Origin of the sequence: Haloarcula sp. R1-2, from assembly GCF_011627385.1 — an archaeon.
In the GTDB taxonomy this organism is placed as follows: domain Archaea; phylum Halobacteriota; class Halobacteria; order Halobacteriales; family Haloarculaceae; genus Haloarcula; species Haloarcula marismortui.
In genome coordinates this window covers 1-54,275 of the sequence record NZ_JAANTG010000001.1, presented here as the reverse complement: position 1 = coordinate 54,275, position 54,275 = coordinate 1, and the positions used below count along the sequence as shown (strand labels likewise).

The 54,275-nt window shown below is 63.5% G+C and carries 58 protein-coding genes and 2 rRNA genes (1 of these 60 running past the window's edge); 27 read left to right on the top strand and 33 right to left on the bottom strand.

The annotated features are described in order from the left end of the window. The 7 genes from G9C82_RS00295 to G9C82_RS00265 all read right to left on the bottom strand — a co-directional run. A protein-coding gene (locus G9C82_RS00295; RefSeq protein WP_004960822.1) for a ribosome assembly factor SBDS crosses the window boundary here: on the bottom strand, positions 1 to 694 show its 5' portion. 35 nt of this gene lie to the left of the window's left edge; only the first 694 of its 729 coding nucleotides appear in the window; its start codon is at positions 692 to 694; the stop codon falls past the left edge of the window. 87 nt (positions 695 to 781) lie between these two features. After that, positions 782 to 1,564, bottom strand: coding sequence for an archaeal proteasome endopeptidase complex subunit alpha (gene psmA, locus G9C82_RS00290; protein ID WP_004960819.1), 783 nt, complete (start codon positions 1,562 to 1,564; stop codon positions 782 to 784). A gap of 2 nt (positions 1,565 to 1,566) precedes the next feature. Next, the gene (locus tag G9C82_RS00285) at positions 1,567 to 2,052 is read right to left on the bottom strand and encodes an Rpp14/Pop5 family protein (protein ID WP_004960817.1); all 486 of its coding nucleotides are present in this window, start codon (positions 2,050 to 2,052) and stop codon (positions 1,567 to 1,569) included. Positions 2,053 to 2,162: 110 nt separating this feature from the next. Beyond that, entirely contained in the window at positions 2,163 to 2,585 is a 423-nt protein-coding gene (locus G9C82_RS00280) for a DUF2391 domain-containing protein (RefSeq protein WP_127013072.1), read from the bottom strand. Positions 2,586 to 2,730: 145 nt separating this feature from the next. Next, positions 2,731 to 3,438, bottom strand: a complete 708-nt coding sequence (locus G9C82_RS00275) for an RNase P subunit p30 family protein (RefSeq protein WP_127013071.1) — start codon at positions 3,436 to 3,438, stop codon at positions 2,731 to 2,733. Further along, on the bottom strand, positions 3,438 to 3,863 hold the full coding sequence (locus tag G9C82_RS00270) for an RNA-binding protein (protein ID WP_127013070.1): 426 nt from the start codon (positions 3,861 to 3,863) through the stop codon (positions 3,438 to 3,440). The genes G9C82_RS00275 and G9C82_RS00270 overlap by 1 nt, the downstream gene beginning before the upstream one ends. 7 nt (positions 3,864 to 3,870) lie before the next feature. Next, complete coding sequence (locus G9C82_RS00265; RefSeq protein ID WP_004515500.1) at positions 3,871 to 4,056, bottom strand: hypothetical protein; 186 nt, start codon at positions 4,054 to 4,056, stop codon at positions 3,871 to 3,873. A gap of 638 nt (positions 4,057 to 4,694) precedes the next feature. On the opposite strand from G9C82_RS00265, the gene G9C82_RS00260 reads away from it, so the two are divergent. Further along, on the top strand, positions 4,695 to 5,264 hold the full coding sequence (locus tag G9C82_RS00260; protein ID WP_127013069.1) for an NUDIX hydrolase: 570 nt from the start codon (positions 4,695 to 4,697) through the stop codon (positions 5,262 to 5,264). A gap of 19 nt (positions 5,265 to 5,283) precedes the next feature. Here G9C82_RS00260 and G9C82_RS00255 read toward each other — a convergent pair whose 3' ends face one another. Next, on the bottom strand, positions 5,284 to 6,108 hold the full coding sequence (locus G9C82_RS00255; protein WP_004960799.1) for a hypothetical protein: 825 nt from the start codon (positions 6,106 to 6,108) through the stop codon (positions 5,284 to 5,286). Between the two features lie 297 nt (positions 6,109 to 6,405). Beyond that, positions 6,406 to 7,848 carry a phosphomethylpyrimidine synthase ThiC gene (gene thiC, locus G9C82_RS00250; RefSeq protein WP_127013068.1) on the bottom strand — a complete coding sequence of 481 codons (1,443 nt, stop codon included), beginning with the start codon at positions 7,846 to 7,848 and terminating at the stop codon, positions 6,406 to 6,408. A gap of 117 nt (positions 7,849 to 7,965) precedes the next feature. Between thiC and G9C82_RS00245 the strand changes: the two genes are divergently transcribed. Both G9C82_RS00245 and G9C82_RS00240 read left to right on the top strand, forming a co-directional pair. Beyond that, a complete protein-coding gene (locus G9C82_RS00245) occupies positions 7,966 to 8,847 on the top strand; it encodes an extracellular solute-binding protein (protein ID WP_004960792.1) in 882 nt (293 codons plus the stop codon). Continuing rightward, positions 8,822 to 9,622, top strand: coding sequence for an ABC transporter permease (locus G9C82_RS00240; protein WP_004960789.1), 801 nt, complete (start codon positions 8,822 to 8,824; stop codon positions 9,620 to 9,622). Before G9C82_RS00245 ends, G9C82_RS00240 begins: the two co-directional genes overlap by 26 nt. A gap of 31 nt (positions 9,623 to 9,653) precedes the next feature. Here G9C82_RS00240 and G9C82_RS00235 read toward each other — a convergent pair whose 3' ends face one another. The 7 genes from G9C82_RS00235 to G9C82_RS00205 all read right to left on the bottom strand — a co-directional run bounded on the left by G9C82_RS00235 (position 9,654) and on the right by G9C82_RS00205 (position 14,251). Next, positions 9,654 to 10,481, bottom strand: coding sequence for a molybdopterin synthase (locus G9C82_RS00235; RefSeq protein ID WP_127013067.1), 828 nt, complete (start codon positions 10,479 to 10,481; stop codon positions 9,654 to 9,656). Between the two features lie 73 nt (positions 10,482 to 10,554). Next, a complete protein-coding gene (gene moaC, locus G9C82_RS00230; RefSeq protein ID WP_127013066.1) occupies positions 10,555 to 11,028 on the bottom strand; it encodes a cyclic pyranopterin monophosphate synthase MoaC in 474 nt (157 codons plus the stop codon). A 44-nt stretch (positions 11,029 to 11,072) separates the two neighbouring features. Then, positions 11,073 to 11,708 (bottom strand): molybdenum cofactor biosynthesis protein B, encoded by a 636-nt coding sequence (locus G9C82_RS00225; protein ID WP_127013065.1) that lies wholly within the window; start codon positions 11,706 to 11,708, stop codon positions 11,073 to 11,075. A 107-nt stretch (positions 11,709 to 11,815) separates the two neighbouring features. Continuing rightward, complete coding sequence (locus G9C82_RS00220; protein WP_007190104.1) at positions 11,816 to 12,328, bottom strand: TRAM domain-containing protein; 513 nt, start codon at positions 12,326 to 12,328, stop codon at positions 11,816 to 11,818. Positions 12,329 to 12,467: 139 nt separating this feature from the next. Beyond that, positions 12,468 to 12,785, bottom strand: coding sequence for a DUF5783 family protein (locus G9C82_RS00215; protein ID WP_004960775.1), 318 nt, complete (start codon positions 12,783 to 12,785; stop codon positions 12,468 to 12,470). Positions 12,786 to 12,840: 55 nt separating this feature from the next. Then, positions 12,841 to 13,506, bottom strand: a complete 666-nt coding sequence (locus G9C82_RS00210) for an HD domain-containing protein (RefSeq protein ID WP_127013064.1) — start codon at positions 13,504 to 13,506, stop codon at positions 12,841 to 12,843. Positions 13,507 to 13,591: 85 nt separating this feature from the next. Next, a complete protein-coding gene (locus G9C82_RS00205; RefSeq protein ID WP_011223489.1) occupies positions 13,592 to 14,251 on the bottom strand; it encodes a helix-turn-helix domain-containing protein in 660 nt (219 codons plus the stop codon). A 179-nt stretch (positions 14,252 to 14,430) separates the two neighbouring features. Between G9C82_RS00205 and G9C82_RS00200 the strand changes: the two genes are divergently transcribed. From G9C82_RS00200 to G9C82_RS00145, 12 genes are all read left to right on the top strand, one after another. Then, positions 14,431 to 15,006, top strand: a complete 576-nt coding sequence (locus G9C82_RS00200) for a hypothetical protein (RefSeq protein ID WP_127013063.1) — start codon at positions 14,431 to 14,433, stop codon at positions 15,004 to 15,006. Then, positions 15,003 to 15,659: a ubiquinol-cytochrome c reductase iron-sulfur subunit gene (locus G9C82_RS00195; RefSeq protein WP_127013062.1), complete on the top strand. Its 657-nt coding sequence runs from the start codon at positions 15,003 to 15,005 to the stop codon at positions 15,657 to 15,659. Before G9C82_RS00200 ends, G9C82_RS00195 begins: the two co-directional genes overlap by 4 nt. Further along, positions 15,659 to 17,053 carry a cytochrome bc complex cytochrome b subunit gene (locus G9C82_RS00190; RefSeq protein ID WP_127013061.1) on the top strand — a complete coding sequence of 465 codons (1,395 nt, stop codon included), beginning with the start codon at positions 15,659 to 15,661 and terminating at the stop codon, positions 17,051 to 17,053. Before G9C82_RS00195 ends, G9C82_RS00190 begins: the two co-directional genes overlap by 1 nt. Continuing rightward, a complete protein-coding gene (locus tag G9C82_RS00185) occupies positions 17,050 to 17,232 on the top strand; it encodes a hypothetical protein (RefSeq protein WP_007190098.1) in 183 nt (60 codons plus the stop codon). The genes G9C82_RS00190 and G9C82_RS00185 overlap by 4 nt, the downstream gene beginning before the upstream one ends. Further along, entirely contained in the window at positions 17,225 to 20,083 is a 2,859-nt protein-coding gene (locus tag G9C82_RS00180) for a molybdopterin-dependent oxidoreductase (RefSeq protein ID WP_127013060.1), read from the top strand. Before G9C82_RS00185 ends, G9C82_RS00180 begins: the two co-directional genes overlap by 8 nt. Further along, positions 20,080 to 21,156, top strand: a complete 1,077-nt coding sequence (locus tag G9C82_RS00175; protein WP_127013059.1) for a 4Fe-4S dicluster domain-containing protein — start codon at positions 20,080 to 20,082, stop codon at positions 21,154 to 21,156. Before G9C82_RS00180 ends, G9C82_RS00175 begins: the two co-directional genes overlap by 4 nt. Continuing rightward, positions 21,149 to 21,982, top strand: a complete 834-nt coding sequence (locus G9C82_RS00170) for an ethylbenzene dehydrogenase-related protein (RefSeq protein WP_127013058.1) — start codon at positions 21,149 to 21,151, stop codon at positions 21,980 to 21,982. The genes G9C82_RS00175 and G9C82_RS00170 overlap by 8 nt, the downstream gene beginning before the upstream one ends. Continuing rightward, complete coding sequence (locus tag G9C82_RS00165) at positions 21,982 to 22,662, top strand: molecular chaperone TorD family protein (protein ID WP_127013057.1); 681 nt, start codon at positions 21,982 to 21,984, stop codon at positions 22,660 to 22,662. The genes G9C82_RS00170 and G9C82_RS00165 overlap by 1 nt, the downstream gene beginning before the upstream one ends. Further along, the gene (locus G9C82_RS00160; protein ID WP_127013056.1) at positions 22,659 to 23,513 is read left to right on the top strand and encodes a phosphate ABC transporter permease; all 855 of its coding nucleotides are present in this window, start codon (positions 22,659 to 22,661) and stop codon (positions 23,511 to 23,513) included. Before G9C82_RS00165 ends, G9C82_RS00160 begins: the two co-directional genes overlap by 4 nt. Next, a complete protein-coding gene (locus tag G9C82_RS00155; RefSeq protein WP_127013055.1) occupies positions 23,510 to 24,361 on the top strand; it encodes a HEAT repeat domain-containing protein in 852 nt (283 codons plus the stop codon). The genes G9C82_RS00160 and G9C82_RS00155 overlap by 4 nt, the downstream gene beginning before the upstream one ends. Before the next feature lie 2 nt (positions 24,362 to 24,363). After that, complete coding sequence (locus tag G9C82_RS00150) at positions 24,364 to 25,602, top strand: P-loop NTPase (RefSeq protein ID WP_127013054.1); 1,239 nt, start codon at positions 24,364 to 24,366, stop codon at positions 25,600 to 25,602. Between the two features lie 172 nt (positions 25,603 to 25,774). Beyond that, on the top strand, positions 25,775 to 26,407 hold the full coding sequence (locus G9C82_RS00145) for a trimeric intracellular cation channel family protein (protein ID WP_319946521.1): 633 nt from the start codon (positions 25,775 to 25,777) through the stop codon (positions 26,405 to 26,407). A 7-nt stretch (positions 26,408 to 26,414) separates the two neighbouring features. On the opposite strand, the gene G9C82_RS00140 is transcribed toward G9C82_RS00145, so the two are convergent. The 7 genes from G9C82_RS00140 to G9C82_RS00110 all read right to left on the bottom strand — a co-directional run bounded on the left by G9C82_RS00140 (position 26,415) and on the right by G9C82_RS00110 (position 34,008). Then, positions 26,415 to 27,452 (bottom strand): YhjD/YihY/BrkB family envelope integrity protein, encoded by a 1,038-nt coding sequence (locus tag G9C82_RS00140; RefSeq protein ID WP_127013053.1) that lies wholly within the window; start codon positions 27,450 to 27,452, stop codon positions 26,415 to 26,417. Positions 27,453 to 27,674: 222 nt separating this feature from the next. Continuing rightward, on the bottom strand, positions 27,675 to 28,262 hold the full coding sequence (locus G9C82_RS00135) for a molecular chaperone (protein ID WP_127013052.1): 588 nt from the start codon (positions 28,260 to 28,262) through the stop codon (positions 27,675 to 27,677). Further along, entirely contained in the window at positions 28,259 to 29,554 is a 1,296-nt protein-coding gene (gene nrfD / locus G9C82_RS00130; RefSeq protein ID WP_127013051.1) for an NrfD/PsrC family molybdoenzyme membrane anchor subunit, read from the bottom strand. The genes G9C82_RS00135 and nrfD overlap by 4 nt, the downstream gene beginning before the upstream one ends. After that, positions 29,554 to 30,384 carry a 4Fe-4S dicluster domain-containing protein gene (locus G9C82_RS00125; protein ID WP_127013050.1) on the bottom strand — a complete coding sequence of 277 codons (831 nt, stop codon included), beginning with the start codon at positions 30,382 to 30,384 and terminating at the stop codon, positions 29,554 to 29,556. The genes nrfD and G9C82_RS00125 overlap by 1 nt, the downstream gene beginning before the upstream one ends. Positions 30,385 to 30,386: 2 nt before the next feature. Continuing rightward, the gene (locus tag G9C82_RS00120; protein ID WP_127013049.1) at positions 30,387 to 32,882 is read right to left on the bottom strand and encodes a molybdopterin-dependent oxidoreductase; all 2,496 of its coding nucleotides are present in this window, start codon (positions 32,880 to 32,882) and stop codon (positions 30,387 to 30,389) included. Beyond that, positions 32,875 to 33,117 (bottom strand): 4Fe-4S ferredoxin N-terminal domain-containing protein, encoded by a 243-nt coding sequence (locus G9C82_RS00115; RefSeq protein ID WP_007190086.1) that lies wholly within the window; start codon positions 33,115 to 33,117, stop codon positions 32,875 to 32,877. Before G9C82_RS00115 ends, G9C82_RS00120 begins: the two co-directional genes overlap by 8 nt. A 252-nt stretch (positions 33,118 to 33,369) precedes the next feature. Continuing rightward, complete coding sequence (locus G9C82_RS00110; RefSeq protein WP_127013048.1) at positions 33,370 to 34,008, bottom strand: helix-turn-helix domain-containing protein; 639 nt, start codon at positions 34,006 to 34,008, stop codon at positions 33,370 to 33,372. Positions 34,009 to 34,244: 236 nt separating this feature from the next. On the opposite strand from G9C82_RS00110, the gene G9C82_RS00105 reads away from it, so the two are divergent. The 6 genes from G9C82_RS00105 to G9C82_RS00080 are packed head-to-tail and all read left to right on the top strand — an operon-like array spanning position 34,245 to position 41,876. After that, positions 34,245 to 36,038 carry a VWA domain-containing protein gene (locus G9C82_RS00105; RefSeq protein WP_127013047.1) on the top strand — a complete coding sequence of 598 codons (1,794 nt, stop codon included), beginning with the start codon at positions 34,245 to 34,247 and terminating at the stop codon, positions 36,036 to 36,038. Beyond that, positions 36,038 to 38,404, top strand: a complete 2,367-nt coding sequence (locus G9C82_RS00100) for a VWA domain-containing protein (protein WP_127013046.1) — start codon at positions 36,038 to 36,040, stop codon at positions 38,402 to 38,404. The genes G9C82_RS00105 and G9C82_RS00100 overlap by 1 nt, the downstream gene beginning before the upstream one ends. Continuing rightward, on the top strand, positions 38,401 to 39,063 hold the full coding sequence (locus tag G9C82_RS00095) for a DUF1664 domain-containing protein (protein WP_004960708.1): 663 nt from the start codon (positions 38,401 to 38,403) through the stop codon (positions 39,061 to 39,063). Before G9C82_RS00100 ends, G9C82_RS00095 begins: the two co-directional genes overlap by 4 nt. Next, positions 39,063 to 40,016 (top strand): hypothetical protein, encoded by a 954-nt coding sequence (locus G9C82_RS00090; RefSeq protein WP_127013045.1) that lies wholly within the window; start codon positions 39,063 to 39,065, stop codon positions 40,014 to 40,016. The genes G9C82_RS00095 and G9C82_RS00090 overlap by 1 nt, the downstream gene beginning before the upstream one ends. Continuing rightward, complete coding sequence (locus G9C82_RS00085; protein ID WP_004960702.1) at positions 40,013 to 40,954, top strand: MoxR family ATPase; 942 nt, start codon at positions 40,013 to 40,015, stop codon at positions 40,952 to 40,954. Before G9C82_RS00090 ends, G9C82_RS00085 begins: the two co-directional genes overlap by 4 nt. A gap of 55 nt (positions 40,955 to 41,009) precedes the next feature. Continuing rightward, on the top strand, positions 41,010 to 41,876 hold the full coding sequence (locus G9C82_RS00080; protein ID WP_049939149.1) for a DUF58 domain-containing protein: 867 nt from the start codon (positions 41,010 to 41,012) through the stop codon (positions 41,874 to 41,876). 21 nt (positions 41,877 to 41,897) lie between these two features. Here the strand turns inward: G9C82_RS00080 and pyrI are convergent, their stop codons facing one another. From pyrI to G9C82_RS00065, 3 genes are all read right to left on the bottom strand, one after another. After that, the gene (gene pyrI / locus G9C82_RS00075) at positions 41,898 to 42,365 is read right to left on the bottom strand and encodes an aspartate carbamoyltransferase regulatory subunit (protein ID WP_004960695.1); all 468 of its coding nucleotides are present in this window, start codon (positions 42,363 to 42,365) and stop codon (positions 41,898 to 41,900) included. Then, complete coding sequence (gene pyrB / locus G9C82_RS00070) at positions 42,362 to 43,276, bottom strand: aspartate carbamoyltransferase (protein ID WP_004960692.1); 915 nt, start codon at positions 43,274 to 43,276, stop codon at positions 42,362 to 42,364. The genes pyrI and pyrB overlap by 4 nt, the downstream gene beginning before the upstream one ends. Before the next feature lie 158 nt (positions 43,277 to 43,434). Further along, complete coding sequence (locus G9C82_RS00065; RefSeq protein WP_004960690.1) at positions 43,435 to 44,592, bottom strand: VCBS repeat-containing protein; 1,158 nt, start codon at positions 44,590 to 44,592, stop codon at positions 43,435 to 43,437. A gap of 193 nt (positions 44,593 to 44,785) precedes the next feature. Between G9C82_RS00065 and G9C82_RS00060 the strand changes: the two genes are divergently transcribed. Further along, entirely contained in the window at positions 44,786 to 45,412 is a 627-nt protein-coding gene (locus G9C82_RS00060; RefSeq protein ID WP_127013044.1) for a CDP-4-dehydro-6-deoxy-D-gulose 4-reductase, read from the top strand. Between the two features lie 28 nt (positions 45,413 to 45,440). Beyond that, positions 45,441 to 46,070, top strand: coding sequence for a hypothetical protein (locus G9C82_RS00055; protein ID WP_004960685.1), 630 nt, complete (start codon positions 45,441 to 45,443; stop codon positions 46,068 to 46,070). Positions 46,071 to 46,072: 2 nt separating this feature from the next. Here G9C82_RS00055 and G9C82_RS00050 read toward each other — a convergent pair whose 3' ends face one another. The 3 genes from G9C82_RS00050 to G9C82_RS00040 all read right to left on the bottom strand — a co-directional run bounded on the left by G9C82_RS00050 (position 46,073) and on the right by G9C82_RS00040 (position 48,492). Beyond that, positions 46,073 to 46,273, bottom strand: coding sequence for a hypothetical protein (locus G9C82_RS00050; protein ID WP_004960683.1), 201 nt, complete (start codon positions 46,271 to 46,273; stop codon positions 46,073 to 46,075). A 166-nt stretch (positions 46,274 to 46,439) separates the two neighbouring features. After that, on the bottom strand, positions 46,440 to 47,384 hold the full coding sequence (locus tag G9C82_RS00045) for a peptidylprolyl isomerase (protein ID WP_011223510.1): 945 nt from the start codon (positions 47,382 to 47,384) through the stop codon (positions 46,440 to 46,442). Between the two features lie 79 nt (positions 47,385 to 47,463). Continuing rightward, positions 47,464 to 48,492: a threonine/serine dehydratase gene (locus G9C82_RS00040; RefSeq protein ID WP_011223511.1), complete on the bottom strand. Its 1,029-nt coding sequence runs from the start codon at positions 48,490 to 48,492 to the stop codon at positions 47,464 to 47,466. A gap of 80 nt (positions 48,493 to 48,572) precedes the next feature. Between G9C82_RS00040 and cyaB the strand changes: the two genes are divergently transcribed. From cyaB to G9C82_RS00020, 4 genes are read left to right on the top strand one after another with little or no spacing between them, the layout of a single operon-like run. Continuing rightward, positions 48,573 to 49,115, top strand: coding sequence for a class IV adenylate cyclase (gene cyaB, locus G9C82_RS00035; RefSeq protein WP_127013043.1), 543 nt, complete (start codon positions 48,573 to 48,575; stop codon positions 49,113 to 49,115). A gap of 59 nt (positions 49,116 to 49,174) precedes the next feature. Next, the gene (locus G9C82_RS00030) at positions 49,175 to 50,377 is read left to right on the top strand and encodes a methionine adenosyltransferase (protein WP_127013042.1); all 1,203 of its coding nucleotides are present in this window, start codon (positions 49,175 to 49,177) and stop codon (positions 50,375 to 50,377) included. 47 nt (positions 50,378 to 50,424) lie between these two features. Then, a complete protein-coding gene (locus tag G9C82_RS00025; RefSeq protein ID WP_007190077.1) occupies positions 50,425 to 51,612 on the top strand; it encodes a tRNA sulfurtransferase in 1,188 nt (395 codons plus the stop codon). A gap of 27 nt (positions 51,613 to 51,639) precedes the next feature. Next, positions 51,640 to 52,179, top strand: a complete 540-nt coding sequence (locus G9C82_RS00020) for a DUF5804 family protein (protein WP_127013041.1) — start codon at positions 51,640 to 51,642, stop codon at positions 52,177 to 52,179. Between the two features lie 33 nt (positions 52,180 to 52,212). Here G9C82_RS00020 and G9C82_RS00015 read toward each other — a convergent pair whose 3' ends face one another. From G9C82_RS00015 to G9C82_RS20640, 4 genes are all read right to left on the bottom strand, one after another. After that, positions 52,213 to 53,124: a PLP-dependent cysteine synthase family protein gene (locus tag G9C82_RS00015; protein ID WP_127013040.1), complete on the bottom strand. Its 912-nt coding sequence runs from the start codon at positions 53,122 to 53,124 to the stop codon at positions 52,213 to 52,215. 100 nt (positions 53,125 to 53,224) lie between these two features. Continuing rightward, positions 53,225 to 53,644 (bottom strand): CopG family ribbon-helix-helix protein, encoded by a 420-nt coding sequence (locus G9C82_RS00010; protein ID WP_004960664.1) that lies wholly within the window; start codon positions 53,642 to 53,644, stop codon positions 53,225 to 53,227. 189 nt (positions 53,645 to 53,833) lie between these two features. Then, positions 53,834 to 53,956, bottom strand: a 5S ribosomal RNA gene (gene rrf, locus G9C82_RS00005). Between the two features lie 136 nt (positions 53,957 to 54,092). Further along, positions 54,093 to 54,275, bottom strand: a 23S ribosomal RNA gene (locus tag G9C82_RS20640); the annotation flags it as partial.

The window sequence follows — 54,275 nt, the reverse complement described above, 5'->3', positions numbered from 1 at the left end:
TTATCTGGGTTTCCGCCTCGCCGCTTGTGTGTTCGTTCACCACGTCATAGAAGTCGTTCTGCAGACCGGCTGGGAACGTCATGACGCCGACCCACGAGCCATCAGACTGCCATTCCTCGCGTTCGAGGTCTCCGAACTGCCGGATCTGTGCCTGGGCGCTCCCGGCGTAGTCCGCAGGGACCTGCACGGCAACAGTGACCTCATCAAACCGGATTGGGATGACTGGCCGGAGCGCATCGAGGGCGTCGTCGACCTGCGCCTCAACGGGCTCCATCGGGTCAACTCTGAAATCCGTTTCTTCGAGGGCAGATTCGATTCGCTCCGGCGGGTGTGGCGCATCATCCATCTGCGGGTTGACCGCGTTGCGCGTGATCCGCTGGATGAGCTGTTTGTGCTTTTGTTCCTGCATCTCGCGGCGCTGGTCGGCCGTGATCTGGATCTCACCCCGTTTGATGACTTCGGGGATGATAGCCATCGGCTCAGTCGTGTCAAACACCTCTTCGAGCATATTCTCGGGCGGCCGGTCCCCCCGCGAGGCGTCCTCGAACACGTCCTCCGCTGCGATAACGTCCTCGAGGTCGTCGTCGAAGTCATCACGTTTTATCGCCAGCGCAGCGTCCGGATCCACCAGTACCTCGAACCGCTGGCCGTGGGATTCGAGGCGCGCCGTCACCGCCTCGTCAAGCGATATCATACCCGTCGGTAGCAGTGGGCCAGTTAAAGGCCTTACTGCGTGGTCGAACAGAAAAAGTCCAGTCGCCCGCGAGGGCTGTCGGAAGGGTTACTCTTCGGTGGCGTCTTCGTCTTCGGCTTCGTCGTCCGCGTCTTCACCGGTGTCAAGCAGGTCGGCCTCCGCGAGGTGGGCCTCTTTTTCCTCGTCGGTCAGCTGGCCGAAGGTCTCCGTTTCGACGTCGACCGTAGCGACGCCGATGCCTTCCGGCGAAAGTTCGTCGTCGTTGACTGACGCGAGAGCGGCCAGCGCGAGGTCGACACCCTCGTCAAGGTCCATCCCCTCGTCGTAGTGCTCTTCGAGGTAGTCTCGGATGTCGCCGCGGTCGGCCCCGACAGCGAGGGCCTTCCACTCGTAGGGCGTCCCGGAGGGGTCGGTCTCGAACAGGCGCGGCTCGCCGTTCACGATGCCGCCGATGATGAGGGCAACGCCGAATGGGCGCGCGCCACCGACCTGCGTGTACTGCTGAATGTAGTCGGTGATTTCCTTGGTGAGGGTCTCGACGCCGACCGGCTCGCCGTAGCGGAGCTGGTTCACCTGCGCCTGTCGGCGGGCGAAGTCGATGAGCTGTCGGGCGTCAGCGACGTGGCCGGCCGAGGCGATACCGATGTGGTCGTCGGCCTTGTGGATCTTCTCGACCGAGGAGCGCTCCATCAGCGGCGACCGGATGCGCTTGTCCACGGCGAGAACGACGCCGTCGCTCGTTCTGACGCCGATGCTTGCTGTGCCGCGTTTGACCGCTTCGCGGGCGTACTCGACCTGGTAGAGGCGTCCGTCCGGCGAGAAGATAGTGATCCCGCGGTCGTAGGCCTGCTGTTGGTTTTGTCCCTGCATAGTTATCGGAAATCGAGTGCTGTCGCGCCGACGAACGCACCGTCGGAGGCCGTTTCGACATCGTAGCGCGGAGGCCGAACAGTAGCGCTCCGGTCTGCGTTCTCGAACACGACGTGTCTCTGTTCAGTGGATTCCGGCGGCCCGCGTATATACTTTTCTTCACAGGCACGCACGGTGCCGCTAATCCCCCGGACACGGACCCGAACGTCATCGTCATCGACGCTGTCCAGACAGGTCAGTGCGGCCCGTGCCGGGTTCGTCTGGCCGCGTCTGGTCCGGACGATAGCCTCAGCCGTGCCGTCGTAGTCGTGGAACTGGAGGACCGTCATGTCCGTCTCGGCGCTGCCGGTGTCGCCAAGCAGGTTCTGGGCGGCGTACCACACCTCGCGCTGGAACGCCCGGCGGCCAAAGGAGGCGTTTGGCCACGTCTCGATGCCGACGGCAAGATAACGCCACCGGGGCCGGAGATGCTTCGGGAGGTGTTTCATACACAAGCGTTGGAACGGAGGACAATGAGCGGTGTGGTGTGGGAGTCGGCGGTAGTCTGTCTCAGTCACACAGCACAGTGCCCCGAGAAGTAGAGCGGTCCGGCGTCGGGTCAGAACAGGCTGTCGGTCGTCACCGCGCCGACGACACTGAACACAGCCCCGACGCTGATGGCGCGGAAAGTGACGATCATCTGGTCAGCCAAGGGAAGCTCACTCAGGAACTGGTCAGGAGCGGTGACCGCGATTGCGAGCGTTCCGACGGAGCCGAACGCGACAAGCAGGACAGAAATGAACCTGACTGGGACACCGGCGACCGCGGCTTCGCGTCTGGGGTCGCGGTTGTTGTCAGCGCCGTACAGCCCGCCGTATCCGATGGCTGCGACAATACAGACGAGGAATACGTTGTGGAAGACGGTCATGTTCAGCGCGAGCGCCCACACCTCTTGGGTCACGACGAACGGTCCGGACAACAGGAATCCGCCGACGATCTGTTGAGCCGTGTCCGCGAGTTTGTGTTTCTGTCGTTCTTTCATACGTCTCGTGTACTCCGGTCGAATGCAAACGCATTCGGGTCAAGTCAGTCGGCTGACGTGCCGTAGAAAAAAGCGGAATCGGGCTGCAACGCACTACATCCTGCACAGAACCGATACCGTCCAGTGAGAGTGGTATCAGCGCTAGTTACTCGGCATCGTCTGCGTCGTCTTCCAGCCGGACGCCGGGTTCGATGACGGCACCGCTCTGGCGCTCGCGGTTGCGTTCCACGATCTGACCCCACTCCGTCAGGCCCTCGCGGACGGTGTCAGCGTCGAAGCCGATGGTCTCCCCGACCGCGATGATATCTCGCGGTGCCCGAATCTGGAGATGAGTGTTCGGCGACGCCGAGACGACGAAGGGCGCGCCGGCGTTCTCGACCAGTTCCCGGAGCTTCCGGAGTTCCTTGATGGCCCGGACGCGACTGCCGCCGGAGGCCCGGAGCACCGAGCCGAAGTCGAACTCGACGCGGACGCCGTTGTCAGCCGCCGCGTTCGCCAGCACGTGGTTGAAATCACCGTCATCACGCATCGGATGGGCGAGCACGTCGACAGTCGGTTGCTCGACCGCGAACCGATTGATGCGGCGGTCGCCGCCGTGGACGACGACGACCGTCCGGTCACTTCGGTAGTTCCCGACGAAGCCACTCGCCCGTGAGGGGTCGTCCGCTCGGACCTCGATGCCGGCCGCGACATCAACCCCATAGGCGTCGCTGATGGCATCGGCGTCGTAGTCCGCCTGTTCGTCACCGTGGTTCCTGACGACGATACCGTCGTACTCTGAATCAGCGGCCGTCAGCGCGTGTCGGGCAACGGTGCTGTCGCCGTCAGGATGAGCGTAGACGGCCTCGTACATCACAACTCCTCTAGGAGTTCGCGGGCGTTCTCGACGGCCTTCTCCCGCTTTGCAGGGTAGGCCTCGACTTTCGCCCGAAGCGTGATGCCGTTGCCGCGTTCCACGTTCCCGCCGAACGCGGCCTGTTTGCCGAACGTGAGGAAAAACGAGCAGTTGTCGTCAACCCGGTCGTCAAGTTCCGCACGCACCGCGTCGATCTCCGGCGCTGACGCTACTTGCATGAGCACGTGCCGGATGTCGTCGGCGTTCTCGACGCGAGCCGAAAGGACGATGATCCGGTCGCCGTAGTGCCCCTCGCTCTGTGCGCGCTCGACAGGGTAGTCTTCAGGGAGGAACGTCCGGAGCGCGTCCTCAACGCGCTTGTCGTCCTCTGTTGCGTAGCAGAAAGTCCGGAGGTCAACGTAGTGGAACGGAACCGACGACATTGCGGCCCTACTCGTCCTCAGCGGCTTCGAGGTTGTCCTCGGGGACGCCCTGTTCTTGGCCGTCCTCGAAAGAAACCGTGTAGTTGGCGTCGCCAAACATCGTCTCAACGACCTGCGTGATGGTGCCTTCTTCGCCGTCGTAGTCGCTGTGCTCGTCGTGGAGAATAACGCTGTCGTCCTCTTCGAATGCCATACCCGGCGATACTCGGTGGCTCGTCAAAAAGGGACTGATTCGGGTTTGCTCGGCCTAACCGTGGACGTGGTCAGTAAATGGAGCGGTGACACGTCCTGTATTGACCAATCGGGACAGCGATAAACCCCGATTAGCGTAGACCGAGCGGTGCGCCGGCCAGCAATGACCGTTCCCATGTTCTCTATCACTTCGGTTGTGGAAGGTCCAACACTAATTAGACCTGTCTAAACATTTGCTTAGACAAATAGAATTAAGTGCCGGGGAGCTCCACAGTCACGTGCGTTCTGTCAACCACGGAACGCAAAGGCGTATAGATCGAGTGGGTAGAACGAACCGTCAGGTCGTCACAAAACCAAAGAGTTCCTGCTACACGGGAGCGTGGCTTTCCTTGTTCGGACACCTTCCCGTGTTTCGTTTCGAATGAGCCAGCCCAGCGTGTATCCCCATCCACACTTCCCCACCAGTGTCAGCAACGCAATGGGTTCGATAGCGAAGCCGCCCGAGATTCGCCACGACAGCCGATCTGTCACAACAACTGTTATGGGACTCTCTAAACTAACCATCGACATGATCAATCCACCGCTTTCCCCCATCGAGACGGCTGTTTCGTCGAGGTGTCAGACACAGATAGGACACAGATGACGAGCGTCGACGACCTGTGGTTCCTCTCTGATAAGGCCTGTCAGACGGCCGAACAGACGTATCACGACCTCCGGAAGCGCTACACGGATTTCGTCGAGTTCACGCGCCACCGCAACGTCCCGCGGAGTCGGTTCCAAGATGTGGCGACCGGCGCCCGGGATCACGGCGCACCCTACGGCGCGCACACGCTCGCCTACCGACCCAGCGGTGAACTCCTGCTCGTCCGCCACGAAGGCGTCGATATGTGGGTTCTACCCGGCGGCGAGCTCGACAGAGGCGAGTCCTTCCAAGAGGCCGCACTGCGGGAATTAGGCGAGGAGAGCGGCATCGAAGCAACCATCGAGGGACTGGGGATGCTCGGACGGGTCGAGTTTTACTGCGACGGTAATATGGCCTGGGGCGTGCTGCCAGTGTACGAGGCGCAAGCAGAGACGACCGACATCGCCGTCGACGACCCGGACCACGAAATCAGCGAGGCCCAGTGGTTTGACAAACTACCGGCCGATACGCGCGACCGCGAAGAGATCCTGCAGTGGCGCGGACAGCGGTTCAGCGGCAGAGCGTGAGCCGCCGAAGTCGGGTCGATTACTCCGGCCCGAACGACTGCCCGTCGCGGGCGTCGGCGTTCATCCGGCGGATGGTCGCGCGGGCGTTACTCGCGTCGTAGCCGAACAGCACGGTTTCGGCGTACTCATCGGCCACCTCGACGGCCTTTGAGAGATCGTCAACGTCCACGTCGACGGCATACAGTTCGATGCTAAAGGGTGTCGAGAGTCGGTCCTGCCAGCCTTTTGCGAGAATCTCCAGCCAGTAGGTTGTCGAGTACGCCATGTCGTAGATCGGGACGACGAACTCGTCGACGTACTCGGCGATGTCGTCAACCGCGACACCCGAGCGGGCCTCGAGGTGGCCGGGGTAGGGGTCTGGATACAGCGTGAGGTACATCTTCCCGGGCACGCGCTCGCGAGCCTCGGCGACAAACTCCGTGATGACGTTGCTGCGCCAGGCCGACCAGTCCTCGAACTCGCTGTCGGCGAAGCGCTGCTCGCAGCGGTCACAGTGGCAGTACTCGTCCCGTGGAAAGCCCACGTCATCGAGGCGGACGTCCTCGTTGACGGCGGCGGCCTCCTCGATGATGTCGAGCAGGCCCTCGCGGTAGCGGTCGTGGGTCGGGCAGACGTACGTCCAGTCGAAGTACGGCTGGTTCCGCGTTGCCGGCGTTCCCTCGTCGTCGAACGCGAGCAGGTCCTCCTCGCTCTCGACCGCGTTGTCGCCGAAACAGGACACCATGTTTACCGCGCCCGCAATCGGTTCGACAGCGCGGCCGGTCACGTCCTTGACCTCGTAGAACGCCCGGTCGAACTCGGACCACTCCGTCTCCTCCTCGTTACGGGTGACGACGCCGTACATACACGCTGGTACGGCGGTTCGCCGGGTAAGGGTTCGGAAAGCGACGGCGCTGCCGCTGACAGCGCAGAAGCCGAGAGAATACTGCCGGCCGTCATAGTACCCGACCCAATACAACGCCGTTGAGGACCAGTAGGCAGGGCGGCCGGCAGTAGGTTCAGAGGGCGATACAGCCGATTCGCGCAGCGTTACCGCTTGACGACGTACACGAGGGCAAGTGCCATGACCGCGACGAGGGCGATGATTTTCTTTGACATCGTTTCAATAAACGAATACCGATTATAAAGAACTACCGCCGTGCTAATCGTCAGCACTCCCCTCTGTATCAGCGGGCATATCGGCGTCAGGGCCGGGGATATCGGCCCCGTCGTGGGTACCGACCGGCGGTCGGTTTACCGCTGCCGCTGACGAGTCTTCGAGGGGAGTCCGGTCGTCAGCGTCAGCCTCGATCGATTCCATGTCGCCGTCAGACCGTGCATCCTGATCGATGCGCATCGAACAGAACTCCACGCCACACATCGAACAAAAACGTGCCTCCTTGTAGTTGTCACCGGGGAGCGTCTGGTCGTGGTACTCGCGGGCGCGGTCGGGGTCAAGCGCCAGGTCGAACTGCTCGCGCCAGTCGAAGGCGTACCGGGCTTCCGAGAGGGCGTCGTCCCAGTCCCGTGCCCCCTCGCGGCCGTTTGCCACGTCGGCGGCGTGAGCCGCGATGCGATAGGCCGCGAGTCCGTCCCGCACATCGGATTTTTCCGGGAGGCCCAAGTGTTCCTTTGGAGTGACGTAACAGAGCATCGCCGCACCGGCACGGCCTGCCTCCGTCGCACCGATGGCGCTCGTGATGTGGTCGTAGCCCGGCGCAACGTCGGTCACGAGCGGGCCGAGAACGTAGAACGGTGCGCCGTCACAGACCTCCTGCTGACGTTCGACTTGCTCAGCGACCTGATCCATCGGGACGTGGCCCGGTCCCTCGACCATCACCTGCACGTCGTGCTCCCAGGCGGTCCGCGTGAGTTCCCCGAGCGTGTCCAGTTCGGCGAACTGTGCGTCATCGCCGGCATCGGCGAGACAGCCCGGCCGGAGGCCATCGCCGAGGCTGAAAGTCACGTCGTACTCACGGAATATCTCGCAGATGGCTTCGAATTTCGTGTACAGCGGGTTCTCCATGCCGTTCTCCTCGATCCACTTGGCGAGGATGGACCCGCCGCGAGAGACAATCCCCGTTTTGCGGCCGTCAGTCAGCGGCAGGTGTTCCATCTGGACGCCGGCGTGGATAGTCATGTAGTCGACACCTTGTTTCGCCTGTTTCTCGATGGTATCCAGCAGTAGTTCGTGCGTGATGTCGCTCGGGTCGCCGGCGCGTTTGACCGCCTCGTAGATGGGGACCGTGCCGACGGGCACCGGAGAGTGCTCGACGTTGGCCGACCGAATCGCGTCGAGGTCGCGCCCCGTCGAGAGGTCCATCACCGTGTCCGCGCCGTAGTGGACAGCGGTGTGAAGCTTCTCCAGTTCGCCCTCGATATCGCTCGTCTCCTCGCTGTTGCCGATGTTTGCGTTGACCTTCGTCGCAAACTCCCGGCCGATAATCATCGGATCCAGTGAGTCGTGACCGACGTTTGCGGGAATCACCGCCTGTCCGTCAGCGACTTGCTGTCGAACGAACGCCGGGTCGACACCTTCGCGCTCTGCGACTCGCTCCATCTCCTCGGTGACGGTTCCGTTCCGCGCTGCTGCCATCTGCGTCATAATCACTAGGTTATACTACCAAGTTATAAAACACTATGGTCGAACGCGTGAAAGACACCCCGTCAATACTGGGAACAACCCCAACACCGATGTACCCGAACGAGAAATGAGCGAATAATGGCCCGACAAACCCGGCGTGCAGTACTTGCGGCACTGGGGAGTGGTATCGCCGCAACCGCTGGCTGTGGGGCATTCGGGCAGGAACGGGTAGACGTGCTGGTGGCAGGGAGTTTACAGAAGGCAGCCAGCGAGACGCTCCAGACCCAGACAGACGTCGAAATCGCCGTCGAAGCCCGCGGTTCAGTGCAGGCCGCCCGCCTGGTCGCTGACGGGAAGCGCGACCCGGCTATTGTCGCGCTGGCGGACCCGACCCTGTTCAACCGGGTCATGGACACCGCCTGGCACGCCGTGATCGCCAGCAACGAGATGGTACTTGCGTACAACCCAGAGACAAGCGCCGGGACCCGTATCACGGACGCAGAGCCGTGGTACGTGCCGCTCAGACGTGACAGCGTCTCGCTCGGCCGTACTGACCCGGCGCTTGACCCGCTTGGCTATCGAACGCTGTTCGTGCTGGCCCTCGCGGCGGACTACTACGACGAACCCGGCCTACCAGATGCTATCCTCTCGCCGGACCAGACGTACCCCGAGACACAACTGCTCGCGCAGTTCGAGACGGGAGCCGTCGACGCCGCCTTCGTCTACCGGAGTATGGCGGTCGAACGGGACTACCCCTTCCGGGAGTTCCCGCCGGAGATACATCTTGGCGACCCCGCATACGCCGAGCAGTATCAGACCACCAGCTACGAGCTGCCGAACGGCTCGACAATCACTGGCAGCCCTATCGAGTACGGGGCTATCCGCCGCAATACCCAGGAAGCGACACGTACAGCCTTCGAGGCAGTCCTGTCCGGAGACTGGCTCGCATCACACGGATTTACCCTCCGTCAGGCCTATCCTCGACTAGTGGGAGATGTCCCGAACACTGTCACGCGGTGAGACCAGTGCCGGCCACACGGTCGGCGTGCGCGAGCTCGTTCCCGCGCTGGGAGCGGTGCTACTCCTGTATTTCGTCGTTCCGGTGCTGGTGCTCGTTATCACGTACTCCCCGGCGGCGCTGCTGACGAGTCTGACAGAGACGTACGTCATCAACGCCGCAGTCACATCTCTCGTTGCCGCACTCGGCAGTACGACCATCGCTGTCGTATTTGGCCTCCCGCTTGCCTACTGGCTCTCGCGAAACACCAGCGTGCTGGCGACCGCAGCGATGGGTGCCGTCGTCCTCCCGCTCGTCCTCCCACCGGTTGTCAGCGGGATGTTGTTGTTGACCGTCGTCGGCCCGAACGGACTCGGCGGTCTTACCGACCTGACGCTGACACGGTCGCTGCTTGGCGTCATCGCCGCCCAGACGTTCGTCGCGTCGCCGTTTTTTGTCGTCACTGCCAAGGCCGCCTTCGATGGCATTGACGACCGGCTCGAAGAAGCCTCACGGTCGCTCGGACGCGACTGGGTCGGGACGATGCGTTCGGTGACGGTCCCGCTCGCAAAGCCCGGGCTGCTCGCCGGACTCGTACTGACCTTCGCCCGCGCGATGGGCGAGTTCGGCGCGACGATGATGCTGGCGTACTATCCGCGGACGCTCCCTGTCCAGATCTGGGCCTCGTTCATCTCTGACGGACTGGATGCGGCGCTGCCCGTGGCAGTAGTGCTGCTCGGCGTCGCGCTCGGGACGCTGCTGGTGGTCCATGCACTGCGGGCGACGCCGTGGCGGTAGCGGTTACTGCAGGAAAAGTCGCACCACCAGCTTATCGCTCGTGTGCCCAGAACTCCTCGTCGACGGTGACTTCCTTCTTGAACAGCGGCACCTCCTCTTTCAGCCGGTTGATACCGTCTTCGACGGCGCGGAACGCCTCAGTTCGGTGGCCGGCCAGAATGACGACGAAAACGATGTCTTCGCCAGCGTCGACCACGCCGGTTTTGTGGTGTAGTCGAACCGCGTAGACGCCGTCGCGTGCTTCAAGATCCCGCCGAAGTGCGGCCATCTTTTCCGCGGCGACCTCGTCGTAGCGTTCGAACTCCAGCAGCTCCGTTGGCGGGTCCTCCGGCCCCTCCTGTGCACGAACGCGCCCGGTAAACGTCGCTATTGCACCCGAGTACACCTCGTCCGGGTCCCGCTTTACGTCCGCGACAAGTGTTTCCAGCGTGATGTAGGGGTCTCGCTCCTCCACCGCGGTGAGGATGTCGTCAAGGTCAGCGTCTGCACCGTGGGGCGTGCGATGGATGACGGGGTCGGCGGCCTCGCGGTCGCCGAGGACAACTTTCGGGATGTTCGCGTCCGAATACCCCTCTACGAGTACGTAGTCGTAGTCGGGCGAAAGGTCGCCCAGCGTCTCGTCGAGCGTCCGCGACTGCCCCGTCGCGTACCACTCGCCGTCGTCGGTGAGCGCGACGGTCTCGGCCGCTCCAGCGTCGCGGTGGCGAACCGTGTCTTTTCCGTCCGTGTCTACATCCGGCGCGTGGGTGCAGTGTTTCACCGTCGCGACACGGCCGGTCCCGGAGAGCCGCTGTGTCAACCGCTCGACCAGCGTGGTCTTCCCCGAGTCGGAGTGGCCGACGATACCGAGGACTTGCATACGCGCCAGTAGCAGGGCGACGTAGATAGACCTTTTTCATAGCGGCGTCGCGGCTGTCGTCAGTAGCCCTTCCTCAGCGGTCGACAGTTTTCTCGACCACACGGATATCTTCGATAGCTGTCGTGGGATACTCGCCGTCATCGTCTTTCTCGTTTGCTTTCACCATATCCCAGACGACGTTGAGGCCGGTTGTCACGCCCTCCAGCGCCTCCATCTCGCAGCCGGTCTTGCCGACCGTCTCGACGGCAACGGTGATTTCGACGGCCTCGTCGCCGACGGTGAACTCGACTTCGACGTTCGTGATGGGGATCTGGTGGCACATTGGCACCGTCTCCCAGGTGTGTTTTACCGCCTGAATCGCGCCGATACGGGCTGTCGCCAGCACATCGCCTTTCTCCACCTCGTCGGCGTCGATGGCCGCCAGCGTGGACTCGGTGAGTCGAATCTGTCCGCGTGCGACTGCGCGGCGCTGGCTCTCGGCCTTGTCGCCCACATCGACCATCTGTGCGTCCCCCTCCTCATCGACGTGCGTGAACTCCTCGGACATAGCTATCCGTAGCCGACGCCGGCCCAAAACCGTGCGGGTCCGCGTTACCGGCGGACGAGCCCAAGCAGGTGGCCCACGGCTGGCGCGACGAGTTTCTCCGCGCCCGTCCGGGCGGCGTTCTCACTGCCAGGGAGGCAAAACACCAGGCGGTCGTCGACGACGCCGGCGGTCGCGCGCGAGGCCATCGCCATCGGCCCGACTTCCTCGTAGGAGAGCCAGCGGAACAGTTCACCGAAGCCGGGAACCGGCCGGTCGAACAGCGGTTCGATGGCGTCGACAGTCACGTCGTCGGGCGTGAGCCCAGTCCCGCCGGTCGTCAGAACCACGTCGACGCCGTCATCTAGCAGGGAAGCGACAGCGTCCTCGATAGCGTCCATCTCGTCCGCGACGAGGCGGCGCTCGGCGATTTTGTGGCCCGCGTCTTCGCAGGCCGTGGCGATGATGTCCCCCGCCGGGTCATCATCGAGTGTTCTGGAGGTGGAAACTGTGAGGACCCCTATTTCAACCCCTTCGGCGTCGTGGGCGTGATGGTCGTCATGGGTGTGTTCCTCGTGGCTATGGTCGTGGTCACTGTCGTGTTCGTGCTCTCCGTGGTCGTGGCTATGCTCTCCGTGTTCATCCTCGCTGTGGCTGTGACCTGCCTCGTCGTGGCCGGTCGCTTCGTCGTGGTCGTGCCCCATACCGGAGATGATAGGCGGCGGCAAAATATACCCTCGGCTGCGTGGCCAGTGGTCGGGCCAACTCTGACAGAGTGCAAAAGTAGGAACCAGCCGAGAGAGCCGGTGGCTTACTCGTAGTAGGGGAGCCGTTCGACGATCTCCGCGAAGGCCACGTTCTCGCGGACCTGATCCATCTCGACGCGGAGGCGCTCCCCGACATCCGCATTGGAGACGATGACGACGTACCCGCCGTCAATGCGCGCGACGCCGTCGCCTTTGTCCCCGATGTTCTCGATTTCGACCACACGCGTCTCACCCTCGGCAACGGGCGGGGACGACGGTCCAAACTCCGGTTCCCTGCTCCGCTCGTCGGACTGTGAATCGGACTGCAGTCCGGATTGAGAACTGGATTGCGGCTCCTGCCTGGAGTCGGAACCAGACTGCGGCTCTTGCTTGGAGTGGGACTCTGACTGGGACGCGGGTGCCTCAGCCGCCGACTGGAACAGTGCGATCCGGTACAGCGTCTCGGGGGCCAGCGTTCCCAGCTCGACCTCCTGTTTTGGAATCTCGATCACGTACGAGTCGTGCTGCTCCTCAACGGGTGCGGTAAAGAGACAGTGAAGATCTGAATCGGTCGCCATTAGTATAATTGGTTGGACTAGCACCGGAACTGCATTGATTCTGGTGTTTTCGATCCGCCGGGCCGAACGCTGCTAGAAGGAGTGGCAAACAGGCTGTGCACGCCTGCTATCGAGCGAGCCGTCGAGCAGCGTGGGGCGATTACTCGAATTCGAACAGCCGACGGAGTTCGCGCTCGATAGCGTCAGTGAACGCCGATAGCACTGTGTCGAACGTCGCTTCGTCGCCCGGCAACGACTGCGCACGCGCTGCAGTGTCGTCGGGGAGCCGGATGCTAAACGTCCCGTTGCCCTCGTACACCGGCTCGCTCTCGCTGAGAATCTGCCGGTCGATCCCACGAAGGACCTCGGAGTCGTACTGCCCGTGCAGTTCCTGATACGCGTTCGAGTACGCCGTTTCGAGCTCTTCGAAGTAGTGGACGTATTTCTCGTCGAACTTCTCGGCGTCGAACTCGGTCATAGATGCAGTGTCGCCGGGGCGAGGGGAAAAGGTTCTGTGACTCCGTGGACGTCGTTTACCACTCCCCCGAAACCCCGATTTCACCGGCAAAGTGCGTGAAAAACTCGTCCATGAATTCCCGGCGTGTCTGACCGAGACGCCGGCCAGGTTGGGTGTACAGCGTATCTAATCGTTCCTGCGCCCAATCTCGAAGCAGTTCGATATCCGGAGAATTCGACGTTCCGAGGTCGGTAGCTGACGTGTCATCGATGACCGCGTATTTCTCACCCGTCCGCCCAGACCGCTCGCCGACAATACAGACCAGTCGGACGAGTCCGCGTGCCCCGGCAGCGTCCAGCTTGTCCGCATCGAAGAGGAGTTTCGCCTCCAGCGTTCTTGGCTCCGGCGAACTCGTGCGGATACTGTGTGCTTGAATGCAGTGTTTGATACGGCCGATTCGGTCGGGTTTCACGCCTTCGGCCGCGAGTAGCTGTGCGGCTTCCGCCGTGGCCCAGTCGTCGTGGTCATCAATTTCACCGGCCCGCTCCCGGGGCCGACCGATATCGTGGAGCCACGCTGATGCGGCAAGGACATCCCGGTCGACCGATCCATTGCAGTCGCCCGCGAGCCGAAGCGCGATGTCTCGAACTCGCTTGGCGTGAAACTGGTCGTGCGCTGGGAGGGCGTCGTCGTAGTACGGCATCGACAGTGTTCGAGCGAGGGGACCCAGTTCCTGTGTCATTAGCGGCAGTGGCACCTCGCGTGCCGGCTGGAATAATTGCTATGGAATGTGCCAGCCTCACTGACATGACACAGAGTGGAGCCACTCAGCAGGAGTCAAGCAGGTCATCAAGGAGTTTTCGCTGGGCCGCAGCGAGGTGCTCGGTAAACGTCGAAGTGGAGATATCCAGCGCGTCGGCCACGTCACCGGCGGTCGCATCGCGCGGATGTTCGAAATAGCCCATCTCGTGGGCCCGAGCCAGCACCTCGCGCTGGCGGCTAGTCAGTTTCGCGCGGTCAAGCACGACCGGCCGGTCCGCCTCGGTGGGGGTGTCTTCCAGTAGCCGCCGGAGTTTGACGGCCTCGCCTTCCGACTGGAGGTCAGCGACAATCTCTCGCAGGGTCGGAACATCGTCAACGAGGAAGGTGACGACGAGGGATTCGGTGTCCGCCGTGAACTCATGAACGACGCAGCCGGCTGCTTCGATACGTTCACACACGCAGCCCTGCCCGGCCGCTCTGGACAGTTGGAAAACGTGTCGCTGCTCGTAGGCGAACACGTGGTCAACGTTCAGACCATCGGTCTGTAGCACTGACGGCGGCCCGTCACCACCTTTGAGGGTAAACTCTTCGATGACGGGGTCAGCAGCGGCACTCGTTACGCTTCGGGAGACCGACGACACTGACCACTCCTCATCAGCGTGGGGCTGTACGTGACAGGACCGAGGACCGAACACTTCGACCTCGGCGAGTATTCGGCCCGACATGTCCGATAGATGACTCGGCTCACATAAGAAAGGTCACGCGAACATGTTCGTATAAAAAACCGCCATATAATGGGCCTAAGATGTCGGGCTGGCAGTTCATCGGGGTGCTGGCATAAACCCCGAATACAGCGACACAGATAGCCGTTCGAATCGCTGGCGAACCGAGATAACACAAGATTATGAGACGCAACACGATACTCATCGGTCTGTTGATAACAGCGGTGTTGCTGCCGATGTGGTACGTCGCCTTGCACGGCGAACCACCGTCGGAGGAAATCGCTATCGACGAGAGCGTCAGCGACATCCGGCCGCTCGAGAGCCCAGTAGAGACGCCGAACAAGCTGTCACCGAGCCAGGTCGGTGTCGTCGTCTGGGTCGCCCTGTTCGGTCTCGTGGGCGTGCTGACGGCCGCCCACCAGTTTATGAACAGGGCGGTCCGGCCGCCTGACGACGCCGAGCCGGTCACCGACGGCGGGACCGTCTCGTTACCGTGGCTCAACACGGAGCACCGCTGGGTCGTCGAGTACCACGACGCCTCGGACGCCATAGAGGGACTCGTCGCCATGAGCGGGCTGACGGTCCTGTCTATCGTCTTCGCGGCGCTGTTCACCGGCGAGTACCTCACGCTCGCCCGCACCCAGTACTTCGGGCTGTACGCGACCGGGCTGTTCCTCTCGCTCGCGCTCTCGACGGTCGCGTACTACGCCTGGTTCATGCCACACGTCGAAGTCGCCGAAATCAGGGGGCACGAATGATAGAGTATCCGAAACCCGATGACGACGACGAGGAACAGGGCGACGACTGCTCGTGTGACGGGGCCACCGGTACATCTCCAACGCTGTACGGGGACGCCCGTGCGGAACTCCGCCGGCGTGACTTCGCGAAGTTCCTCGCGACCGTCGGCGGCCTGACTGCCGTCGCCAGCCTCACCGCGCCCCTCGCCAGCACCACGCAAGTGTTCGAGCGGGGGTACAAGGGACCGGTGTACTCCGACGGCATCCACCTCGTCGACGGCGAAGGCGAGCGCATCACCGAGGGCCGACTCTCCGAGGGCGAACACATGACTGTGTTCCCGGAGCCACGACCCGGCATCGAGGACGCGCCCACACTGCTGGTGCGCTACGCCGAGTCCGACTACGGCAGCGACATCTCGGAGGGGTTCACAGTCAACGGCTACGCCGCCTTCTCGAAGGTGTGTACCCACGCCGGCTGTATGGTGTCGGACCGGGAGGAGGACCTGGTCGTCTGTCCCTGCCACTTCGGGAAATTCAACGTCTTGGAAGGGGCGGCGGTCAGCGGCGGCCCGCCGGGACGACCGCTCCCACAGCTCCCGATTACGATGACCAGCGACGGATTCCTCGTCGCCACCGGTGACTTTGAGGGGCCAGTCGGCCCCGGAGGTGGATAATGTCCCGCGCCAAAGCCGTCTACGACTGGTTCGACACGCGCCTCGACCTGGAGAACGGCCAGACGTTCCTCGGCAAGGCGTTCCCGGCCGAGGACTCGTTCCTGCTGGGCGAGGTGGCGCTGTTCTGTTTCCTCCTCCTGATCCTGTCGGGGGTCTTCCTCGGGTTCTTTTTCGAGCCCTCGACCTCCGACGTGGAGTACGACGGCAGCGTCCAGAAGTTCCAGGGCGAGGAGATGCCCGAAGCGTTCGTCTCGGTGTTGCACATCACCTATGACGTGCCCTTCGGGATGTTCATCCGCCGGCTCCACCACTGGGCGGCCCACCTCTTTGTCGCCTCCATCGGGTTGCACATGTTACGGGTGTTCTTCACCGGTGCGTACCGCAACCCGCGGGAGCCAAACTGGGTCGTCGGCACCGGCCTGGCGGCCCTCTCGATGGGCGCGGCGTACACCGGGTACGCCTTACCGTTCGACGAGTTCGCTGCCACAGCCACGAGCATCGGCTACAACCTCACGATATCAATCCCCCTGTTAGGTGATTTCCTCGGCCAGGTGGTGTTCGGGGGTGAGTTCCCCTCCAGTGCCACCATCCCGCGGCTGTACTTCCTGCACGTCCTCGTGATACCGGCGGCCATCGCCGTGGGCCTGGCCGTCCACATGGCCATCCTCATCAGACAGAAACACACCGAGGCCCCGCGGGACGGCAACGTGACGGCCGGTCGCCAGACTGTCGACGAGGACGACGACGACATCATCATCGGCCTGCCCGCGTTCCCGAATCAGGCCGCCGTCTCCGCGGTGGTGTTTTTCGTCACCGCGGCGACGCTGTCGGCACTTGCGGGCCTGCTGCCGGTCCACAACGTCGCCGAGTACGGCCCGAACAATCCCGCGTCCACGCCGGAGCTCATCATGCCGGACTGGTTTCTGATGTGGGTGTACGGCTTCCTGAAGCTCCTGCCACAGATCAGCTTCAACATCGGCCCGGCCCACATCAACGGGGAGTTCATCGGCGGCATCGTCCTCCCGGGGCTGGTGTTTGCCGCGGTCGCCGTCTGGCCGTTCATCGACCGGACGGAGCCGACCCACTTCACCGCGGACCCGCTGGACCGGGCCTGGCAGACCGGGGTGGGCGTGGCCGCCGTTGCGTTCATCATGATCGCCTCGATTGCGGGGATGAACAACATCCTCGCGGACCAGGTGCTCGGAACGACGACGAACGTGGTCAACCCCATCCTGACGGCCGCGCTGCTGGTCGTCCCACCCATCTTCGGCGGCATCACGTACCTGCTGTTGCGCGACGGCGAGCCCACGCCGTCACAGGAGAGCGACGTGGCCGCGGACGGCGGCTCTGTCGGGGATGAACCAGATAACACCGAACCGGAGGGAGACGAATGACTGCGAACGTCGAACTGACTGAGCGACAGTATCGCCTGCTGGATACGACGAGCAAGCTGGTCGGCCTCGTGCTGGTCGCCGCCGGCCTCGAAGTCGGCGGCAGTACGCTCGCCGGCATCGCCTTAGCCGTGGCCGGCACTGCCTGCGCGACTGCGACAGTGTTCATCACCAATGAGTAGAAACGACCTGACCGACGACGAAAGGGACAGTGCGGGAATCAGTCGCCGCGACTTCGTTCGCGGCCTCGGAGCCGCATCGCTGCTTGGCGCGACGGGGCTGTCCTTCGCCGACGACGGCATGGACGGCCTCGAAGCGGTCGACGACCCCATCGGGTCGTATCCGTATCGGGACTGGGAGGACCTGTACCGCGACGAGTGGGACTGGGACTCCGTCGCCCGCTCGACCCACAGCGTCAACTGCACCGGCTCCTGTTCCTGGAACGTCTACGTCAAGGACGGCCAGGTCTGGCGCGAGGAACAGGCCGGCGACTACCCGACGTTCGACGAGAGCCTCCCCGACCCGAACCCGCGGGGCTGCCAGAAGGGGGCCTGTTACACCGACTACGTCAACGCCGACCAGCGCGTGCTCCACCCGCTCCGTCGCACCGGCGAGCGCGGCGACGGCCAGTGGGAGCGGATTAGCTGGGACGAGGCGCTGACCGAAATCGCCGACCACGTCATCGACGAGGTGCAGGCGGGCCGGTACGACGCGATTTCGGGCTTTACCCCCATTCCGGCCATGTCCCCAGTAAGCTTCGCCTCCGGCTCCCGGCTGGTCAATCTGCTCGGCGGTGTCTCCCATAGCTTCTACGACTGGTACTCGGACCTGCCGCCGGGCCAGCCGATTACGTGGGGCACCCAGACGGACAACGCCGAATCCGCCGACTGGCACAACTCTGACTACATCATCGCCTGGGGGTCGAACATCAACGTCACGCGCATCCCCGACGCGAAGTACTTCCTCGACGCCGGCTACGAGGGCGCAAAGCGGGTCGGTATCTTCACCGACTACTCCCAGACGGCCATCCACACCGACGAGTGGCTCTCGCCCCACGGCGGCAGCGACACCGCGCTCGCGCTTGGCATGGCCCAGACCATCGTCGACGAGGGGCTGTACGACGAGGCACACCTCAAAGAGCAGACCGACATGCCGCTGCTCGTCCGGGAGGACACCGGGAAGTTCCTCCGGGCGAGCGAGGTCGGCCTCGCCGAGGACGCCGACGACCCGGACAAGGTGTTCGTCATGGTCGACGCCGACGGGAACCTCCGCCGTGCGCCCGGTTCGCTCGGCGAGCGGGACGGCCAGAAGGATTACTCCGCGAGCATCGAACTCGACTTCGACCCGCAGTTGTCGGTCGAGCGGAGCGTCGACACCGACGAGGGCAGCGTCGCGGTCCGGTCGGTCTGGGAGAACCTCACCGACGAGCTCAGCCAGTACACGCCCGAGGTCGTCCACGAGGAAACCGGCGTCGGCGAGAACACCTACCAGCGAGTCGCACGTGAGTTCGCCGAGGCCGACGCCGCCAAAATCATCCACGGCAAGGGCGTCAACGACTGGTACCACAACGACCTGGGCAACCGCGCCATCCAGCTGCTCGTGACGCTGACGGGCAATCTCGGCGACCCTGGTACCGGGCTGGACCACTACGTGGGACAGGAGAAGATCTGGTCGTTCCACGGCTGGAAGGTGCTCTCGTTCCCGACCGGGAACGTCCGCGGCGTCCCGACGACGCTGTGGACCTACTTCCACGCAGGTATCCTCGACAACACGGATCCGGACACCGCCGAGAAGATACGCGAGTCCATCGACAAGGGATGGATGCCGGTCTATCCCGAGGAACGGGACGACGGGAGCCGACCGGACCCGTCCACGATGTTCGTCTGGCGCGGGAACTACTTCAACCAGGCCAAGGGCAACGTCGCCCTCGAAGAACAGCTCTGGCCCAAACTCGATCTCGTCGTCGACATCAACTTCCGGATGGACTCGACGGCGATGTACTCCGACATCGTCCTGCCGGCGGCCAGCCACTACGAGAAGTACGACCTCTCGGAGACGGACATGCACACCTACGTGCACCCGTTCACGCCGGCCGTCGAACCGCTCGGCGAGGCCAAGACCGACTGGGAGATATTCCGCCTGCTCGCCGAGAAGATACAGGAGCGGGCCCAGGAACGCGATGTCGAGCCGATCGAGGACCGCAAGTTCGACCGGACCATCGACCTGACGACGATACACGACGACTACGTCCGTGACTGGGAGACCGGCGAAGAACAAGGGCTCGTCGAAGACAAAGCCGCGGCGGAGTTCATCCTCGAACACTCTGAGGAGACCAACCCCGAGGGCAGCGACGAGCAGATAACCTTCGACGACATCGACGAGCAACCACAGCGGTTCCTCGAAGCTGGCGACCACTGGAGTTCGGACATCAAAGACGACGAGGCGTACGTCCCGTGGCAGGACTACGTCCACGACAAGAACCCGTGGCCGACCTTCACCGGCCGCCAGCAGTACTACATCGACCACGACTGGTATCTCGAACTCGGCGAGGAGCTGCCGACCCACAAGGAGGGGCCGGAGAACACCGGCGGGGACTACCCGCTGTCGTACAACACCCCCCACGGTCGCTGGTCGATCCACTCGACGTGGCGCGACGACACCAAGATGCTCAGGCTCCAGCGCGGTGAGCCAGTGGTGTATCTGAACCCCGAGGACGCCGCGGAGCGGGGCATCGAGGACGGCGACACCGTGGAGGTGTACAATGACCTCGGGAGCGTCGAGGTGCAGGCGAAGATCTACCCCTCCAGCGAACCGGGGACCGTCCGGCACTTCTTCTCCTGGGAGAAGTTCCAGTACCCCGACCGGGACAACTTCAACACGCTCGTCCCGATGTACATGAAGCCGACGCAGTTGGTCCAGTACCCGGAAGACACCGGTGAACACCTGTACTTCTTCCCGAACTACTGGGGGCCGACCGGGGTCAACAGCGACGTGCGTGTCGACGTCCGACCGAGCGGAGGTGACACCGAATGAGTACCGACCAACAGGACGACCAAGGCGAAGAGGACACGCTGGTCAACGTCGCTGACGGCGTCGACCACCAGGTCGCGATGGTGATGGACCTGAACAAGTGCATCGGCTGCCAGACGTGTACCATCGCCTGCAAGAACCTCTGGACGGAGGACGGCGGCAGCGAGTATATGTACTGGAACAACGTCGAGACCAAGCCCGGCGAGGGCTACCCGCGGGGCTGGGAGGACTCCGGGGGCGGCTGGGAGTCGAGCGAGCACTCGGACCGCTCGCCCGGCGAGATCCCCGACGAGGAGGACTACGGCCGCGCCTGGGAGTTCAACCACGAGGAGATTATGTACGAGGGCAGCGACGAGCCGCTGCGGCCCCGCGACGGCGCGGAGTGGGGTCCAAACTGGGACGAAGACCAGGGGGCCGGCGAGTACCCCAACAGCTACTACTTCTACCTCCCGCGCATCTGCAACCACTGCACACACCCCTCCTGCGTCGAGGCCTGCCCGCGCTCGGCGCTGTACAAGCGTCAGGAGGATGGCATCGTCCTCGTCGACCAGGACCGCTGTCGGGGCTACCGCTACTGCGTCGAGGGGTGTCCGTACAAGAAGGTGTACTACAACACTGTCTCGAAGAAATCCGAGAAGTGCATCTTCTGTTACCCCCGCATCGAAGGGGAAGGCCCCGACGGAGAGACGTTCGCCCCGGCCTGTGCCGAGGAGTGCCCGCCACAGCTCCGCTTGGTCGGCTTCCTCGACGACGAGGAGGGACCGATTCACAAGCTCGTCAACGAGTACGAGGTGGCCCTGCCGCTCCATCCGGAGTTCCGCACACAGCCCAACGTCTACTACATCCCGCCCTTCGCCCCCGGCCAGCACACGGAGGACGGCGAGACGGTCGACATCGACCGGATTCCCCGGCAGTACCTCCGGAACCTGTTCGGCGACGGCGTCGACCAGGCCCTCGACACCATCGAGCGCGAGCGCCAGCGGGCCCGACAGGGGGAAGACAGCGAACTGATGGAACTGCTGCAGGACAAAAACCCGGCCAAACAGTACCGACTGGAGGTCTTTGAGGATGACTGACCACCGACGCACGCTCATACTCACGGCGGTGCTTTCGGCGCTCATCGTCGTCTCGACGGTGGCCGCGCCGATGGTGAGCGCCCGGCCAGCACACGAAATCCCGGTTTCCGAGGTATCGACGGCCGACCTCGCCGAACCGAACGCCGATGGCTGGGAAGAAGTCCCGGCCTCGGACGTACCGCTTGCGAGCGCCCCGAGTAGCGTCCCGAACGCCGACGAGACATCCGTCGAGACAGTCGACGTGCAGGCGGCTCGCACTGACGAGCGACTGTACGTCCGGCTGGAGTGGCACGACGCGACTCGGGACATGAACGCCAACGCCACGCGGGAGTTCGCCGACGCGGTCGCGGTCCAGTTCCCGGCGAACACGAGCTCCCGGCCGCCGATAGCGATGGGCGGGCCGGACAACCAGGTCAACGTCTGGTACTGGAGCGGGTCGACCGGAACACAGGAACTGCTGGCCGGCGGCGCTGGCTCGACGACGGCGTTCCAGAACCCAACCGTGCAGGCGAACGCGAGTCACAGCGGCACCGGCGGCAACGCCACCTGGACGGTAGTCTACTCGCGCCAGCTTGACGCGCCGAGTGAGAACCGGACCGACCTGCGGACCGACGGCGACCTCGACGTGGCCTTCGCCGTCTGGAACGGCTCGAACGGCGAGCGGTCCGGCCAGAAGGCCGTCAGCGAGTGGCACTACTACCCGTTCAGCGGCGGCCCGCAGGGACCACCCTACGAGACGTTGCTGTGGAGCCTCGCCGGGGTCGCCATCGTCGCTGTCGTCGGCGTCACCAGCTTCGGCATCTACCGCACACGGGGGGTCGAGTAATGGCAACGACACCAACTGACCCGATGGACGACATCGACGAGGACGCGGCCGCCCGTGGCGCGGTGTACGCGACGCTCGCCAAGGCGTTCGAGTACCCCGAGGAGTCGTTCCACAGCGCGGCGGCCGACGGGACGCTGGAAGCTGATTTGAGAGCGTGTCTCGGCCGGACGGGCCTCGACGTGGCCATCCCGTCGCTCGCCACCGACGACGACTACGAGACGCTCGCGGCCCGCTACAACGACATCTTCGAACTCGGCTACAGCGAGTACACGGACCGGACCGACGGCTCGCTGGAGGCGGAGGGGCCGCCGGTCCCGCTGTACGAGTCCAAGTACCGGCCGGACCACTCCTGGAACGACGTGAACCTCGACCTCTCGCGGGCCTACAGCCACTACGGCCTGGAAATCGACCAGGACGAGCGAGACAACCACGACGCCGTGACATACGAACTGGAGTTCGCGGGCTATCTGGCCCGCCGTGAAGCCGCCGTCGGCGAGGACGCCGCCCTCGCTCGGCTGGACTTCCACGACCGCCATCTTGGCCACGCGGCCGCAGGCGTCGCAGACAGACTGGCTGACGAACCGGGAACGGAAATCTACGGCGGCTTCGGCGAACTGCTGGAGGCGTTCGTCCGAGCCGACCGCAACGACCTCGCGGCACGGGTGGAGGACCGGCGATGACGGCGGCGCTACAGCAGCGACTCAGACCGCTGCTCCACGGTGGAAGCCATTCGGTCGCGGACCTCGCAGTCGGCGCTGCGGCCGTCGCAGTCGCCGCCCGTTACTTCGCTGTGCTGTTCGTCAACGCACCAGGGTACGGCGGCGTCCCGATTTCGCCCGGCCTGGCAACGGTCGTGTCCACAGCTGTCGTCGCCGCGGCTGCTGTTGCCGTGGCCGTCACCGACGCCGACCCGCTCACCGGCATCGGGCTGCTGTTCGTCGGCGTGTTCGGCCTGCTGTCGCTGCTCAGTAGCGCAGCCGCGCTCCCGGCGGCCGCCGCAATCGTCCTCGGGACGGCGACCGTCGCCGCCGTCGCGGGCCGGCGGCTGGACCTCGTTTCGGCCGCCGCGGTCGCCCTGCTCGTCGCGGCGCTGAGCGTCGGCCTGGCGAGCGGCGTCGGCGGCTGGACAGGCCTCCGACCAGTAGCCTCAACCGTGGCGCTGCTCGGCATCGCGTCGACACCGGCGTTCGCCGCGACCGATTGGCGCTCGCTGTCGACGGCGGACTGGGGCGCAGTAATCGGCGGCCTCGCCGCCTTCGCCGTCGTTCTGAGCGTCGGTCGGGCCGTCCCGTTCGTTACGGGCGCGGTCACGCTCACGGGCACCGGCGTCGTCGGAACGAGTCTGCCGGTCATCGCACTGGCCGCTGCCGGTGCGGTGACGACGGCCAGCGCCGCGAGTCGAACGCGGCGGTGGCCGCTACTCGCCGGCGTTGCACTGGTCGCGTTCGCCGGCGTCCCGGCGTCGCTCCCGCGCGCGCTCCCGTTCGCGCTCGGCATCGCCGCGCTCACCGCACAGGAGGGGAGACGATGACTGGTTGTCACGACGACGACGAGTTCGAGAAGCACCTCGAAGAGGACCCGGACCCGCAACTGGACCCCGAGCGCAGTCCGGGCCTGCACACCGACATCGAAGCGCTGGAGGACATCGAGGTGAGCCGTGAAGACGTGACCATCGGCGAGGCCACACCCGAGGAACTGGCCGCCAGCGACACCGAACCCGTCGAGGGCGACGCGGTGGCGTCGCTGCTGTCCGATATCGAACACGGCGAGAAGACCGACCGCCGGCGCGCCGCCCTCGAACTCAAAGACCGCGCGTCCACCGACGAAATCGTGGCGGCCCTGGCCCGCGCTGCGACGACCGATGACGACAGCGACGTGCGCCAGTTCGCCGTCGAGGCGCTGACCGCCCACGGCGGCGAGCGGGCCGCGGCAGTGGCGGTGGAACTGTTGGGCGACCCCAACCCGTGGGTCCGAGCGGAAGCCGTCGTCACGCTCGATAACGTCGACCGCGAGGCCCACGAGGACGATATCGCGGCCGCAATCGACGACGACCACCACGCGGTCCGGCGCAACGCGGCTATCTCGCTGTTCAAACTCCGCGGCGAGGCGATGGCCGACCTGCTGTTGGAACAGAGCCACGACGACAGCGAGCGGGTCCGCGAGTGGGCCGCCCACATGCTCGGCGGCGTCGACGAGGACCGCGCCCGCGAGCGACTGCGCGAACTAACTGACGACCCGGCCACCGTGGTTCGCCAGACCGCCGAACGGTCGCTCGACGTGGACCCCGGACGGTTCCGCCGGCAGTTCGGCGGCGCGCTGGAGAACGACGCGCGACTACTGCCCGGCGAAGACAGACTCAATCGGATGCCCGACCTCTGACGATGACTGACGGAACGCCCACTACACTGACCGACCGCATCGAAGCCGCACTGCGAGACGTGCGCGACCCGAACGCCGACCTCTCCGTGTTCGACGCAGGGTTCGTCGAGAACATCGACGCAGCCGACGGCGAGGTGACAATCGAAGCCGACCTGACCGCGCTGGACGGGCAGACGAGCACGCAGGTCGTCCAAGCGATGCTCCACGCGGTCGACGACGTGGACGGCGTCGAGAGCGTCCACGTCGAACGGACGACACCGACGAGTGAGGGGCAAAGCGGCGTCGAGTCCTTCGACCGCGTCGTCGCCGTCGCCAGCGCGAAAGGCGGCGTCGGCAAGTCGACGGTCGCCACGCACCTAGCCTGTGCGCTGGCCGCCGACAACGATGTGGCACTGTTCGACGCCGACATCCACGGGCCGAACGTGCCCGAACTGCTGGAGGTGAGCGGTCCGGTCCACTCGAGCGAGGCGGGCGACCCGCTCCCCGTCCGAGCGGGCGACATAGACGTGATGAGCGTCGGCCTGATGGAAAGCGGCGCGCCGCTGGCCTGGCGCGGCGCAATGGCCCACGACGCGCTCGAGGACCTGTTCGAGAACACCGCCTGGCGAAACGACGAGGTACTGGTGCTCGACCTGCCGCCAGGGACCGGTGATGTGGTGTTGACGACGCTGCAGGAGGTCCCCGTCGATGGTGTGGTCGTCGTCACGACGCCGTTTCACGCGAGCGTCAGCGACACCAGCCGGACGGTCGAGCTGTTCCGCGACAACGACGTGCCGGTGCTGGGAACCGTCGTCAACATGGCCGAATACGTCTGTGACTGCTGTGGCGAACCGAACGACCTGTTTACCGGCGACGCGCTGGGAGACCTCGATGCGGCGGTGCTGGCCGAACTCCCGTTCTCGCACGACCTGCAGGGGACGCCAGCACCCGGCAGCGTGCCCGACGCTGTCGGCAGTTTGGGGGACGCCGTCGAGTCCGCCCTCGACACCGCCGGCGAAGTAGGCGTCGACCCGACCGCCGATATCCGGGGTTTGCAACCACAAGAGCGCAAAGACCGGGTTCGCGAACGGTTCACCGCGCTGGACAGCGGCGAGCCGTTCGTCCTCGTCAGCGACCGCGACCCGACCCCCGTCGGGCAGTTCCTGGGCCGGCTTGCGGAGGCGCCACGTGAGGCCTTCGACCCGTTCGAAGTCCGTCGGGAAACACCCGAGGCTTGGGTGCTGGAGACAGCCAAGCCGTAGGTATAGTCGCTGGCAGTAAGCAGTGACAAATAGTATCACGCCGCCAGCGCAGGTCTAAAGGCATAATTGTCCGCACCCATAGTAATACGGTAATGACCGCTATACTCGTGGCGGCGGGCCGACTCGCTCGCGGTCGCATACGTGTCAGGTCCCGGTGGGCCGGAGGGGAAACGTGACCGACGCGTTTGCGGTGATGAACGCTATCGGACTGGTCGGGTTCGCATTCGTCGGCGCGGCGAAAGCCATCGAAGAGCGCTACGACGTGTTCGGCGTCACGGTCGTCGGCGTGATGACGGCACTGGGTGGCGGGACGACGCGGGACCTGCTGTTGAACAGGGTTCCGAACTCCCTGCAGTCACCCGGCGAAGTCGCCCTGTCGCTGCTTGGTGTCACCGCCGCTGTGCTGTTCGTGCATTTCCTCGATGACGGGCACCAGCATCCGGTCGTCCTGACGGCCGACGCCATCGGGCTGGCGGCGTTCACTACCACCGGAGCGTTGCTTGGTCAGCAGGCCGGCCTCCCGGTGTTTGCCGTCGTCGCGCTGGCGACGGTCAACGCGGCCGGCGGCGGCGCGATATCGGACCTGCTGTTGGGCCGAACGCCCTTTATCCTCCGTGAGGATTTCTATGCGTCCTGTGCTGTTATCGGCGGCCTCGCCTTCTGGGCGCTGGCACAGATTGGCGTGAGCGTCAGCGTAGCATCGGCCGGGTGCGCACTCGCAGTGCTGCTGGCCCGAGGACTGGGCATCGGCCGCGGGTGGTCGCTGCCGACGGTACAGGCGTGGGAGCGACGCGACGCGCAGTAGGACGGCGTTATTTCTCGTTCGGCCACCATCTGAGCGTGAGCGCGACCGACTGGTCCAGACTGAACACGTCCGACGAACGGTCGACAGTCGCGGTTTCCGGGCAGTCGATGTCGGTACGCTCGTCGGCGATTTCGACGGTGATTGTCCCCTGTCCTTGCTGAAAACGGTCGGCAAGTGTCTCAAGTTCGGCCAGCAGCGCCTCGCGGGACATCGTCGTTGTCCGGATGGTGTTTTGCTGGGAATGTTCGCCAACGACAGGGTCGATATCCACGTCCGCAGAGCGGTTCGAGAGGACGGCGTTGATGGCCGCCCCGAGCAGTATCACCAGCCCGATGATGTACAGCCAGCTCAACAGGACGAGGATGCTGGCGATGATGTTCCCGCCCGTCGAACCGGATTTGAACGCCGTGAAGAGAACCTGCGCGACGGTAAGTCCGATTGCGGCAAACGCGACGCCGGGAACAACTTCAAGCGGTGAAACGTCCGTGTCCGGGAAAATGTAGTACATTGGATAGAAGACAACGAACAATCCGGCGGCCCGGACCAGCCCACTGGCGACTGCCCACAGCGGGCCACTTCCGGTCTCGGGCAGGACACTGCCGAGCGCGCTGGCGCTGAGTATCGCCACTGCGACGGTCACGAGCAGTACCAGCCCGTCGCCGAGCTGGTCGAGGAAGGTGTTCGACGCGCCCGTCTCGTAGATGTCGGAGAAGGCCGTGTCAAGCCCCCGGAAGATTCGCAGCGAGCCCCAGAGAAGAAAGCCCACGCCCAGCGCCGACACGGACGCGTCGGCCTCGGTCAGTCCCTGCTGGATGATGCCGCTTGCCTGCGTGGTCAGAACAGCCTCCATGATGCCGACGATGGAGGCCCGTAGCGTGACGTTCTCCGTTCGCTGGACGAAGGTCAACACCAGCAATAACAGCGGAAGAATCGACAGGAACGCGTGGTAGGCTATCGAGCCAGCCATGAACGTGAGCCGTTCCGCCCTGATTTCGTGAACGAGAGCGCGCAGAACCTCCTCCGTACGGGCGCGACTGAAACGCATACGCGGAATTCGACGCCGAGAAGCAAATAGACGCCGCCGTAGCGGACGCTCCCCGACGCCGCCGGCGAGGCGGGCGTCGGTCCAACCGCCGATAGGTGCGGTTTGTCACCCCAGAACCGGTCTGTCACGACCCCAAGTGAGAATAGCAGTTCTGTGGAGTGACCACCCGTAGAGAACACGTCTAGTCGCCGCTACAAATCCGGGGAGCGCCCCGGAGCGTCACTACTGATGTATGACCTCTCGGGTCGTCGTTGCCAGCGACGCGTAGAACGGTTCCCGTGTTTCTGACTCGACTTGCTTGAGGAACTCGTCAGTCCAAGCAGCGAGGTGCTCCTCGAAGAACTGGTCAAGCTGGTCGTCGAAGCCCGCTTCTGCCAGATAGGCAGCGAACTCCAGTTCCGTGGCGATATGGTCCGGGAGGTCCGAATAGGCAGCCGCGGGCTGGACGCCGAACTCTCTGTACCAGCGCACGACAGCCATCGTGGCTGGTCCCTTGACCGGGCCGAGTGCATCCGGGTCCTCACCGTCACGATAGACGCTCTCGTAGGGTGGACACGGTGGTCCCGCTGGACCGATGAACAGTCGGGTGTACTCGGTCCGGAGACGATGTCGGTCAGCCGAGCCGATGTCGCCAACCACCGGAGCCAACTCACCGGCTTCAATGGCTTCGGTCAGTTGCTCGGTCGGTTCTCGCCAACATTCGGCGAGGACAGCGTAGGTCGCCGCGGCGTCCGACCGAAACCCATCGCTCCCGATGTCGTGCTCAGGAGATCGCTCACGTGTGGTGGAGGTGTCAGTCTGTCCAGTCATTGTCGTTCCTGTGTGCCGCCATCAGTTGCATACTGTCCGTCGACTCGCTGAATCGGGACGTACTTGAGGCCGAGCGTGACGATGAGCGCGCCGAAGGCGACAATACCGAGGGTGACAACCACCTCGACCAGCGTCGGGGTGTAGGCTCCGGCAGTCGCCCAGATGCCGGTCGTGATGCCGGCATACTCGCCACCGAGCGAGATGCCCGGTGGGAGGTTGATGTTAGCGACCTCGTATCCCGTGAACACCAGACGGATGCCTTCGAACATTGTGCCAAAGACCGCGAGAAGGCTCGCGGTGAAGATGACCGACACGCGCTTTCGCAGCGATGGAATCATCAGCATGACAAGCGGGACTGCCCCGCCGACGACGGTCCAGAGCCAGAAATAAACGGACTCGCCGATGAGGAAGCTCTCTGTGATGGCCCAGAACTCGAAGTGGTTCGCCCAGGCGTGGGGCAGTCGTTCGGCCGCAAGGAGGTACACCACGTGAAGCGCGAGGAAGATACCGAGTAGCTTGCCGAGGCTCGTGAGTTCCTCGCGGTCGACTTCGTAGTTTGTGAGCCGGTCTGCGAGTACCGACACGACCAGCAACAATCCGAGTCCGGAGACGAGTGCCTTGGCGATGAACACCGGTGCGACAAGGGGGCTGAACCAGTCGCCACGTCCGATCTGCGTCGCGAAAATCCACCCGGTCACCGAGTGAAGGGCGACTGCAGTCGGGAGTGCGAGTGCCGCGGTCCAGAACATGAGCGTGCGGTCACGCTCGCGTCCGGCGTCGGTGTCATCGACACCCAGTGCAAGTGGCGACCCCCGCGCAGCAAGGTCACGCCGAGTCAGGAGCCACAGATACCAGAGGTTTAGCACGCCGTAGAGAATGACAATCCCGAAGTCCCACACCATCGGCGAGCGGAAGTCCGGCGAGGTGAAAAACTGGTAGAGCCGCTCGGGCCGCCCGATGTCCGGCAGGATGAGCAGGCCCGCGACCGTGATACACGCGAGACTGACCAGCACGCCAAGCCGCGCGAACCCTTCGTAGCGGTGTGAGTGGAAGAACTTCGGTGCGCTCGAAATGATGAGCCCGCCGGCGGACAGCCCGACGAACAGGACGAACATCATGATATACAGGCCCCACGAGAAGACGTTGCGCATCCCCGTGGCCACAAGGCCCGTGGTGAGTTGGTAGCCCCAGGCTGCCAGTCCAGCGACCATGAGGCTCGCGAGCAGGCCGAGCCACAGCTTTCCTTTCGTTCCGAAGGCCGGAATCGCGATTCGGGATGAGTCAGCGGCCATCAATCATCACCTCCGGACCCCACTGCTGGGACGTGTGGAGCTGCATCACTCTCGATGGAGTGGTGGCTTCCACCCGAGCCACTGCTGTCGCTTTCACTGGCCTCAGCTGGCACGTCCTCTGACCCATCGGACCACGGAGAGACATCGTCGAGTTCGCTCTCCATTTTATCCGACGTCTGTGGCCGACCGGGGCTCATCTCGCCGCTGATGTAGTGTGTCTTCGGGTTCGTCCCGCGGTCTTCGAGGAGCTGGTCTGTCTCGTATTCGTTGATGTATTTCGAGACGGTGCTTCCCTCGTCGTCGAGGTCGCCGAAGATGCGTGCGTCGGCCGGACAGTTGACGACACAGGCCGGGTCGAGTCCCTCGTCGACGCGATGGCTACAGAACGTACACTTCTCGACGACGCCCTGTGGCCGGGCGGCAACGTCACCCGTCCCCGCCTCGGGCATATGCTCGGGTTCGTCCCAGTTGAACACCCGCGCGTTGTACGGGCAGGCGGCCATACAGTAGCGACAGCCGATGCATTTGTCGTAGTCGATTTCGACGATTCCGTCGTCCCGGGTGTACGTTGCGTTGACCGGACAGACCTTCACGCAGGGCGCGTTTTCGCAGTGCTGGCACGCCGTCGGCTGGTACTGCATATCTAGCGCCCCGCTGCCGCCGTCTTCGGGGTAGCCACCTGACGGGGTGTCCATCTTGTCGCCGCCCTCCGTGAGGACGCGGTTCCAGAACTGTCCCATCGGGACGTTGTTCTCCTGTTTACATGACACTGCGCATGCCTGACAGCCGATACACCGCTCCTGGTCGATTACGAGGCCATAGTTCGTCATCGTTAGTCACCTCCCACACGTGATGTTTCAGCGCCAGTTCCACGCGGGTTGTCCGTTTCGTACTTCTCCGTGTCAAGGTCGTCAGGAGCCGGCTCGACGGCGACACGGACATCGTAGAACGACATTGTCTGGCCGACTTCGCTGACCTCGTTGTGCGTGAGGTCGTTGTGGTGACCCTTGAGGTAGTCACGCGACCACCATCCCTGGTCAGTGTTTACCAGCCCCGGCTGGAATGCCTCGTTGTATTTTGCCTTCACAATCATCTCGCCGCGGTCGTTGTACACGCGGACGTACTCGCCGTCCTCGATACCACGAGCTTTCGCATCCGATGGATGGATGTCCAGCTGCGGCTCGGGGTTGACCTCGCGCACCCAGTTCACCATCTCGTACTGTGAGTGGATGCGGAACCGACTGTGCTTCTGCATGAACATCAGCGGGTACTCGTCGGCCTTTTCGTAGTCGTCGGCTGTCCGGTCTTCGAGCGGCCGTGGGACGTCGAACGTCACGCCCTCCTCGCTCGGGGCGTCATCGTCGTACATTTTGATGCGCCCCGTGTCGGTGGGGAACTCGTCGGTGTACTTGACGATGGGAACGTCCTGCTTCTTTTGAGTCCCCTGCTCGAACAGCGTCTCGAAGTCGATGGCGTCGTCCCGGCTGGCGAGTTCCCGAAGCATCTCGCGTTTCGTCTCCGGGAAGTAGTCGCCGAAGCCGAGTCGTTCCGCGAGCCCGCGAACCGCGTAGTAGTCGTCTCTGGCCTCCCACATCGGTTCTTGCACCTTGTGTCGGTACCCGAGGTGTGGATGGGACCCCCAGCCGGAAGTGATGTCCTCCTGTTCGAACCAGTGTGGGGCCGGGAGGATGATGTCCGCGTGCTGGACCGTATCCGTGTGGTGCATATCCGCGACCACGTACATTTCAAGGCTCCTGATGGCCTTTCTGAACCGCTGGCGGTCCGGGAACTGGTTCCCCATCATGTTCGACTCGATAGAGTAGACAGCCCTGACCTTGTGCGGGTCACCGTCGATCATCGCGTCCGGGTATTCGGGGAAGAACAGCGACGGTCCGGGGTCGGCGTCCTCCGGAGTGCCCCAGCCACCGGTACTGAGCGACGCACCGCCGGCATGGTGCGCGTGGATGTTTCCGTGCCGACCGTAGTCACCGGTCAGCCCCATCAGCATCGCATAGGTCTGGCCGAAGACGTGCCCGTGTTTGTACCGCCCGATCGCGTAACTCGGGGCGATGCCACCGGGGCCACGAGTCGCCAGCCATCGGACTGCAGTGCGGATGTTCTCCGCGTCGACGCCGGTCTTCTCCGCGACTTTCGATGGGGCGTAGTCAGCGACGTGGTCCCGGAGTCTGGTCAGCGCTGTCTCACATTCGATGCCGTCGACAGTGAACTCCCCAAAGAGGGCATACGGGCCGTCGGTCTCAGGTTCGAGTTCGACCGGCGTGTTGCTCCCCTGCTCGACGGCGACAACCTGGTCATCGCTGCCGTCGTCGAAGACGGTGCTCGATTTGAGCAGGTCACCAGTGTCTTTCCGGACCAGCGCCGGACCGGTCGTCCGCTTCCGAAGGAACTGTTCGTCGTACGTCTCGTCTTCGAAGACGGTGTGCATCATCGCAAGGGCGAGATGCACGTCTTTCCCGGGCTTGACCGGGAGCCACAGGTCGGCTTTCGACGCTGTCGTCGTATATACCGGGTCCACCACGACAAGCTTCGCGCCGCTCTCGACGGCATCGAGAACCTTTGAGGCGTCCATCTGGAACTGACTGGAGAAGATGTCCGACCCCCAGACGATGATGGTGTTCGCGTTCTCCCAGTCCTCGGCCTCGTTCGTCGGTGGCAGGAAGAAGCCGGTCCCAGTGACCCGGTTGAATCCGCGACCGACGTTGGCGTCGATTCCCCATGCAGACTGGGTTGAGCCGAATAGAGAGGCCAGGCGGCTGAACGCCTTGCCGGTCTGGCCGTAGTTCCCCGACCCCTCATGGAAGAGGACGCTCTCTGCGCCGTGGTCTGTTTTCAACGACTGCATCTTGTCGGCGACGAGGTCGAGCGCCTCGTCCCACGAGACGCGCTCGAACTCGGCATCCGGACCGCGTCCGTCGGGATTGGGCTCGTCGGGCGACCAGTCGGTACGCTTCATCGGGTATTTCAGTCTCGTCGGGTCGTACACGCGCTGGGTGTGTGAGAGCCCGAGCACACAGGCCCGCTTGTACTGCTCATCTTCCGGCGGGTGTGGCTCGACCTTTCTCACCTGTCCGTCACGGACGTGGACATCGATGGGACACTTCCCGCGACAGTTCGGCGAACAGACGGTCTGGATGACGTCATTTTGCCCGACGTAGTTCTCGATACCCGTGTTGTGCTTTGACGCCGCCGTTTGGTCCCCGCGTTCGGCCAGTCCCTGAAGGAACTCACCGCCGCCGAGACCAAGGGCAGCAGCCGCTCCCCCGGCTTTCAGTACATCACGCCGATACAGCCCATCGTTGTCAGTCATCGTCGAATCCCTCAGGTTTGGTCGGTCGCTCGTCTGCACCGAACTCCGCCAGCACCGCCTCGTGGTACTTTTCGTGGAATTCGGCGTCGCTCAGCTCCCCATTTGAGACGCGGATCGCGTCACGAGCCATCCGTAGCCCCAGATCAGTATCGTACTCGACGCCGTCGAGCATCGCTGTTGCTTCATCTTCCCACTCCTCAATCGGCGTCAATCTCGGTTGCTGTGGGTTATTCATGGCTCTAGTTGTCGATTTCTCTCGGAACTCGGTAGGAAACGCGCTGTATTATGAAGGGATTTAAATACAGGTGAGAACCGCGCCACTCAGCTTGAACCCACGGTGTAGCCGATAGGCCGATGGCGTGTCGAGAAGCTAGACTGCCGACCGAAACGCGGTTTCACCCATGGAACGGCCTGTTCGCGTTTGTCTCGGTCGCTACAACGCCGGCGTCGATGCTACCGCCAGTACGTCTTGACCGAGAAAATGAGGTTACGGGTCGAAGGCAGCCGTCGCGAGTTTCGATTCAACGGCGTTCAGGCGCTGAGAGAGCGCAGATTTCGAGATACCGAGTGTCGATGCGAGGTCGTCGAGAGTCGTCTGTCTGGGCTGCTGGTAGTAGCCTCCGTCGACCGCGATTATCGCTGCTTCCCGTTGTTTTGTCGTGAGACAGGCGAGGTCGACAGTCGCAGGGTCCGACTCTGTCTTGTTGTCCTGCCGGGATGTCAGCCGTCGCAGGCGCACTCGTTCAGCCGCTGGTTGCAACTGCTCGACCAGCTCGCTGATGACGCTCCGGTCTGAGACGTACGTCTCGATAAAAAGTGAGTCACCGTCTACGCGCCGGGTTCGTGGTACACACCCGACCTCGCTAAACGCCAGACAGAGACAGGCGTCCCCGACCTGATTTGTCGAATGCAGGACCCGCGGGGTACCAGTTTCATCAGAGACGGTCATTTCCGCGTGACAGACTCCGTCGTCGATCTGGTTATGAACGTTCTCGATGTCTGCATCCGGATCCGAAAGTGGACACGAACAGTCATCGGGCAGTTCAATTTCGAACAGAACCTCAATGGTCCGTTCGGAAGCGGTGCCCGTTGTTGTCCCTGTGAGCCCGCTTTCGGATTGGTCCATTCTGTCTGTTCATCTCCGACGTTCAGTTAAATACGTTTTGTCGATTCTCATCGTAACCGACAGACATCGGCAGGTTTGTCCAGAACGTTCATAGAGAATAGCTTCCTGATGTCACGACGGTTCCGAATATGAACTGTGCCACGTCGTGTCTCAGATAGACGGCGTCGGGGCCATGTTCACAGGTTGGTGTCACCAGAGACACAAGATAAATGCCGCCTCCGCCTGATACATCGACAATGGTCCTCTCGGACGTTTTGCTTGCCCCCCTGGGACTGGCCGCCCTCCTCCTTACGGTGCCGATCGTCGTGCTGTATCTCATTCGACCGGACCCGCAGGAACTCACGCTGCCGACGTTCCAGTTTCTCGTCGCCGGAGAACGCCAGCAGTCAGCGACGCCGTTTCTCGAACGGATCTCACGGAGCCTGCTGCTGCTGTTGCAGGTGCTGGTCGTGCTGGTGCTCGCGGTCGGACTGGCGACACCGTACGTCACCGTCTCCGAGCGGGCGACAGTAGCGGAGACGGTCATCGTCGTCGACACGAGCGCGTCAATGCAGACCGACGCTGACGGCCAGACGCGCTTCCAGCAGGCCGTCGCGGCCGCCCGAGATGAGGTGACTGGGACAACCTCTGTCGTCACGACGACCAACGGTGGCGAGGTGGTACTCCAGCGTGGCACGCCGACAGCGGCCCAAGGAACGCTGGACGGACTCAGTCCGACGGATGCGCCGGGAGCGCTCAGCGGCGCTATCTCGCAGGCAGCCTCGCTCGCCGGCGAGAACGCCAGAGTCGTCGTCCTGAGCGATTTCGCGGGCGAGGAGTGGACGACCGCGGTCACGACGGCTCGCGGGCGCGGGCTCTCCGTCGACCTCCAGCAGTTCGACGGTGGGGGCGACGGGAACGTCGGCTTCATCGACCGGCGGTTCTCCGGCTCGGCGGTGACGCTGTCGGTGAAAAACTACGGCGACTCGACCGTGACCCGGACCGTCCGGCTCGGGAACGCCCAGCAAGAGCTCCAGCTCGGGCCTGACGACGTGGGTTCGGTGACGCTCCCGGTCCCGGCCGGTGGGAGTGAGGCCCGGCTTAGCCCAGGCGACAGTTTCCCAACGGATGACAGCGTTTACGTCGCCGCACCGGCGGACGCGGCCGTCGACGTGCTGGTGCTGACAAACGACCGGAATCGGTACCTGACCACCGCGCTGTCGGTCGTTGACCGGGTGAACGTGACAGTCAGGCAGCCGCCGACAACGATTCAGGGCGACTACGACATCATCCTGTACAGCAACGTCGACAGGAGTTCGTTGCTCCCCGGGAACGTCGAAACCGGGCGCGAACTGGTCGAAGACGGTGGCGGCGTGGCGGTGCTGGCACAGGACAACCTCCCGCAGCGGTACCGGGACCTCCTCCTCATCGAACCCGGCGAGACCAAGGCGGGCGCGACGGTGGGCCAGACAGCACAGACACAGCTCACCCGCGGCATCGACTTCCAGCCTCCCGACGAGTACGTTTCGGGCTCGCTGCGCTCCGGGTCGGCCCAGGTACAACTGAGCGACGGGACGCCGCTCATTGCGACCGAGGACCGGAACGGTGGCCGCCTCATGTACTACGGCTACATCGAGGACCGGTCCAGCTTCAAGTTCAATTACCAGTACCCCGTGTTCTGGAAGCGGGCAGTGTACTACCTCGCGGACAGGGAACCGCTCCCGGCGCTGAACCACGAGACCGGCGAGACCGTCCGGTTCGGAAACACCACTGTCGAGGGGCCGGCTGGCCCTGTCTCCGGGAATTCGGTCCCGCTCCAGCGTGCCGGCCTCTACCGGAGCCAGAGCCGGCAGGTGAGTGCGTCGCTGCTGGACGAAAGCGAGTCAAACACCAATGTCGAAGCACTCGACCAGCGCTCCGGGACGGCCGGGAACCTCACCCGGACCGAACGGCGGTCGGTGCCACAGCCGTTGACCGAGTACGTCGCGCTAGGCGGGCTGGTACTCGCACTGGCCGAGGTCGGCTATCTCCGCCGGCGGGGTGACCTCTGATGGCGGTCTCCTACACCCTCACAGAAGGACTCACCGTTGGTGTCGAGCAGCTGTGGCCGCTGCTGGCCCTGCCAGTCGCCATCGGTCTCCTCGCATATCTCATCCGGCGTGGCGAGGGCGGGACGCGGTCGGCCTCGAACCGGAGCCGCCGACTCCTGCTTGCCAGCCGCGTGCTCATCGTCTGCCTGCTCGTGCTCGGTGCGATGGAGCCGTACACCGTCCAGACCCGGGAGACACCGGGCGAGCCGGGCGTGACACTGCTGACAGACGACTCCGCGAGCATGGGCATCTATCCGAACACGACCGACGCGCTGGTACGGGATATCGAGGACGAGGGCGTCCCGGTGACGCGGGCGACGATCGGTAGCGGGTCGAACTCGCGGCTCGGCGACGGCGTAGCGGCAAACCTTCAGGAAAACGGGACGGTTGTCGTCGTCTCCGACGGCCGTGTCACGGAGGGACGAAGCCTTGCAACGGCTGCCGAGGACGCCGCCGGGCTCAACGCGACCGTCCACAGCGTCACTCCCCAGTCGCCACGAACAGAGCGAGCCGTGACGATAGCCGGGCCGTCGACGGTGAGTCGCGGCGTCCGGTCGCAGTACACCGTCTCGATGGAGGGCGTGAGCGTCCTCGAACCAGTGCCCGTCGAGGTGACCATCGACGGCGAGACGGTCACCGAGGGTGAACTCCGGCCGGACGGGACGCTCACCGTCGACCACACGTTCGAGGCGCTCGGGTCACACCGGGTGACCGCGACACTGTCCGGCGACGACGAGTACGCGCGAAACGACGTGTTCTACAAGAGCGTCCGCGTCGTCGAACAGCCCGACGTGCTGTACGTCTCACAGGGAGAGTACCCGCTGCGGAACTACCTCGACTCGCTGTACAACGTCTCGACGGCCTCGTCAGTCCCGGCGGACCTCGATGACTACGCCGCCGTCGTCATGCAAGACACGCCGTCGGGCAATATGGGGAACACCACCGCCCTGCAAGACTTCGTCATCAACGGCGGCGGGCTGGTCGTCGCGGGCGGCGACAACGCCTACGAGAACGGTGGCTACGAAACGTCGCCGGTGGCCTCGATGCTCCCGGTCCGGGTCGGGAACGCGACCGGCGGCGAGTCGAACATTGTCATCCTCGTCGACGTGTCCGGCAGCGCTGAGAGCGGCCTCTCGGTACAGAAAGCTGTCTCGCTTGACGTGCTCGACCAGCTCGGCGACGAGAATCAGGTGGGTGTCGTTGCGTTCAACCAGAACGCGTACCGCGTCTCGGAGATGCAAGCGCTCGGTCAGAACCGGGCGGAGACTGCCGATAAGATACGGCGGCTTGAAAGCGGCGGCGCGACGGACATCGCCGTCGGACTTCAGGGCGCTGACGAACTGCTGGACGACCGCGAGGGGACGATCATCCTCCTCAGTGACGGGCAGGACCGGCTCGGCCCGCCGGCGGCCGTTGCCAACCAACTGGGCCGCGAAGGGACCCGCGTCGTCTCGGTCGGCGTCGGCAAGCGCGTCGGCGTCGCGACGATGCGTCAAATCGCCAGCGAGTCCGGCGGCTCGTACTTTGCGGCCGACGAGACCGAGCGCCTGCGGCTCCTCTTTGGCGGCTCCTCGCGGCGCTACCAGGGCGAAAACCTCACCATCGTCACGGAAGACACGTTCATCACCGCCGGCGTGGAACTGACGGCCAATCCCGGCCAGGCGAACAACGTCCAAGTCAAGCCCGGAGCGGACTATCAGGTCGCCACCGCGGACGGGAAGCCGGCCATCGCCTCCTGGCGGTTTGGGCTGGGCCGCGTGGTCTCTATTACCGCCTACGATTCGGATAACACGATGGGCGGCCTGCTTGACCGACCGGACTCGCTAGTCGTCACGAAATCGGTCAACTACGCGGTGGGTGACCCCATGCGCACACAAACCGGCGTCACAGCGGTCGGCGATGCCCGCGTGGGACGGCCAACGACGCTGACCTACCAGGGCGATAGCCGCCCGGACGCGGCAAACATCTCCTTCCGTCAGGTCGGCGACGGCCGGTATCGCGGCGAGTTTACGCCCAGAGAAGCGGGGTATCAGGCGGCGCTCGACACTGAATATGCGGCGAACTACCCCGTCGAGTACGCTTCCTTCGGCCCAAGTGACAGCCTCGATGCGCTCGTCGAAACGACCGGCGGACAGACTTTCACCCCAGACCAGGGCGAACAGATAGCCAGTGAGGCACGCCAGAAGTCCACCCGGGTCCGCACCGTTCAGGACACCTGGGACTGGGTCGCCCTGCTCGGCGCGCTCCTGCTGTTCACCGGCGAGGTGGTCGCCCGGCGTGTTCAAGTGTACCGCGGTCGCACCTCTCTGGAGAGTGGTCTCCCGTGAGCGCAATCGGTCGCCGGATCAACCTCGGACTCGTGGTGTTCGTCGCCCTCTCGATGGTTGGCACCGGCGGAACGACGGTGCTGTACCAGGACTCAGCCAGCGACCTGCGCTCGCAGAATCAGGAGCTTCGCCAGCAAAACGCCGAACTCCGGGAGAATCTAGACGACACCAGAAATGACTTGGAATCTACCCAGACCCGCGTTGACGAACTCGAAGACCAACTGGAGACGCGGTCGGAGGACGTCGATCAGGTCGCGACCAATCTGAACCAGACAGAAGAACAGTTGAACGCCACAGAGAGCCAGTTAGCAGAGACTCGGCAGTCGCTCCGCGATAGCGAGGACCGCGTCGAAGAACTGGAGGGGACAGTCGATGACCTGCAGGATGAGCGCGACACGCTCCAAAACGAGGTTGACGACCTTGAGTCGACGATCGATGATCTGGAGAGCGAAAACGAGGATCTAGAGGACGAGCGTGCCGAACTGGAGGACCAGGTGTCAGACCTGCAGGACGACATCGACAGTCTGGAATCACGGATAAGTACGCTCGAAGACGATATTGAGGAGCTTGAAAACCAGAACCAAGAGCTGCGAGACGATATCGAGACGCTCTGTAGCCAGCCGGAGAACCAGGAGAAAGCTACCTGCGAGGGCTACTGATGGACAAACCAGATACAAACATCGGAGAGAACGGCAGTGAGGAGCCGCCTGAAAGCGAACAGGCACAAGCACGCGAACGGATGGCCGCCGCCATCGCCGAGGTGAGACGCGAGGGAAAGAAGGCGGCGTTCGTCTACGCCATCGTTGACGCGGTGTTGCTCTTTCTTCTGGTGAACATCCTCCTGACAGTCCTCTCGCCGGCCGAACTCCCGACACAGGTGTCGGTTCCGGCGGCGGTGACGGACCCGGTTGAGGCGGCTGTCGGCCGCTCGGTACCTGCGCTGTCGTTCCCGACAGGCGCAGTCGTTGGCATCGCCATCGGAGTGTGCTGGCTCATCGGCGAGTATCTGTACCGAGTCCGTCAACCGCTCGTCGAGCAGTTCGAGGCGGCGAACGCGAACGTCACCGACGCGCTCCGAACGGCGCGGGATGCGGTGGAAGACGAGGCCGAGACACGGATGGCGGCCCGGCTCTACGAGGATGTCCTCGATGGGCTGAAACAGAGTTCAAGCGTCGCGCTCGTCGACAGCCGGCGACTGCTCGGGACGCTTGTTGTCGTTATCCTGCTGAGTCTGGCGACAGTGCAGGTAGCCGTCGTGGACATCGGCCTGCTCGACCGCGACCCGGTCGAGACGGAGTCACCAAACGACCGGCCAAGCCAGTACGAGGGGCTCGAAGACGGCGACGCGATACTCGGCGACAGCGAGGACGTACAGGCGGGCGACGAGAACCTCACCGCCGAGATTGACTCGACGGGCGGCGACGAAGAAATCGACCGGAGTCAGTCGTTCCCGTCGTCGGACACCGAGGGGCCGGGGAGCGGCAGTGGGACAGTCGACAGCCAGCAGGCCGGGTTCGCCGGTCAGGAAGACGTCGAGGATGCGGACCTCATCCGCGAGTACAATCTCAGGATTCGAGATCAGGACACAGACGACGAGGACACCGACCCATGAGCCCAGAGCAAGACATCGACGAACTACAGCAGAAGATCGCGAACGCACGTGAACAGATCAGCACGCGGATCGTCGGTCAGGAGGCGGTACTGGAGCAACTGCTCATCTGTATCCTGGCCGACGGCAACGCCCTGCTCGAATCGAACCCAGGGCTTGGGAAGACGACGATGGTCCGGACCGTCGCGGAGGTGACCGACCTCCAATTCTCCCGGATTCAGAACACCCCGGACCTGATGCCGTCCGATATCACTGGGACCGAGATTATCCGCGAGACCGACAGCGGCCGCGAGTTCGTCTTCGAGAAAGGGCCGGTGTTCGCCAACGTCGTACTGGCCGACGAGATCAACCGGGCAACGCCGAAGACACAGGCCGCCCTGCTGGAAGCGATGCAGGAGAAACAGGTGACCGCCGCGGGCGAGACCTACGAACTGCCGCGTCCCTTTTTCATTCTGGCCACCCAGAACCCGATTGACCAGTCGGGGACCTACGCGCTTCCGGAGGCCCAGACCGACCGCTTCATGCTGAAGCTGCTGGTCGATTATCCGGACTACGACGAGGAACGGACTATCGTCGACATGTACACCGCTGGGGCAGAACAGGTCCCCGTTGAGCGGTCGCTGACCCGCTCAGAAATTCAGGCGATACAGCAACTGGTCCGTGAGATGCCTATCGCAGACGACCTGCGCGACCGGGCAGTCCAGCTCGTCCGCCGGACGCGCGAGGCCGACGACATCGAGTTCGGTGCCAGCCCGCGGGCGAGCATGGCACTCGTCCAGACGGCGAAGGCCCGGGCGTTCCTCCACGGCCGTTCGCACGTCACCGGCGAGGACATTGAGGCGCTGGCAGCCCCCGTGCTCCGCCACCGGATTATCGTTGACTTCCGGGCCGAGCGGGAGGGTCGAACGGCGGACGACCTCATCGCAGCCCTGCTGGAATGAGCGACTCAGTGACCGCGGTTCAGCGGGCGGCACAGCAAGAATGGGAGGGACAGTCGTGACTATCGAACCGGACTTTCTCGACGAACTCGGCCGGTTCACCGCCGCGCTGAACCGCCAGACGACCTCGATTCGGCAGGGCGACCAGCAGTCCCCGCGGGTCGGCGAGGGGCTCACGTTCAGCGATTACCGGCGGTACTCGCCGGGGGACGACACGCGACGGATCGACTGGAAGCTGTTTGCCCGGACGGAGGAATACTTCATCAAACAGTACGAGGAAGAGCGGAGCCTGACCGTCCACCTGCTCGTCGACACGAGCGCGTCGATGGACTACGGCGACGCGACGAGTCACAAGTTCGAGTACGCCGCCAAGCTCGGGCTCGGCTTCGCCTACCTTACCGCGGAGGAAAACAACGACTTCCAGTTCTGCACGTTCCGCGACCGTGTGAACCGGATCGATACCGGCCAGTCGAACCGCGGCGAACTCCTCTCGCTCATCGACCAGTTGAACGAGATGACGCCCGGCGGGACGGCCGATTTCGAATCCGCGCTGGAAGCGTACGCCGAACGCATTCGGTCGCGCTCGCTCGTCGTCGTCTTCAGCGACTGTCTGGCCGACCCGGAGGCACTCGAATCCGGTATCGCCGCGCTCGCACGCAACGACGCCGACGTGTTGCTGGTCCGCGTGGTCGCGCCAGCGGAACGGGACCCTGGCGTCGTCGGTGACGTGCTGTTTGCCGACCCCGAGAGCGACGAGACACGCCGATCGTATTTCAGCGGCTCGCTGGCGGAGACGTACCAGTCGCGGCTCGACGCCCACATCGATTCGGTGTCAAACCGCGTTACGGCACTCGGTGCAGACCACGTACTGATCAATACCGGCGAAGACTACTTCGACTCGTTTGCGAGCATCTGGCTACAGTAGCAAAGCGGCAGCAAGGTCGGCTTACTCTGCGAGGATGTGTGCCGGCAGGTCATCGCGGATGATCGTATCGCAGTACTCACAGCGGACACCGTCGTCGCCGACGGCAAAGCGCGAGTCGACGGGTTCGTTCTCGGTCGTGATGCAGTTGTGGTTCGGGCATTCGAGGACGCCCTCGACGACCGACGGGCGCTCGACGCGGCCTTTTTCGACAACCTCGTAGTCGCGAATGATGTTGATCGTCGCCGCAGGGGCAATGAGCGAGAGCACGTCGACCTCGTTCTGTGAGAGTTCGCGGCCCTCAACCTTGACCACATCCTTGTGACCCAGGCGGTCCGAGGGCATATTCATCGCGACGGAGACGGAGTCGCCACTGGTGCCGTCAATGCCGAGAATCGCCAGGACGTTTAGCGCCTGTCCGCCCGCGATGTGGTCGATGACGGTGCCGTTCTGGATCTTCGAAACGCGGAGTTGCTGGTCGTTGTCGCTCATTGGTCGCCTCCGAGCATCAGGTCAAGCAGCGCCATCCGTACGGGAACACCGTTGTGGGCCTGCTGGAAGTACTGTGCGTGGGTGGTCTCGTCGACGTCGTGAGCGATCTCGTCGACGCGTGGGAGCGGATGCATCACGGTCAGGTCGTCTTTGGCCGCCGCAAGCGTGTCGCCGTCGATCTGGTACTGGCCGGCGACTTCGCGGTACTCGCTCTCGTCGGGGAACCGCTCGGCCTGGATGCGGGTCACGTAGAGCACGTCCAGTTCCGGGAGTATGTCGTCAAGTTCGGTGTGTTCGCGGATGCCTGCGCCGGCCTCGTGGAGGTCGTAGCGAACCGACCGCGGAAGCTGGAGCGACTCCGGGCTAATGAAGTGCTGGCTGGCGTCGACGGTCGTGAGTGCGTGGGCCAGCGAGTGGACGGTTCGTCCGTACTTCAGGTCGCCCATGATGCCGATAGTCAAGTCGTCGAAGCCGGCGTTTTCACGGATCGTGTAGAGGTCGAGCAGCGTCTGTGTCGGGTGCTGACCGGCCCCGTCGCCGGCGTTGACGAGCGGCACGTCGACGAACTCGCTCGCCATCTTCGCGGAACCCTCCATCGGGTGCCGGAGCACGAGCGCGTCGGTGTACCCCTCGACGACGCGGACAGTGTCAGCCAGTGACTCGCCTTTTTTCACGCTTGAGGACTCGACAGAGCCCATGTCGACGATGTCGCCGCCGAGGCGTTTCATCGCCGTTGTGAAGCTCATCTTCGTCCGGGTGCTCGGCTCGAAAAAGAGGAGGCCAAGCAGCGTGTCGCTGTGCCGGTCCGCGAACGCTCCCGGGTCAGCCGCGATGTCAGCCGCGTGGTCGAGCACCGTCTCGATGTCGCCCCGCGAGAGTTGTTTCGCGCTGATGATGTGGTCGTGCCGCATTTCACTCGATACCGCGCTCCGGACGCTCTTGAATCCCCCGACACGGGAATTGAACGGTCACTTACATCGTCAGGTTCGGCTTCAGGAACATCGTCGCTGGGTTCGAAAGCAAGGCCAGAGGGAGCGTAGCGGCCAAAATAACACGACGAGGCGACTCGTCAGGGGTTGCTCTGCCAGACATCGACGCGGGGCTCGGTGTACGCCTTGCCGACGATGTCCGGGACGCCGTCACCGTCGAGGTCGACGACCTTCGCCTCGTGGGTGGGGATGCCGGTGTTCAGTTCCTTCTGCTCAAAATTCCCCGCGCCGTCGTTGTGGAACACGAGCTGTCGCGGTTCGTGTCCGTCCTCTAGACCCATTTCTGCGACGAAGATATCGGGATTACCGTTACCGTCGAAGTCCGCCACGTCGAGGCTGTGCGGGTTCGAAAGGTCGTCGTGCAGCAGGGTCAGGTCCCACTCGGGTGGGTCGAACACGCCCAGCCTGGCCGGGCGGTCGTCGAGATACGGTTCGTCACCCTCGACGAGGATTATCTCTAGGTCGCCGTCGCCGTCAACGTCCTTGATAGCGACGCGAGTACACTGCCAGTCCTCGGCGATTGGCTCCCGGTCCCATCCGTCGGCCGTCCGGTGGAAGACGTTGGGGCCGGCGACGATTTCGACCGCACCGTCCCCGTCAATGTCCTCGACAGCGACGCCCTCAACATCGAGGTCCTCGGCGACGACGTGTCGGTTGGCCACCGGCCACGGTTCTCGCGTCGGGTCCGCAGGAATATCGTAGTAGAACACTGTCTTTGACTCCTGGGACAGCCCAACGACCTCGTTCTGTCCATCGCCGTCCACGTCCGCCACAGCGGTGTCGTGATATTTCTCGAAATCGTCGGTGATGAGCCGGCGCGTCCACTGCTTCCGTGGGTTGTCCGGTATCTCGAACCACCACAGTTTGTGCTGGTGGATGTTCTGGCCGGCGACCATATCCGGTCGGCCGTTCCCCGTGATGTCACCAAGCGAGCCACCGACGGATAGTTCCGGTGCGCTGGCAACGTCGTGGCGCTCCCAGCCGGGGTTTTCGTACCAGAACACGTTCGTCTGGAGCCAGCGAGCCAGCGGCCCCATACCGAATACGGACAGCAAGTCGACTGACTTGTCGACGAGTGGGAACTGGACCTCGTGCGTGTCGCCGAGCGCCCCGACGATGACGTCCGGTCGGCCGTTCCCCGTGAGGTCGGTTGTGAGACAGAAGCTCATCGTACTCGCCGGCGGCGAGGCTTCGATGCGCTCGTGATGTAGGTTCATGTCCCAGCCCTTCGGGTACATCGGTATTGTTATAGCCGGGCTAACACCGGCCGACAGCGGCCACAACCTGAAACTGCGCCCGACAATGGAACCCAGCGCGTAAGGGTAGGCAACAGCCAACCGACGTAAGTCAGACCTTCCGGCCCAGTTTTGCGGTCACTGTTTGTGATTCATAGTACGAGGATTCAAAACCGATAGGCAGTCCACCCTCACTATGCTCGCAATCGCTGGCGGCAAGGGTGGCTGTGGCAAAACGATCATCGCCCTCGGGCTCGGTCAGGCACTGGGAACGCCCACCCGGCGGTCGCTAGTCGTGGACACCGACCGCGACATGCCGAACCTCCACCGTCGCGCTGGCGTCGCTCCGACACCCGGAATCGCTGATATCACAGCCTCGGCTGAGCCGACCGCAGTTGCCCAGCCCGCCACGACCGTCGAGAACGTCGACGTACTTCCCTGTCAGACCGCACCCGGAGCCGCTATCGACAATGCTATTGACAGTCTGTCTCGGTGTGATGGCCCTGTAGTACTCGACTGTCCAGCCGGCGCTGGCCCGGATGCCGCCCAGCCGCTACGGGCGGCCGACAGGACAGTGCTTGTGAGTGCACCAACCCGACAGAGCCTCACCGACACAGCCAAAACCGCGGCGATTGCCCGTGCGCTTGACGCGCCGCCCGCCCTCACAGTCCTCGTCGGCGGTGACGGGTCCGTGGACCCATCGGACCTGCTGTCCTGCTCGGGAACGGTTCACGTTCCATCGGTGTCGAGGCCGTTGGAATCGGACCGGGCGGTGGCAAAATACGTCGAGATGGCGAACGTTCTCGCCAAGCGGAATACTTAATCTCGTGGGTAAATAAGCTCTCAGTGGTATGGCCAACCGGTTGCGAACGGGCATCGATGTCCTCGACAGAAAGCTCGATGGTGGCATCCCTGCGGGGAGTATCGTCGTGCTCTCTGCCCAGCCGGCTAGCCAAGCGGAGCTGTTCCTCTACGAACTTACCGCCACGCGCGGGACGCTGTGGCTGTCGCTCGACCGGACCGCCGAATCAGTCATCGCGAGCATCGAACAGACGCCGGCCAATACCGGCGACCCGACAGTGCGGCACATCTCCGGCGAAGCGCCGCTTGACAACGCCGGCAAGCTCGTCTCGGCACTGCCGGAGACCTCAAACCTCATCGTCGACCCGCTCGACGTGCTGGAAGCCCAAGAGCCACACTCGCGCTTTCGCGCGTTCATGAACGACCTGCAGAACCATATCGTCAACACCGGGAGCCTCGCTATCGTCCACTGTCTCGACGGCCGTGACGTGCCACCGCTTCGAGATACGACCGAGCACTTCGCTGACGTGGTGTTCCAGCTTAACACCACAACGAACGGTGACGAGGTCGAAAACCGGCTCGCGATTCCGAAGTTCCGCGGCGGGCGCGCTCCCACTGATATCATCAAGCTCAATCTCGTCGAAGAGGTCAGCATCGATACGAGCCGCGACATCGCCTGATTCTATTCGCCGCCGGGCCGTGGCTCTCTGTCCGTCGAGCCGAACTCAGTGCCGACGAGTATCAACAAGAATAGTCCGAGACCAACGCCAACGCCTGCTGCCAATCCTGCGCCGGTGCTTCCAGTCAGCACGACCGTGCCGACGCCAAACGCGATTCCCGGCGGGAGCGCGAGCAGTGACGGGTACACCAGCGACACTCGCATGCGTAGTGATGACGTGTCGTGCGTATAACGGTTCTCCCGTATTGGCCGTCAGAAAGTGGCAGTTGCTAGCGCCTAGAACGGTAAAACCGCCCGCTACCGCTCGATACCGCAACCCCGTTCGCTATCGCTCAGCACCGTAGAACCGCTCGGCGTGCTCGCGACGAAGTTACTCTTCGGCGCCTTCGATCTCTTCGACGATCTCCTCGGCGTCAACGTCGGCGTCTTCCAGCGCGTCTTCGATGTCAGCACCGCCGGCACCGCCCATGCCGCCCATCATGCCGGGCATGCCCATGCCGCCGCCACCGATCTCTTCCTGCACGATGATGCGGTCAATATCGAGTAGCTGCGTGAGCTGCTGGGCGATCTGCTGTTTGCCCATCATCCACTGCTGGTTCATCGTCAGCTGCGGCGTCGCCTCGATGTAGAGCGTCTCTTTCTCGACTTCGACGGTTTCGTACTCGGGCTCGGACTCTTCGTCTTCATCCTCGTCCTCGCTCTCGACGAGCTGTTCTTCCTCGACGGTGTCAGTCTCGAACCACACGTCGAGTTCCATGTCGAGCATCATCTGGATGATGCCCTGTGCCTTCTCCTCGCGGTCCGTGACCTCTTCGAGGACCTCGTAGTCGTACTCGACGTCTTCACCGGCCAGCGGGTGGTTGAAGTCCACTCGCGCGCGGCCGCCGATGATGGTCTCGACGTGGCCGTGTTCGCCCTCGAGGTCGACGTGCGCGCCGGGGTAGCGGTCGTCCTCGGGGATCTTGTCCTTCGAAACCGTCCGGACCTCTTCCTCGTCGTACTCGCCGAAGGCGTCGGCAGCCGCAACGGTCACGTCACCCTCGTCGCCGACCTCCTTCCCGTAGATGTCCTGCTCGACATCCGGGAAGATGTGGTTCTCACCCAGCACGATGGTTCGCGGACCGAACTCCTGCTGTTCGGTATCAATACCGTCGTCCTCGGCGACTTCCTCGTCGGTCGTATCGACAAGCTGACCGCCGTCAACGGTGCGGGCAGTGTAGGCGAGCTTGACGACATCGCCCTTCTGGAGTCCCTCGGCCTGTTCTTCTTCGTCTGCGGTCTCCTCGTCTACGTCGGTCTCAGACTCGTTGCTCATACCCTGTTCGTCAGTCGTGGCACTCTTAAGGACAACGTTTCCCGGTCAGTAGCGGTCGAAGAACTTCGGAAGTGGTCGGCTAGTACTCGCTTTCGGCCAGCAGTCGGTCAAACTTCTCTCGGTCGATGTTCCGTCCCGAAATGGGAAGGACGACCGTCTCGCCCCGTAGTTCGTCACCAGCCTGAATCGCTGCGGCGACAGCCGTCGCACAGGCCCCTTCCATGACGATGCGGTCTGTTTCGAACAGGCGCGCCACGGCATCGGTAATGGCGTCTTCGGACACGAGTCGGAAATCGGCGAGTCCCGCCTGCAGGATTTCGGTCGGGAGCGCGAACGGAACCCGGGTTGCGACACCCTCGGCGATAGTGTCGACGCTGTCGAGGGCGTCCAGCGTCTCGTCCTGCCAAGCGCGGTACACCGCGGGCGCGCCCGCAGCCTGCACGCCGACGACATCGGCGTCGGTCATCGCCCCGAGCGTAGTGCAGTACCCGGCCGCGGCGGTGCCGCCGCCGACGGGGCAGAACACACGGTCGACGTCGGGGCGCTCGTCAAGGATTTCGAGCCCCGCCGTGCCGACGCCGGCGAGCAGCTTCGGTTCGTTGCCCGAGTGGACGTAGCGCGCCTCGCGCTGGGTCGCCAAGTCCTCGATGTGTTCGCGGGCCTCATCGTAGTCCTCGCCGTACTGGATGACTTCTGCGCCGAGTTGCTCCAGCGCGCCGACCTTTCCGGCGTTGGCTTCTTCGGGGACGCCGATAGTAACGGGTACGTCGAACTCACGCCCGGCCCAGGCGATAGACTGGCCGTGGTTTCCCGTGCTCGCGGCGAGCAGTCCGGCGTCGTGGAACTCCTCGTCGAGGGACGCGACGAGGTTCACCCCGCCGCGGACTTTGAACGCGCCGGTCGGGAGCGTATCTTCTCGCTTGAGCAAGACATCCGCGTCGAGGGCTTCGGAGAGGGCTTCGCTTCGGACCAGGGGCGTCTCCGGGAGGTGCTGTCGGATGCGTTGCCGGGCGCGCGCGACCGTTGCAACTGTCGGCGGCGTCAGGTCGTGGTACGGAAAGAGGGTCGTCTCGTCCGGGGAGTCGATCGGTTCGTAGCGACCGGCCATACTACTACCCGGGAGAGCGGAGACAGTAAAGGGCGCGGTCGACGGGAGTGTTTTTCAGCGGCCCGGCCCAGCCACACAGTATGTACGAAGTCGAGGTGAAAGTGCCGGCGGATATCGAGGCTGTCGCGGAGCGACTCGACGAGCTCGGAGCCGAACAGGTCGATACGGTGATACAGACGGACACGTACTACGATGCGCCCCACCGGGATTTCGCCGAGACAGACGAGGCGTTCCGGGTCCGCCGTGAAACAAGAAAAGGGGTAACGAACACGAAAGTCACCTACAAGGGGCCACTCCTCGAAGCGGAGTCGAAGAGCCGAGAAGAGTTCGAAACGGGCGTCGAGAACGGCGACCACATCGACGCTATCGTCCAGCACCTCGGCTTCGAGCCCGCGGCGACGGTCCGGAAGAACCGCCGAGTCTACGAGGTCCGAGAGTACGATGTCACCCTCGACGCTGTCGACGATGTCGGCGAGTTCGTCGAAGTCGAGCGCGAAACCGACGGCGATATCGAACCCGTTCGAGAAGGAGCCTACGAGGTGCTTCGGGACCTCAGTCTGAACCCCAACGACCAGCAACGGACCTCCTATCTCGGGATGCTACTTAGCGATGCGAACGAGTAATCATTCCGCTGTTATCTGTTCCCGTAAGTTATAGAACCCGGCCAGACGAAGTCGAGTCAATGACTGAGCGGAACATCCACGTCCAACCTGCAAGCGGACTCGCAGTCGAAGATCAGGACATCGAAGTCGTAGAGCGCAAGGGTATCGGCCATCCGGACTCCATCTGTGACGGCATCGCAGAGACGGTTTCACGTGCACTGGCACAGACGTACATCGACCGGTTCGGCACAGTCTTGCACTATAACACAGACGAGACACAGCTCGTCGCCGGCACTGCCGCCCCTGCGTACGGCGGCGGCGAAGTGCTTGAGCCGATCTACATTCTGGTCGTCGGTCGAGCGACGAAGAAGTTCGACGGCGAGCGTATCCCGGCTGAAAGCATCGCCCTCCGGGCCGCACGCGACTACCTCGACGAGCAGTTCCCCCACCTCGATCTCGGCTCCGACGTCATCGTTGACGTTCAGTTCGGCGAAGGGTCAGGCGACCTCCAGACCGTGTTCGGTGAGGAAGCAGCAATTCCGATGGCAAACGATACCAGCTACGGTGTCGGCCACGCCCCGCTAACGGAAACCGAACAGATCGTCCGCAACACCGAGCAGAAATTGACCGGCGAGTACGCCGAGTCCAACCCAGTCGTTGGCCAAGACGTGAAGGTGATGGGCAAGCGCGAGGGCGACCACATCGACGTGACTGTGGCCGTTGCGATGGTCGACGAACACGTCCTGGACCTCGATGCGTACAAAACTGCCGTTTCGGACGTGCGAGCGTTCGTTACTGACCTCGCCGAAGAGTACACCGACCGAGACGTAACGGTCCACGTCAACACGGCCGACGATTACGACGCCGAGTCCATCTATCTCACCACCACCGGGACAAGCGCCGAGCAAGGCGATGACGGCTCTGTCGGGCGCGGGAACCGCGCGAACGGCCTCATCACGCCGAACCGCCCGATGAGCATGGAAGCGACATCTGGCAAGAACCCAGTCAACCACATCGGGAAGATCTACAATCTCCTTTCGACAGAAATCGCACAGTCCGTCGCAAATGAAGTCGATGGCATCCGACAGGTCCAGATGCGCCTGCTCTCACAGATCGGGTCGCCGATTGACGAGCCCCACGTTGCTGACGCGACGGTCGTCACCGAAGACGGCGTTGCGGTCGGCGATGTCGAAGCAGACATTCAGGCCACAATCGACGACGAACTGGCCGATGTGACCGACATCACGCGGCAGGTCATTGAGGGCGACCTCTCCACGTTCTGAGACGGCGAGGCGACACCCCTTTACTCACTGCTAGTCAACTCGCTGGCATGCATCCGCCAGACGCCGACAGCGTGCTCGTCCGCCACGGCGAACTCGGCGTCAAGAGCAACCAAGTCCGTCGAAAGATGGAGCAGCAACTGGCGGACAATCTCCGCGCGATGCTCGACGCGCGCGACCTGTCAGGAGGCATCGAACAGCGACGGAACCGGCTGTTCATCCATACTGACCAGCCAGAGAGTGTGGCCGCAGCCGCGGCCGACACGTTCGGCGTCACCTCCGCCTCGGCGGTCACGACCGTCGATCCGACGTTGTCTGCAATCAAAACGGCACTGGCCGCGACCGCACGAGAACAGCACGACGGCGGCACTTTCGCTGTCAACGCTCGCCGGGCAGGGCCAGCAGACGCACACCCCTTTTCGAGTACGGACATCGAATCCGATGGTGGGACCGCCGTCTGGGAGGCAATTGAAGAACTGGGCGGCGAGCCCGCCGTCGACCTCAACGACCCCGATTTCGAACTGTTCGTCGAGTGTCGCGCCGACGAGGCGTACGTCTTCTGTGAGAAACGTTCGGGCCCGGGCGGACTCCCACTCGGGACCCAGCGGCCCGTCGTTGCCCTCATCAGCGGTGGTATCGACTCGCCGGTCGCCGCCTGGAAGCTCATGAAACGCGGCGCACCCGTGATTCCAGTCTACGTCGACCTCGGTGACTACGGCGGCCCCGACCACCGGGCACGAGCCGTTTCGACCGTCAAAACACTCGCCTCGTACGCACCCGGGCACGACCTGTCCGTCAACGTCGTTGAGGCCGGTGACGTCGTCACCGACCTCTCTCAAAATCTCGGGTCGCTCCGAATGCTCGTTCTCCGCCGGTTCATGCTCGCAGTCGCTGAGGCTATCGCGCACGACTGCGACGCTGTCGGCATCGTCACCGGCGAAGCTATTGGGCAGAAATCCAGCCAGACGAGCGCGAACATCGCAGTCACCGATGCCGCAACCACACTCCCCGTGTACCGACCGAACCTCACCGTCGACAAGTCCGAGATAACCGATCATGCGCGAACCATCGAGACCTTTGAGGATTCGACAATCGACACCGGTTGCAACCGCGTCGCGCCATCACATCCGGAAACCAATGCCTCGCTAGAGGCGGTTCGGGTAGCCGAACCCGACGACCTGTTCGAGCGCGCCGAAGCCTGCGCCCAGGACCGTACTGTCGTCCCCATCGAAAGCTAAATTTCCGGGGCGGGCCAGGGTTGAGCCATGACGCAGGTCTGTCTCGTCGGGAGCGACGACGTGAATCTTCGATACGAACTCCTCTCTCGCGAGACCGCACGGAACGCACTCGCCACCTACGACCTGCAGGAACCGTTTGCGAATACCGTCGCCGTCGACACCGTGAGCCTCGGGGCGGCGGTGGCGCTGCTCAACGACCTGAACTGGTATCTCGTTCGCTTCGCTGACGCCGCGTTCGTTCGTGATCCGTCAATTAGTGAGACGGAATGGCTCTCTCGAAACCTCGCCGCAGCGATACGAGACGACGACATCGCGCCCGAAGAGACCGGGCGCTTTCTCAAGGTGTACGGCATCGTCGACCCGGACAGGACCAGCGACGCTGACGATGAAGGCCCGACGGAAGGAGAGTCAACGCCCGACACGCAGGCGATGGAAGCCGACGGCCCACCGGAACTGGTCGAGCCGATGCTCCTGACACGGACTGGCGACACGATTCCCGACTACGACCTCCAAGATGTGGACGAAACGCTCATCGTTAGAGTGACCGAGTCGGAGTTCGGGGCCTGAGTCGGGTCACGCTGCGCGCAAGACAGACCGTTTTCAGTCGAACATTCCGGTCGACATGTATCGCTCACCACTGTCCCAGTAGACTGTGACGACGAGCGGGTCGTCAACACCGTCCCTGATGAGTTGCTCAGCAAACTCTCTTGCCGCGAGGTTCGACGCACCCGAGGACTGGCCGACGAGGATTCCCTCCTCGTGGGCGAGGCGGCGGCACTCGTCTTCCGCGTCCGGGAGTTCGACCGTCATCACGTCGTCCAGCAGATCGGTGTCTAAGTTGTCGCTGACGAATCCCGGCCCCATTCCCTGAAAGCTATCCTCGCCAGTGCCCGGTTCCATCCCCGAAAGCACAGCGTTGTCCGCCGGCTCGACCGCGACGATGTCTATCCCAGGAAACGCGTCCCGCAGTCGACGGCCGGTGCCGGTGAGTGTCCCGCCGGTGCCGACACCGGCCACCAGCGCGTCGACAGTCCGGTCGCCCACCTGTTCAAGTATTTCCTCGCCCGTCGTCTCGTAGTGCGCTGTCGGGTTCGCCGGGTTCTCGAACTGCCGGAGTTGGACGTAGTCATCGCGCTCGCATAGCTCGTTTGCGCGCTCCTTCGCGTCGGAGATATCACCCTCGACAAGTTCGATCTCCGCGCCGTACGCCTTCATTATCTGCCGGCGCTCCGGCGACTTCGAGGACGGCATCACTAGCACCACGTCGTACCCCTTCGTTGCCCCGACCATCGCCATCCCAATGCCAGTGTTCCCACTCGTCGGCTCGACAAGCGTATCATCCGGTTGGAGCGAGCCGTTTCGTTCGGCGTCGTCAATCATGTACTTCGCCGGCCGGTCCTTCGCGGACCCACCGGGATTGAACGACTCGATCTTCGCTGCAACGGTTGCCCCCTCCGGTGCGCGAACCGAGACCAGTGGGGACCCGATTGTATCGAGAATAGAGTCTTTCATCGCCGCCGGCTACGCGGCCCCGACTTAAACGCCTACTGAAGGTCTCAAACGGTTCGTGGACTTCCGAGACGCGGCAGTCCTTTCCGGCGTCGACACCGTCTCACGTGAACATATTTATGTCGTCGACCGGCAGCACCGAGTAATCGACTGACAGCGTGTCTTTCGTGGCTCGGACTTTACCGACGAACGCAGAGATGTCCTCTAACTGGCCCTCCAGCACAAATAGTTCCATACAGTACCGGTCGCCGACGTGGCTGTGGAAGTTCGACGCGACGATGGACTCGTGGTCGTGGCGGAGATGCATCATTTTCTCCTCGACGGTTGTCGTCTCGTAGTCGAACAACACAGTGACGACCGCCATCAGTTCGCGGTCTTCCAGCCGCTTGTCCTCAAACTCTCCCATCAGATTCCGGACTGCTTCTCGAACAACTTCGCTGCGACCCGTGTACCCATGTTCATCGGCGAACGTGTCGATTCGCTCCTCCAGCTCGTCCGGCATCGAGATACTTACAACGCCCATATATTAACTGAGCGCCGTTAGAGTATTAATAGTTCATATCTCTCCGCACAGACTGGCATTCCTTCGGATAGCGCTGCCGCTTCGTCTCTCAAGCTACGGCGACTGGCTTGTCGACTTGATGTGACTGTTTAAATACAGAAAGCCCACTCGGGAGAGATGTCTCTCCTGAGTGGGCTTGATAGGTATGAATGGTGGCGGCGAACCGCGTTTCCCAGAGGCTCGCGCACTCCAGTACTCCCCGGAACGCTGGTGGGCTTATCTTCCGTGTTCGGGATGGGTACGGGAGGCAACCCCACCGCTGTGGCCGCCTAACGTCGAGTCACGGAATCGAACCGCGATAGTACCAGTCTCGATCAACTTTTCCACCGTGTGATTACGTGCGATCCAGTTTGCGCCTGGACTCGTTCAGCGACGAGTTAAATCGTCGGTGAATGAGTCACAGTGCGTATGAATGATGGCTTTGGTCTGTTAGTGCTCGTGGGCTTAACGTCTCGTTACCTCGACGCGCACACCCCGAGTCTATTGACCGCGTCTTGTACGCGGGACCTCGGCGGTGTCTCTTTTCCAAGTGGGTTTCGAGCTTAGATGCGTTCAGCTCTTACCCCGTGTGGCGTGGCTACCCGGCACGTGC

What these genes read in the sequence shown, in the direction of transcription:
- psmA (WP_004960819.1), bottom strand. Translation starts at nt 1,564, where the DNA reads ATGCAGGGACAAAACCAACAGCAGGCCTACGACCGCGGGATCACTATC.
- G9C82_RS00285 (WP_004960817.1), bottom strand. Translation starts at nt 2,052, where the DNA reads ATGAAACACCTCCCGAAGCATCTCCGGCCCCGGTGGCGTTATCTTGCC.
- G9C82_RS00280 (WP_127013072.1), bottom strand. Translation starts at nt 2,585, where the DNA reads ATGAAAGAACGACAGAAACACAAACTCGCGGACACGGCTCAACAGATC.
- G9C82_RS00275 (WP_127013071.1), bottom strand. Translation starts at nt 3,438, where the DNA reads ATGTACGAGGCCGTCTACGCTCATCCTGACGGCGACAGCACCGTTGCC.
- G9C82_RS00270 (WP_127013070.1), bottom strand. Translation starts at nt 3,863, where the DNA reads ATGTCGTCGGTTCCGTTCCACTACGTTGACCTCCGGACTTTCTGCTAC.
- G9C82_RS00265 (WP_004515500.1), bottom strand. Translation starts at nt 4,056, where the DNA reads ATGGCATTCGAAGAGGACGACAGCGTTATTCTCCACGACGAGCACAGC.
- G9C82_RS00260 (WP_127013069.1), top strand. Translation starts at nt 4,695, where the DNA reads ATGACGAGCGTCGACGACCTGTGGTTCCTCTCTGATAAGGCCTGTCAG.
- G9C82_RS00255 (WP_004960799.1), bottom strand. Translation starts at nt 6,108, where the DNA reads ATGTACGGCGTCGTCACCCGTAACGAGGAGGAGACGGAGTGGTCCGAG.
- thiC (WP_127013068.1), bottom strand. Translation starts at nt 7,848, where the DNA reads ATGACGCAGATGGCAGCAGCGCGGAACGGAACCGTCACCGAGGAGATG.
- G9C82_RS00245 (WP_004960792.1), top strand. Translation starts at nt 7,966, where the DNA reads ATGGCCCGACAAACCCGGCGTGCAGTACTTGCGGCACTGGGGAGTGGT.
- G9C82_RS00240 (WP_004960789.1), top strand. Translation starts at nt 8,822, where the DNA reads ATGTCCCGAACACTGTCACGCGGTGAGACCAGTGCCGGCCACACGGTC.
- G9C82_RS00235 (WP_127013067.1), bottom strand. Translation starts at nt 10,481, where the DNA reads ATGCAAGTCCTCGGTATCGTCGGCCACTCCGACTCGGGGAAGACCACG.
- moaC (WP_127013066.1), bottom strand. Translation starts at nt 11,028, where the DNA reads ATGTCCGAGGAGTTCACGCACGTCGATGAGGAGGGGGACGCACAGATG.
- G9C82_RS00225 (WP_127013065.1), bottom strand. Translation starts at nt 11,708, where the DNA reads ATGGGGCACGACCACGACGAAGCGACCGGCCACGACGAGGCAGGTCAC.
- G9C82_RS00220 (WP_007190104.1), bottom strand. Translation starts at nt 12,328, where the DNA reads ATGGCGACCGATTCAGATCTTCACTGTCTCTTTACCGCACCCGTTGAG.
- G9C82_RS00215 (WP_004960775.1), bottom strand. Translation starts at nt 12,785, where the DNA reads ATGACCGAGTTCGACGCCGAGAAGTTCGACGAGAAATACGTCCACTAC.
- G9C82_RS00210 (WP_127013064.1), bottom strand. Translation starts at nt 13,506, where the DNA reads ATGACACAGGAACTGGGTCCCCTCGCTCGAACACTGTCGATGCCGTAC.
- G9C82_RS00205 (WP_011223489.1), bottom strand. Translation starts at nt 14,251, where the DNA reads ATGTCGGGCCGAATACTCGCCGAGGTCGAAGTGTTCGGTCCTCGGTCC.
- G9C82_RS00200 (WP_127013063.1), top strand. Translation starts at nt 14,431, where the DNA reads ATGAGACGCAACACGATACTCATCGGTCTGTTGATAACAGCGGTGTTG.
- G9C82_RS00195 (WP_127013062.1), top strand. Translation starts at nt 15,003, where the DNA reads ATGATAGAGTATCCGAAACCCGATGACGACGACGAGGAACAGGGCGAC.
- G9C82_RS00190 (WP_127013061.1), top strand. Translation starts at nt 15,659, where the DNA reads ATGTCCCGCGCCAAAGCCGTCTACGACTGGTTCGACACGCGCCTCGAC.
- G9C82_RS00185 (WP_007190098.1), top strand. Translation starts at nt 17,050, where the DNA reads ATGACTGCGAACGTCGAACTGACTGAGCGACAGTATCGCCTGCTGGAT.
- G9C82_RS00180 (WP_127013060.1), top strand. Translation starts at nt 17,225, where the DNA reads ATGAGTAGAAACGACCTGACCGACGACGAAAGGGACAGTGCGGGAATC.
- G9C82_RS00175 (WP_127013059.1), top strand. Translation starts at nt 20,080, where the DNA reads ATGAGTACCGACCAACAGGACGACCAAGGCGAAGAGGACACGCTGGTC.
- G9C82_RS00170 (WP_127013058.1), top strand. Translation starts at nt 21,149, where the DNA reads ATGACTGACCACCGACGCACGCTCATACTCACGGCGGTGCTTTCGGCG.
- G9C82_RS00165 (WP_127013057.1), top strand. Translation starts at nt 21,982, where the DNA reads ATGGCAACGACACCAACTGACCCGATGGACGACATCGACGAGGACGCG.
- G9C82_RS00160 (WP_127013056.1), top strand. Translation starts at nt 22,659, where the DNA reads ATGACGGCGGCGCTACAGCAGCGACTCAGACCGCTGCTCCACGGTGGA.
- G9C82_RS00155 (WP_127013055.1), top strand. Translation starts at nt 23,510, where the DNA reads ATGACTGGTTGTCACGACGACGACGAGTTCGAGAAGCACCTCGAAGAG.
- G9C82_RS00150 (WP_127013054.1), top strand. Translation starts at nt 24,364, where the DNA reads ATGACTGACGGAACGCCCACTACACTGACCGACCGCATCGAAGCCGCA.
- G9C82_RS00140 (WP_127013053.1), bottom strand. Translation starts at nt 27,452, where the DNA reads ATGCGTTTCAGTCGCGCCCGTACGGAGGAGGTTCTGCGCGCTCTCGTT.
- G9C82_RS00135 (WP_127013052.1), bottom strand. Translation starts at nt 28,262, where the DNA reads ATGACTGGACAGACTGACACCTCCACCACACGTGAGCGATCTCCTGAG.
- nrfD (WP_127013051.1), bottom strand. Translation starts at nt 29,554, where the DNA reads ATGGCCGCTGACTCATCCCGAATCGCGATTCCGGCCTTCGGAACGAAA.
- G9C82_RS00125 (WP_127013050.1), bottom strand. Translation starts at nt 30,384, where the DNA reads ATGACGAACTATGGCCTCGTAATCGACCAGGAGCGGTGTATCGGCTGT.
- G9C82_RS00120 (WP_127013049.1), bottom strand. Translation starts at nt 32,882, where the DNA reads ATGACTGACAACGATGGGCTGTATCGGCGTGATGTACTGAAAGCCGGG.
- G9C82_RS00115 (WP_007190086.1), bottom strand. Translation starts at nt 33,117, where the DNA reads ATGAATAACCCACAGCAACCGAGATTGACGCCGATTGAGGAGTGGGAA.
- G9C82_RS00110 (WP_127013048.1), bottom strand. Translation starts at nt 34,008, where the DNA reads ATGGACCAATCCGAAAGCGGGCTCACAGGGACAACAACGGGCACCGCT.
- G9C82_RS00105 (WP_127013047.1), top strand. Translation starts at nt 34,245, where the DNA reads ATGGTCCTCTCGGACGTTTTGCTTGCCCCCCTGGGACTGGCCGCCCTC.
- G9C82_RS00100 (WP_127013046.1), top strand. Translation starts at nt 36,038, where the DNA reads ATGGCGGTCTCCTACACCCTCACAGAAGGACTCACCGTTGGTGTCGAG.
- G9C82_RS00090 (WP_127013045.1), top strand. Translation starts at nt 39,063, where the DNA reads ATGGACAAACCAGATACAAACATCGGAGAGAACGGCAGTGAGGAGCCG.
- G9C82_RS00085 (WP_004960702.1), top strand. Translation starts at nt 40,013, where the DNA reads ATGAGCCCAGAGCAAGACATCGACGAACTACAGCAGAAGATCGCGAAC.
- pyrI (WP_004960695.1), bottom strand. Translation starts at nt 42,365, where the DNA reads ATGAGCGACAACGACCAGCAACTCCGCGTTTCGAAGATCCAGAACGGC.
- pyrB (WP_004960692.1), bottom strand. Translation starts at nt 43,276, where the DNA reads ATGCGGCACGACCACATCATCAGCGCGAAACAACTCTCGCGGGGCGAC.
- G9C82_RS00065 (WP_004960690.1), bottom strand. Translation starts at nt 44,592, where the DNA reads ATGTACCCGAAGGGCTGGGACATGAACCTACATCACGAGCGCATCGAA.
- G9C82_RS00060 (WP_127013044.1), top strand. Translation starts at nt 44,786, where the DNA reads ATGCTCGCAATCGCTGGCGGCAAGGGTGGCTGTGGCAAAACGATCATC.
- G9C82_RS00055 (WP_004960685.1), top strand. Translation starts at nt 45,441, where the DNA reads ATGGCCAACCGGTTGCGAACGGGCATCGATGTCCTCGACAGAAAGCTC.
- G9C82_RS00050 (WP_004960683.1), bottom strand. Translation starts at nt 46,273, where the DNA reads ATGCGAGTGTCGCTGGTGTACCCGTCACTGCTCGCGCTCCCGCCGGGA.
- G9C82_RS00045 (WP_011223510.1), bottom strand. Translation starts at nt 47,384, where the DNA reads ATGAGCAACGAGTCTGAGACCGACGTAGACGAGGAGACCGCAGACGAA.
- G9C82_RS00040 (WP_011223511.1), bottom strand. Translation starts at nt 48,492, where the DNA reads ATGGCCGGTCGCTACGAACCGATCGACTCCCCGGACGAGACGACCCTC.
- cyaB (WP_127013043.1), top strand. Translation starts at nt 48,573, where the DNA reads ATGTACGAAGTCGAGGTGAAAGTGCCGGCGGATATCGAGGCTGTCGCG.
- G9C82_RS00030 (WP_127013042.1), top strand. Translation starts at nt 49,175, where the DNA reads ATGACTGAGCGGAACATCCACGTCCAACCTGCAAGCGGACTCGCAGTC.
- G9C82_RS00025 (WP_007190077.1), top strand. Translation starts at nt 50,425, where the DNA reads ATGCATCCGCCAGACGCCGACAGCGTGCTCGTCCGCCACGGCGAACTC.
- G9C82_RS00020 (WP_127013041.1), top strand. Translation starts at nt 51,640, where the DNA reads ATGACGCAGGTCTGTCTCGTCGGGAGCGACGACGTGAATCTTCGATAC.
- G9C82_RS00015 (WP_127013040.1), bottom strand. Translation starts at nt 53,124, where the DNA reads ATGAAAGACTCTATTCTCGATACAATCGGGTCCCCACTGGTCTCGGTT.
- G9C82_RS00010 (WP_004960664.1), bottom strand. Translation starts at nt 53,644, where the DNA reads ATGGGCGTTGTAAGTATCTCGATGCCGGACGAGCTGGAGGAGCGAATC.